Genomic DNA, 55670 nt, shown 5'->3' on the forward strand with positions numbered 1-55670 from the left:
CACCGAGTACTTGTACACGATGCAGACGTTGAGCATCGTGGAGGGTGCCGCCACCGCGTTGTCGGCTCCGCTGATCGATTCGGTCGCGATTGCCCGGGCCCGTGCCGTGAACGAGGAAATGCGCGAGTGCCTGGAGCATTTCGATCCCGTCCGTTTCACGGCGCTCAACCAGGATTTCCACAGCATCCTGTTTGAGCACTGTCCCAACCCGCACATTCTTGACCTGGTCCACCGGGGCTGGAACCGGCTGGCGTCGCTTCGTTCGTCGACTTTCCGTTTCGTTCCCGGCCGTGCCCAGGAATCGGTGCGCGAACACGAGGCACTGCTGCAGCTCATTGAGGGCGCTGCAGACGCCGACACCATCGAAAAAGCAGCCCGCCGGCACCGCTCAGCCACCCTGGACGCGTACCTGGCCACCACCAACTAAAAGCAACCCGGGGTCACTTACGGCCCATAAACGCACCGCACATGGGCCATAAGTGACCCCGCGTTGGATGAAAGAGGAAGACAACGATGACGACCCCTGTAGAAACAACAGCAAAGCATTTCGTACCCGAGAACCTGCCCACGCACATCCAGCACTTCATCAACGGTGAGTTCGTTGACTCCGTGTCCGGCAAGACCTTCGACGTCCTGGACCCGGTGTCCAACCAGAACTACGCCACTGCTTCGGCTGGCCAGAAGGAAGACATCGACCTCGCCGTTGCCGCCGCCCGCGAAGCGTTCGTCAATGGTCCGTGGCCGAGGATGAAGCCGCGCGAACGAGCCCGTGTGCTGAACAAGATTGCCGACGCCGTGGAAGCGCAGGAAGAGCGCCTCGCGGAGCTGGAGACCTTTGATACCGGCCTGCCGATCACGCAGGCGAAGGGCCAAGCGTTGCGCGCTGCCGAGAACTTCCGTTTCTTCGCTGACCTGATCGTGGCCCAGTTCGACGACGCCATGAAGGTCCCGGGCTCGCAGATCAACTACGTGAACCGTAAGCCGATCGGCGTCGCCGGCCTGATCACTCCGTGGAACACCCCGTTCATGCTCGAGTCCTGGAAGCTCGCCCCGGCCCTGGCCACCGGCAACACCGTGGTGCTCAAGCCGGCCGAGTTCACGCCTTTGTCCGCGTCTCTGTGGGCAACCATTTTCAAGGACGCTGGCCTGCCCGACGGCGTGTTCAACCTGGTCAACGGCCTGGGCGAAGAAGCCGGCGACGCCCTGGTGAAGCACCCGGACGTGCCGCTGATTTCCTTCACTGGCGAGACCACCACGGGCCAGACGATCTTCCGCAACGCCGCGGCAAACCTCAAGGGCTTGTCCATGGAGCTCGGTGGCAAGTCCCCGTGCGTCGTGTTCGCTGATGCGGACCTGGACGCCGCTGTTGATTCGGCACTGTTCGGAGTGTTTTCCCTCAACGGTGAGCGTTGCACGGCTGGCTCCCGCATCCTCGTCGAGCGGGCCATCTACGACGAATTCTGCGAAAAGTACGCCGCCCGGGCCAAGAACATCGTGGTGGGTGACCCGCACGATCCCAAGACCCAGGTCGGCGCGCTGGTCCACCCGGAGCACTACGAAAAGGTGGCATCGTACGTGGAGATCGGCAAGTCCGAAGGTCGGCTCCTGGCCGGCGGCGGCCGACCCGACCACCTGCCCGAAGGCAACTACATCGCACCCACGGTGTTTGCCGACGTCGCGCCTGACGCGCGGATCTTCCAGGAGGAAATCTTCGGTCCCGTCGTGGCCATCACACCCTTCGAGAACGACGACGAAGCCCTCGCCTTGGCGAACAACACCAAGTACGGCCTGGCGGCCTACATCTGGACCCAGAACCTGACGCGGGCCCACAACTTCTCCCAGAACGTGGAGGCCGGCATGGTGTGGCTCAACAGCCACAACGTCCGTGATCTGCGCACTCCGTTCGGCGGCGTCAAGGCCTCCGGACTGGGCCATGAAGGCGGCTACCGCTCCATCGATTTCTACACCGACCAGCAGGCTGTGCACATCACGCTCGGCTCCGTTCATACGCCCAAGTTCGGCGCCTAGTACCCAACTAGGTCGCAATAGTGCGCGTTTTGAACGCTCATAACGTGCACAACTGCGACTCAGTTGGGTCCCCACAAGAACACTTTCAACGAAGAGAGAATCCCATGAGCAACCCATTCACCGGTCCCATCCCCACGCCAACAGTCCCGGCTCCGGACATTGTCCGCTGCGCCTACCTCGAACTCGTGGTCACGGACCTGGCCAAGTCCCGCGCGTTCTACGTCGACCTGCTCGGCCTGCACGTCACCGAGGAAGACGAGAACACCATCTACCTGCGCTCCTTCGAGGAGTTCATCCACCACAACCTGGTCCTCCGCAAGGGCCCGGTCGCCGCAGCAGCCGCCTTCGCATATCGGGTAAAGTCCCCGGCCGAGGTTGACGCGGCTGAAGCGTACTACCGCGAACTCGGTTGCCGGGTGGAGCGCCGCAAGGAAGGTTTCACCAAGGGCGTGGGCGATTCCGTCCGCGTGGAGGACCCGCTGGGCTTCCCGTACGAGTTCTTCTACGACGTAGAGCACGTCGAACGCCTCACCCAGCGCTACGACCTCTACTCCGCCGGTGAACTGGTCCGCCTGGACCACTTCAACCAGGTGACCCCGGACGTCCCGCGCGGCCGGAAGTACTTGGAGGACCTGGGCTTCCGCGTCTCTGAGGACATCAAGGATTCCGACGGCGTCACGTACGCCGCGTGGATGCACCGGAAGCAGACCGTGCACGATACTGCGTTGACGGGCGGCAACGGCCCCCGCCTGCACCACATCGCGTTCTCCACGCACGAGAAGCACAACATCATCCAGATCTGCGACAAGATGGGTGCCCTGCGCATCTCCGACCGTATCGAACGTGGACCCGGTCGCCACGGAGTGTCCAACGCGTTCTACCTTTACATCCTGGACCCGGACGGCCACCGCGTGGAGATCTACACCCAGGACTACTACACCGGCGATCCGGACAACCCCACCGTCACCTGGGACGTCCACGACAACCAGCGCCGCGACTGGTGGGGCAACCCCGTGGTCCCGTCCTGGTACACCGAAGCCTCCTTGGTTCTGGATCTCGACGGCAACCCGCAGCCCGTCATCGAACGTACCGATGCCTCCGAAATGGCCGTCACAGTGGGCGCCGATGGCTTCTCCTACACCCGCCCGGAAGGTGCGTCGGGTACGCCGGCCGAAGGCTTCAAACTGGGAGCACAGGTCTAAGGGATGTTGGACGCGAAGACGATCGAAGCCATTGCCGACGAGCTCCTGGAGGCCGGCCGGAACCGCAAGCCGGTCCCGCGCCTCACTGCCCGCTACCCAGAGATGACGGTGGAGGATTCCTACGCCGTGCAGCAGTTGTGGATGCGGCGGAACGAGGAAGCCGGGCGCACGCTCGTGGGGCGGAAGATCGGCCTCACGTCCAAGGCCATGCAGGCCGCCACGGGCATCACGGAGCCGGACTACGGTGCCATTTTCGATGACATGGTCCTCGAAACGGGGTGCTCTGTGGAGTGGGACCAGTACACGCATCCCCGGGTTGAGGTGGAGTTGGCGTTCGTGCTGAAGTCCGGTCTAAAGGGTCCCGGCTGCACCATCTTCGACGTCCTCAACGCCACAGACTACGTGGTTCCGGCCCTCGAGATCCTGGACTCCAGGATCGAAATGGAGGGCCGGACCATCGTGGACACCATCTCGGACAACGCCGCGATGGGCGCCATGGTGGTGGGCGGCCGCCCGGTGCGGCCCGACGCCGTCGACCTTCGCTGGGTCTCCGCCATCCTGTACAAAAACCAGACGGTGGAAGAGACCGGAGTGGCTGCCGGAGTACTGGATCATCCGGCCAACGGCGTGCACTGGCTGGCCAATAAGATCGCTGCGCACGGGGATTCGATGAAAGCCGGAGATATCATCCTGGCAGGCTCGTTTACGCGCCCCTTGTGGGTGTACAAAGGTGATACCGTACACGCGGACTACGGACCGTTGGGAGTTGTGACATGTCACTTCAACTGAGCCCCACCTTCTATTCGGCCCTCACTGGGACAGGGCGGCCACTCGCCGGGATGTGGGTCTGCTCCGGCAGTCCGCTCGTGGCCGAGATCTGCGCCGGCTCAGGCCTGGACTGGCTGCTGATCGACGCCGAACACAGCCCCAACGGCCTCGAATCCATCTTGGCGCAGCTCCACGCCGTGAGCGGTTACCCGCTGCAGGTTATGGTCCGGCCGCCCGTCAACGACACCGTGGTCATCAAGCAATACCTGGACCTCGGCGTGCAGAACCTGCTGATTCCCATGGTTAATTCGGCGTTCGAGGCCGCCTCTGCCGTCGCTGCTGTGCGTTATCCGCCGCATGGTGTCCGCGGCGTCGGCTCGGCGTTGGCCCGGGCGTCGCGCTGGAACCGGGTCCCGGACTACCTGGCCGTGGCTTCCGAGTCCATCAGCCTCACGGTTCAGATCGAATCCGAGGCTGCGGCAGCAGCTGTGGAAGAGATCCTTGCCGTCGACGGCGTTGACGGCATCTTCCTGGGGCCCTCTGACCTCGCGGCCTCCATGGGCTTGCTGGGACAGCAGGAAAACCCTCTGGTGAGGGCCGTCGTCGAGCATTGCCTCGAAGCCGCCAAAGCGGCCGGCAAGCCCGCCGGCGTGAACGCCTTCAACGAAGCCACCGCCCGTGCCTATCTCGACGCCGGTGCCTCCTTTGTGCTGGTGGGCGCGGACGTTGCTGTGCTCGCCCGTGCCTCTGAGGCGTTTGCTTCGACGTTCATTCCCGTGTCGGAGACGGCGGAGCACGAAAGCTACTGAACCCAACCAGGGGGTAGATCATCTTCCGACTCCTGATGAGCGCTGTCCCTCAGTTGGGTTAGGCTTCGCCGGAGTCCTTGCGCGCCATGAACCACTCCGTGAATTCGCGGGCGCGGCCGTCCGCAGCGAAGCGGATCACCCAGAGGTTGTCGTACGTGGGCTCGCCGTTGAGGTAGGTTGTAAGCCCTTCAACGAACGCGGTGTCGCCGTCTTGCCCCAACAGTGTCCACTCGAAGGTCCAATCATGCGGCTGATCACCGGCCTCGTTCCATCCGTCAACGATTTCCTGGTGGCCGCGCCAAGGTGACTCGGCATGGGGCCGGGTGGAATAGACGGCGTCTTCGGTGAACAGTGCCCGTATGTCATCCGGCTCGTTCGACGTCCACGCGCGGACGTACTGGTCCATCCAAGAGTTCACGTCACTCATGCCTCCGTTCTACCCGCCCCAGCCCGCGGGTTCAACGGTGGGGCGCTTGCGTTCCTTCCCAGTTAGTGGGCCGGCACGGGGATTCCGAACTTCGGCGGAGGCCGGAGATTCGTGTGTTTCCGGGGTTCCGGCCGTGAAAGCCCTGAGTGCTGGGGGAATAACTGGGAAGGAACGTCGCGCTACGCCGGCCGGGCAATGCCCCGGGATGCCCGTCGGATATGGTCCGGAGTGAGCCCGGTCAACGAGGCGAGTTCGAGGTCGTCGCAGATTTGGGTGCGGAGAGCCATGACGATCAGGGCCTCGCGTCGTTCGGCGATCTGGTCACGATGTAGTCCAGCTGCTTTCAACTCGTCACTCTTGGCCTTCAGTCTGGCCACGTGCGCGTCCCGGGGGACTCCGCTCGCGTGGAGGTCGTCATAAGCCAAACCGATGGTCCTGACAGTCCGCAGGTTCTCGCCGGTGACTGCGGCAACTGTGGCCAGGGTCAGCCCGTCTTCCAAGGCTTGGGCGATCATGTCGTTCCGCGCGGCAGTCAGGGTCCTGATGGCGCTGGAAGCATGGGACAGGAGTTGGCGATGCGCTGCAAGGGCATGGGCGAGCTTGGCGCGCTCACCTTTGGCCGCGGCGTGCGGCGGGGCTTCTGAACGTGACGCCTTGGCCCGGTAGGTGTAGCGTCCGGCGGCCGGGCGATCTTCGGCTGAGCGGCCTTCGCCCGAGCGGCCTTGGCCCGAAACTGTCGAGACGGACCTGGCGTGGGCTGGCATGGCTTCCTCCGGACACTGTGAGTCTTCTGACTCCTTGAATTTAGGCATCGTTCAGCCGCCGGAGGAAATACCAATACCGCGTGAACCCATAAGAAAAGTGCATGGAAGAAGCCCGTATGGACGCGAAAACACTCCAACCGCGCACAAAGCCCCCATACAGGGGCGCCCGTCATAAGACCCCCTTATAGATCCACGCACATTAGGTCTTATCCACGGCCCGCGCGAATCCCTAGTCTCGAAAAAGGGGATACGCGAATCCGCGCGTCCTGAGTTCCACATTCCTGGAGGAGACATGTCCGACTACCTGCCGGCGTCGAGGGTCACCCGCATCAAGTCCTCAGCGAGCGTCGCCGCCGCCGCCCGCGTCCGCGAACTGAAAGCTGAAGGCATCCCGATCATCGACCTGACCGTCGGCGAGCCGGACTTCGACACCCCGGATCACATCAAGGCTGCCGCTATCGAAGCGATCAACAATGGCGAGACCAAGTACACCTCGGTGACCGGTACGCCCGAGCTGCAGACGGCGATCCTCCGCAAGATCGAGAACCACACCGGGCACCACTATGAGCCCAATCAGCTGACCATCGGCGGCGGCGCCAAGCAGGTTCTCTATGTTGCCCTGATGGCTTCGCTTAATGAGGGCGACGAAGTGATCGTTCCCGCGCCGTACTGGGTGTCCTACCCGGATATGGTGCTCGCCAACGACGGCACTCCGGTGATCGTCGCGTGCGGCGAAGACGCTGGCTTTAAGCTCACCCCGGCCGCCTTGGAAGAAGCCATCACCCCCAAGACCAAATGGCTCATCCTCAACGCGCCCTCCAACCCCACCGGCGCCGTGTACACCCGCGAGGAACTCCAGGCTCTTGGCGGAGTTCTGGAACGGCATCCGCAGGTCTTCATCCTCACTGATGAGATCTACGACGAAATCCACTTCGGCGATGGCCGCGTCACCAGCCTGGTCACCGCCGCGCCGGCGCTCAAGGACCGCATCCTGCTGGTCAATGGTGTCTCCAAGGCGTATGCCATGACTGGCTGGCGACTCGGCTACGGCGTGGGTCCGGCGCCCTTGATCGCGGCAATGAACAAGCTGCAATCGCAGACGTCATCGTGCCCCTCATCCATCAGCCAGGCTGCCGCAGTAGCGGCACTGAATGGCGACCAGTCCTTTGTCCGCGACAGTGTGGAGGTTTACCGCAAGCGCCGGGACGCCGCCGTCGAGGGCTTGAATGCCATCAACGGACTGTCCGTCGCTCCGGCGGACGGCGCCTTCTACGCATATGTGAACTGCAGCGGCGTCATCGGCAAGACCGCACCCGACGGCAAAGTCATTGAGAACGACCAAGACTTCACGCTCTACCTGCTGGACGCGGCCCGCGTGGCCGTCATCCAGGGCTCGGCCTACGGCCTTGGCCCTTACTTCCGCATCTCCTTCGCCACCTCGCTGGAGACCATCAACGACGGCGTGGACTCGATCCGCGCTGCCGTTAACGCCCTGTCCCAGGCCCCACAGAAAGATCCCTCAAATGATCCACGTTAAGACCAAGTTCGAGCGCCCTGATGCCGACGTCGTCAGCCGCCTGGCTGCCTTTTCCTCAGCGACCATCCATGAAGCACAGGGTCGTCGCGGCGCCCTGAGCTCCAAAATCAAGCCGATCGACCGCTCCATGTCCTTCTGCGGGCCAGCCGTTACTGTCGCTTGTGCCCCGCAGGACAACCTCATGCTCCAGGTGGCCATCCACTACGCCCAGGCAGGCGACGTCGTCCTGGTGGGGGCGCAGGAAATGACCGAGGCCGGCACGTTCGGCGACGTCCTGGGCAACGCCATGAAGGCCAAGGGCATCGCCGCGATGGTCACCGATTCCGGCGTGCGCGACACCCAGGACCTGATCGAACTCGGCCTGCCTGTGTTCTCCGGCAGCGTCAGTATCAAGGGCACGGTCAAGGAAACCCTCGGCCCGATCAACCACCCCATCGTCTTCGGCGACGAAATCATCTACCCGGGTGACATCCTCCGCGGTGACGCCGACGGCGTGGTGGTTGTCCGCAGGGAAGAAGCTGAGGAAGTCATCGCACTGTCCCAGGCCCGCGACGACCACGAGCGCGAACTCATCAAGCTGTACCACGACGGCGGCAACACCATCGAGCTCTGCGGCCTGACGGAGAAGCTCAAGGAGAAGGGCCTCCTGGTCGAAGACTAACCGTCCGCAAAGGGCCGGTCGCGCGTTGTGAAGGGCGTTGCGGCCGGCCCTTTGGTGTGCACTCTTTGGGCACGGAAAAGGCGCCTTGTCGGTGACAGGGCGCCTTGGCGTGCTGCAGCTTTGGTGAAAGTACGACGGCGGATGGCCGGGTTCCGGGGTAGATCCGGCGTCGAACCGGCGGGGAGCCAGTCGGCTCAGGTTCGGGAGGGCTTAGTCGAGTCCGGAGTGTCCCGGACGGGTATCGACGAGGTGCCATTCGATGCTGTTTCCTGCGTGCGCCGGCATCAGGCTTCCTTCAAAGACGAAGAGCGGTTCGCCGATCCCTCCCAGGGGCCGCCAAAAACCATTCCGTGGGCAGTGAAATCCTGTTCGTGCGCTGATCGTTCCGCGGGTTGGATTCGAAACCCATCCGGCTGTGCTGATCTTCTTCACCGTTATTTCCTTTGAACAGGCCCGCGGAATCCGTGAGCTGCTTTCGAATTACTTGATAATTCGATCCTAGGAAATTAAAACGTTCTTGAATAAGACCAAAGCTGTCTGTCCGGATAAGGGTTTGTTATGGATGAGCCGGTAGCTGGACGGGGTCTGTTCCGTACTTGGATATCAGCTGCTGGTGCAGCATCTCCTTGACCACCAGCAGCACAGCAGAGGCAGCCTCGGAGAGTGGCTCGTGGTCAGGTGTGCACAGGGCAATTTTGCTCTGCAGGCCGGGTTCCACGATCCGCAGCACCTTGAAGTTCTGGTCCGGGAAGAGGGCGTCCGCGGCTGACTTCGGGAGCACTGTCCCACCGAGGTTGGCGCGGATGAGCCGGATCAGGGAAGGGACTGACTCCACTTCCCCCACCAAACGGAGCGGCAAGTCCAGGTCTGCCAGTCCCTTCTCGATGAGCTGGCGCAGGGTGTGGTTCTTCTCCGGAAGGAAGAGTCCCACCGTGCTCGCTTCCGCGAGCGTGATGGTGTCCTTGCCGTGGTTGATGTCCACGTCCGGGTGGACCACCAGGTGAAGGTCTTCCACGATCATGGTGGTGAACTGAACCCCTCGGATCTTCCCGGGCTCGTAAATGAGAGCCATGTCGAGGCGGCCGTTCTTGATGGCTTCGCTCAACACGCCGCCGAAAATCTCTGTCAGGTGGACCACGATATCCGGGTAACGCCGGCCGACCTCGCTGATGATCTGGGGCGTCAGGCTGGAGGCCATACTGTAGGGCGCAATCGCGATGGAGACCCTGCCCGACGGTGCTGCGCCTGAGGTGGCGACGTCCTGCCTGGCCTGCTCAACCAAGCGCAGAATCGACTGTGCGTGGCGGTACAAGGTGTGCCCTGCTGCCGTGGGCTCGACACCCTGCTTGCTGCGGATCAGCAGGCGCTGCTTGAGGTCGTTCTCCAGTGCCGATACCTGCTGGCTCAGGGCGGGCTGGGCCACGTGGAGCGCGGCGGCTGCCTTGGTGATGCTGCCGGAGTCAACGATCTGCACGAAGTATGAGAGCTTGCGCGTATCCATGGGTCTGCCTTCCTGGAGGGCCACGTCCCCGGGTGGCATGCCATGGAGAAATTCTATCCGGCAGCGCTGGGACCCATGCCACAGTACAGGGTGGTGCAGGTCATAACGGAGACCTATCACGGGATAGTGATTAGGTCTTTGTGCAACGTGGTTGACCAGTGCGAGACTTTTGGAAAGAACTTCAGGCGACGCTTTGGATTCCAACAGCGTCAGCCATTTCACGGGAATTCACATAATGCCCTTAGAGGCTACTGCGCAATTCCCAAACCCAAAGGCAGAACCACGGAAAGAGAACCACGTGAACCCGACAATTGATCTTGTAGCGGATCTTGGAGAGGGATTTGGCGCCTACACCATTGGCGACGATTCCGAACTCCTGGAGATCGTAACAAGTGCCAATATCGCATGCGGGTTCCATGCCGGTGACCCGGACATCATGGCTGCCACCGTTGCTGAATGCGTTCGCCGCGGAGTAGGCATCGGAGCGCATCCGAGCTTCCCTGACCTTCGTGGGTTCGGTCGCCGGGACATGGGCCTTTCTGCCAGCGAGGTTCAAAACGATGTCCTGTACCAGCTCGGTGCCCTCAACGGGTTCGCTGCCTTCCACGGCACCAAGGTGACGCACATCGCTCCGCATGGCAGGCTGGGCAATCTCGTGGCAGTCCGCGCCGACTATGCCCAGGCTGTTGCCGAGGCGGCATCAAGCGTGGACAACGAGCTGATTGTGGTCGCCCAGGAAGGCGAACTGGCCGCAGCGGCCCGCAACGCAAACCTGGACGTTGCGATCGTCGGCATCGTCGACCGGGCGTACCAGGAAGACGGCACGCTGGTTCCGCGCAGCCAGCCCGGTGCTGTGTTGCACGATCCCGCAGAGATCGTGGACCGCACGCTGCGCATGGTGGTTGACGGCAAGATCCGCTGCGCGAACGGCGTGGACATGGATATCGACGTCGATACTGTCCTCCTCCATGGGGACAACCCCGGCGCCGTTGACCTGGCCCGCCGGATCAGGTCCGGGCTCATCTCCGCCGGCGTCCGCATCGCCCCTCTTACCGAGGTCATGGATGCCAAAAGGAAGGCGGCCTGACATGTCCCTGCTGACAGCGGCTCCCACCGAGATCTACGAGTCCGGAGACTCCGCACTGCGCGTCGTGGCGATCTCGGAGGCCAGCGAAGACAACTGGCTCACTGTGCACCGCCTGGCCGACTGGCTGGAAAACTGCGGTGCCGAGGGACTTCACGGTGCTGTCCCAACGTACGATTCCGTACTGGTGGAATTCGACCCCGTGCTGGTGTCGGCCCGTCAGGTGCGCGCGTTCGTCAAGCTCGGGCTCCTGGAACTCGACCGCTCCAACGGAAGCACAGCGGCTCCCCGTGAGTTCGATGTACCTGTGGTCTACGGCGGCGAATACGGGCCGGACCTTGAGCGCGTCGCCCAGCACCAAGGGATCACCACCGAGGACGTCATTCGCCTCCACACGGAAAAGACCTACACCGTTCGTTGTTTGGGTGCCCCCGCTGGATCCCCCATGATGGACGGCCCCGCGTTCCCCAAGCCGGTGCCCCGGCTCAAGGATCCGAGGCTCAGCGTTCCGGCTGGTGCGGTTGCCGTAGCCGGACGCCAGGCAGTCATCGCTCCGGCGTCGGCTCCGGGAGGATGGTGCGTGATCGGCCAGACCCCTCTTTCGGTCTTGAACATCCGTCGCGAACCGCTGGTGCCCTACAAGCCGGGCGACATCCTGCGGTTCCGGCAGATCCGTTCCGAGGACTTCAGCGATTACGCCGGCCTGGAACTGCAAGCACTGGAACTAGAAGCAGTGGAACTGGCGGCTGTGGAGTTGGGAGCGCTGCCATGAGCGGCGAAATCCTGATCCAGCAACCCGGTAACTCCGTCGTCACCGACCTCGGCAGAACCCGCGGACCCCGCTTCGGGCTCCCTGTCAATGGGGCCCTGGATCAGTACTCCGCCCGGGCGGCCAACATCCTGGCCGGAAACCCGGACAACGATCCCCTGGTGGAGATCACTGCCCTGGATTTCCGGATGAAGGCCACCACCGACATCCTGATCGCCGTCACGGGTGCGCCGCTCACGCTCACCGTCGGAGGCCGCCCGTCGAGCCAGTGGGAACCGGTCTCGGTGCGTGCCGGAGAAACAGTGTCCATTCGCGGAATCCAACGCGGCCTCCGGGCGTACCTGGCAATCCACGGCTCCATCGAGGCGGAGACGCTGCTCGGCAGCGTAGCCCCGGATACTGTGGTGGGCTTCGGACTTCAACTTAAGGAAGGCACCAGCCTCCTCACCCGCAGGAGCGTTGGCCCGGTACGCCAGCCGTACTTCGACCTTCCCCTTTTCCGGCTTGGCCTCGAACGGCCCAGCATGGGAACAGATCTGTTGGTCGACGTGACCGACGGGCCGGACGTCGCCGAGTTTGGCGAATCCGGTGAACTGCTCTTCACCTCGGAATACGCCGTCAGCGGCCGCAGCAACCACATCGGCCTGCGGCTCGGCGGAGAACTTCCGGAAAGAACCTCCAGCGGTGAGGTGCTTTCCCGCGGCGTGCCAGTTGGCGCCGTCGAGGTTCCCTCAAGGGAAGAGCTGCTGGTGCTGCACCGGGGACGCGGCGTCACCGCCGGGTATCCCGTACTCGCAGTGGTCACCAGCACCGGACTGGATGTCCTGGCCCAAGCGCGGCCAGGGGACAAAGTCCGTTTTCGGAAAACCACAGTGGCAGAAGCAACTGCCGCCCACAGGCGCTCGCGGGCCCAACTCGAAACGCTCCGCGAATCCGTCAACACCGTCTTCGGACTCCTCGGCATCGGATGCCGTCCCCAGTGGCAGGACCTACCAGTTGCGGCATGCAGCTAAAACCCTGTCGTCACACCAGTAGGCGTTGCTACGCTCATCTCAGTAAGGAAAAGTCATGACCGCAAGCACCAACGCTGCACCAGCGCAGCATGAGCGGCTCACGGGCCGCCAAACCCGCAAGGTTGTCACCGCAGGTTGTGTTGGCATCTTCGTGGAACTGTACGACAACGGCATTTTCGCCTTCATGGCGGGAACGCTGGCGCTCGTCTTCCTCGCGCCAGGCAATCCGGATAACGCACTGCTCTTCGTCTTTGCGGGCTACGCGGTATCGTTCTTCGTCCGGCCGCTAGGCGCCGTTGTCTGTGGCTACCTCGGAGACAGGATCGGCAGGCAGAAGCTACTGGTCTTTGTGATCCTCCTGATCAGTGTTGCCACCGCCGGCATCGGCCTCCTGCCGCCATATGCGGCCATTGGCATTGCCGCGCCAATCCTGCTGGTGCTCCTGCGTATGCTGCAGGGCTTCTCCGTTGGCGGCGAAGCTGCCGGCGCCATGACGTTCCTTGCCGAGCACGCCCCTGAAGGCAAGCGCGGTGTCATCACGTCCTACGCCCAGATCGCCTCCTTCGCAGCACTGCTCACCGGTACGCTCGTGGCGTTTTCCATGTCCCCGTGGCTCACCCAGGCAGCGATCGACGGCGGCGGCTTCGGCTCGTTCGCATGGCGCATCCCGTTCTTGGTCGCCATCCCGATGGGCGTCATCGGCTGGTACATCCGCAAGGCAATCGCGGACACCCCCAACTTCGTCAAGCTCAAGGAAGAGGGCGGCCTCTCCAAGAACCCGTTGAAGGAAGCCTTCAAGTCTGCTGAGCACCGCCGTGCCATGCTCCTGGCCCTCTTCATCCCGCTCATGAACGGCTCCGGCTACTACGTCCTGTTCTCCTACATGCCCACGTTCCTCAAGGGCAAGCAGCTTAACTTCACTATCGGCCAAGCCCTTCTGGTTACTGCCTGCAGCCTGGTGGTCATCTGTATCGCCATCCCGTTCATGGGTGCCCTCTCCGACCGTGTTGGCCGCAAGAAGGTCATCGCCGGATCCGCAATCGCCATGGCAGTCCTCGGCATCCCCTCCTACGCCCTCATTGCAACGGGTGAAATGGGGCTGGCAATCCTCGGTGCCTGCATCATGGCAGTCGTCTTCGCCGGCCACACCGCCGTCATCCACATCCTGATCGTTGAACTGTTCCCCACCCGGGTCCGCTACTCCGCTTACGGTCTTGGCTACAACATCTCCTCCGCGCTGTTCGGCGGAACCGCTCCGCTGCTCATGACCTGGCTGATTTCGTCCACGGGGAACATCTACATGCCGGCCTTCTACGCAGTCATCACGGCGCTGGGCACGCTGATCGCCGTCAGCACGGTCAAGGACCGCGCCCACGAACCGCTGCGCGACGCGTAGCATCACTGACCTCCGGGCAGTGCGCCGGACCTCAGGGTCCGGCGCACTGAGCCCCACCGATTCCCCACCTTTGGAGAACCCCATGTCCTTTTCTGACTACACCACCGCACTCGTCACCGGAGCTTCCACCGGTATGGGCGCAGCCATCGCTGAACGCCTCGCCAAGCGCGGCCTGACCGTTCACGCCGTGGCCCGCAACGAGGAGCGCCTCGCTGAACTGGCCGACCGCACCGGAGCAGTCCCGCATGTGGTGGACCTGACCGACACAGCCGCGCTGGCCGCCGTCGTGAGCGAACTCAAGGTGGACGTCCTGGTGAACTGCGCCGGAGTGTCCCGGCCGGGCAACATCCTGGACTCGTCCGAAGAGGACATCGACGAACTGGTGGACGTGAATCTTCGTGGCCTGCTGCAGCTCACGCGGTTGGTTCTGCCGGGCATGGTGGAACGCGACCTTGGCCACGTCATCAACATCAGCTCGATCGCGGGCGTCTACAACTTCTACGGGCACACCGTCTACCACGCTACCAAGGCGGCCGTTCACCAGATCTCGCGCCAGCTCCGCAACGACACCGTCGGCAAGCGCATCCGCGTCACCGAGATCTGCCCGGGCCGAGTGGAGACTGAGATCTTCGGCCGCAACATGGGTGGCACGCCCGAGGCCATGGAAGAAGCCTGGAAGACGTACTACGAGGGCTACGAGTCACTGACTACCGACGACATTGTGAACGCCCTGGACTACGCCATCGAAACGCCGCGCCACGTGAATGTGGGCATGCTTGAGCTCATGCCGACGTTCCAGGTGCCAGGCGGGCTGACGTTCGACCGGCGCTGATTTTCTGAATCAGGCGCCCCATAGGTTCCGGTGACATCACTCCCGTCACCGGAAAACATAGGCTGGCGGCCGCGTTCTCGCGGCCGCCAGCACCCGTTAACGCAGTAGGTCCGACGTTCCTGCCCAGTTACTGCGCACTCCACCCCGCTCGCCTGAAGTGCTTCCGCTGGGGTTCCGCGGATTTCCGTGGCCGGGTCACGTGGCATTCAGGGTGCCGGTCGAGGCAAGTGGGAAGGAGCGCAGCTCTTTCAACGTACGACGCCGGGTGGTTCAGTCCTCGTGGAGGGTATCTGTCAGGTGGTGCGTGGGAATGCGGTCGCGGTCGTACGTGATTTCCGTGTAGCCGTGTGGCTGTGGACGACCGTCGGTGCCAAGGTTCACGAAGACGATTTCCTCAATGGTGAGGATGCTCTGCCGCGTGATCATGTTCCGGACCTCGGCGCGCATGGTCAGCGACGTGCGCCCGAAGCGCTTCGCCGTCAGGCCCATCTCAATAAGGTCTCCCTGCACCGCGGAGCTGACAAAGTTGATTTCCGAGATGTACTTGGTGACGGCCCGGCCATTCCCAAGCTGCAGGATGGCGTAGATCGCGGCCTCTTCATCGATCCACTTCAGCAGGCTGCCACCAAAGAGCGTGCCGTTGGCGTTGAGGTCCTCGGGCCGCACCCATTTGCGGGTGCGGAAGGTGATGTCTGCTTTTTCCATAATCCGAGATTAGCGAACTGGAATTTCCTCCGCGTCATGTTGCGTCCCGGTTGCGCCGGGTTCCGGCCTCCTGATCAGGTCCATGAAGGCTTGGAGGTGCTCCGCCATGTCAACGGATTCGTCGTACAGCCAACTCAACTGGATGCCATCTACCAGAGCCGTAATTTGGCGGGCCATGACAGCGGGGGAGAAGCCTTCCCGCAACCGTCCAGCCGCCAGTTCCCGTTCGAGCTCGGAGTGTACTGACGCCACAAAGTCCTCGTTGCGGCGGAGCAGGAACTCGTGGGCCGGATGGTCCGGGCGGATGGCCTCGGCTCGCAGCGTTGCGTCGAGGTGGATGACGCCGCGGATGCCTGCGTTGTGCCGCATCACCGCCGGCACGGTTTCCAGCAGGCCTCGCTCATCAATAAGCGCCTGCCGCCACGGCCCTTCCCGTTCTTCACGGAGGACAAGCACGGCTTCCAGAAGGGCCTCTTTGCTCCCGAAGTGGTGGAGAAGCGCTGTGTGGCTGGTTCCAATGTGCTCGGCGATCTGCCGGATGGACAAGCCGAGGTAGCCCTGTTCGGCGAAGACCTGGAAGGCCGACTCCACCAGTTCTGCGCGCTTCTTGGCCCCGTTGGCGTAGGGGGCGCGCTTGCCGGTCCGTCCGGGCGCGCGGGTTGCTGTGTGTGAATCCATGTGAAGGCCTCCTCTGATACGAGGCTACCAAGTTTCTTTTCCACTTTGGTAAAGAAATCTCGGCGAAAATATTCCAAAGTGGTCAAACTTTGGTTACCTTTGCATGAAAGACATCGCAGGGTCCCCAACGCCCCTGCGTCACCGGTCACAGGGAGCCAATGGTGGCTCTGATCCAAAGGAGGATTTTCATGGGTGACCCCACAGCCGCGACCCAGGTCTTGGAGCCGGCGGAGCATGCACAGCTGGATGCACCGTCAGGCACAACCGCCGGAATTCCGAACCCGCACCCCCAAGCAGCCACAACGCCCCAAACGTCCGCGAAGAAGACCATGGCCCTGGTCCTCATTGCAGCGCTCGGCATGTACATCATGAGCCTGACCTTGGGCACTGCACTTTCCCTTCGATTGGCCGTGGTGGATCCTGCCGCCAAGGAAGCCAGCTACGGCATGGCTGTCTCCATCAGCGCGCTGCTCCTGATCGTCACTATCCCGCTCACCGGCGCACTGTCCGATCGCACCGCCAGCCGCTTCGGCCGCCGTCGTCCGTGGATTATCGGCGGGCTGATCCCGGCGCTGCTGGCTGCTGCCGTGATCGGAACCGTGCCATCCACGCCAGTCATCATCGCGGCCTATGTTGTTGCGCTGGTGTGCGCGCAGGCGGCGTTCAATACGTTCAGCGTGATTCCCGTGGAGGCGCTGCCGGACAACAAACGCGGGCGGGTCATGGGCGCCATGGGTATGTTTGGTGCACTGGCAATGTCCGCGGGCTCCTACCTCGCCGCGTGGCTGGTGGATGTTCCTTTGTACATGATGTGCGTTCCCGTCCTACTGGCGATCGTCTGCAGCTTGCCCCTGCTGGTGCTGTACAAGGACCCCGTCAAGAAGCGGTCCGAGCTTCCCCCGCTGGATCTGAAGGGCCTCGCCAGGACGTTCATCGTCAATCCCCGAAAGCACCCGAACTTCGCCTGGGCTTGGGTATCCCGGTTCTTCGCGGGCATCGCCATGACTGCCTTGTTCGCGTACTTCATCTTCTTCCTGATGGATGGGCTCCACATGCCCATTGCGGAGGCCGGAAGGAGCGCTGGAACGCTGACCTTGATGTCCGCGCCGGTCAGCATCCTCTTCTTCATGGCTTCCGGATGGCTCTCGGACAAGATCGGCCGCCGCAAGCCGTTCGTCATCGCTGCCGCACTGCTCATGGCCACAGCCCTGGTGATCGGGGCAACGGCGGCCTCGTTCGAACAATTCGTGGTGGCGTGGATCGTCTTCGCCATGGGCCAGGCGATGTACCTGACCGTGGACCTCGCATTGTGCGCGGCAGTCCTCCCCGACGCCCGCGACGCCGGCAAAGACCTCGCAGTCTTCAGCCTGGCCCTCAGCATTCCCAACATCATCGTTCCCGCAGCCGCACCGGCGATCCTCGCCATCGGCAGCGGCCACAATTACGGGCTCCTATGGTTCGCAGCCGCCGCGCTGTGCGCCCTGGGCAGTATCACTGTCACTTGGATCAAGGGTGTCCGCTAACCAGCGGATGCAGATAAGGAAAAGCATGACAACCTCCCAGACCTTCCCGAACCACTTCCTTTGGGGAGTCGCCACCGCCGCACACCAGGTTGAAGGGAACAACGTCAACAGCGACTGCTGGTTCCTGGAAAACCTCCCCGGAACGATCTTCGCCGAACCCTCGGGCGACGCCATTGACCACTACCACCGCTACCGCGAGGACATTGCGCTGATCGCGGGCCTGGGCTTCACCAGCTACCGCTTCTCCCTTGAATGGGCGCGGATAGAACCTGAGGAAGGAGAATTCTCGACGGCGGCACTCAACCACTACCGCCGCGTCCTGGAAGCCTGCCACGAACACGGCCTGACGCCGGTTGTCACCTTCCACCACTTCACGTCACCGCGCTGGCTGCTCGCCGCCGGAGGCTGGGAAGATGCTGCCACGCCGGAACGCTTCGCGCGCTACGCAGAACGGGTGATGGACCACCTCGGCGACCTCATCGGCGTCGCCTGCACGCTGAATGAACCGAACCTCCCATGGCTGTTGAAGGAATTGGGAATCGGCGGCGTTCCGGCCGAGGGCCGCGGCGAGGTGCCCATCTGGGCTGCCGCCGCCGAGCGGCTTGGCATCGAGGCTGCCCGGGTGGCGCCGTTCCAGTTCACGGTCTCCGGACCCGGCTTCGACGTCAAGCTCGCAGCTCACCATGCAGCGCGGGACGTCATCAAGGCGCGACGCCCTGAACTGATGGTCGGCTGGACACTCGCCAACACGGATATCCACGCGGCAGAGGGCGGACAAGCCAACGCGGACCGCATCCGCCGCGAGGTCAACGAGCGTTTCCTCGAGGCCTCCCAGGGAGACGACTTCGTGGGAATCCAGACGTACGGCCGAACGGTGTTCGGGCCCAACGGCGTGGTCCACGCCGCTGACGGTGTCCCAACCAACCAGATGGGCGAGGAGATCTATCCCGAAGGCCTGGAAGCCACCATCCGCGAGGCCGCCCGCGTGGCCGGGATTCCCGTGATCGTCACGGAGAACGGCCTCGCCACGGAAGACGACACCCAGAGGCTCTCCTACCTGCGCACGGCTGTTGCCGGCGTCGCGTCCTGCCTGGCTGACGGGATCGACGTGCGTGGCTACATCGCTTGGACGGCCTTTGACAACTTCGAGTGGGTGTTCGGCTACGGCCCCAAGTTTGGCCTGATCTCCGTTGACCGGGCCACGCAGGAACGCACGCCCAAGCCCAGCGCGCACTGGCTGGGTGGCATGGCGCAGAACAACGGCGCCGAGCTGGAACTCGAAGAGCTGCCCGCCTGAATGCACCTGCCCTCACCACAGACACTGGAGATCAACCAATGACCACCTGGCATGCCCGCATGATCGCTGCGGACAACGACTTTGACGGAGCGCCGCTGCTGCGCGGCGAGTTCCACCTGGACGACGGCCACGGCGACGTTGAGTCGGCCACGCTCTTTCTCTCCGCCTTTGGCGTGGTGGAGGCCTGGATCAACGGCCAACGCGCTTCCGAGGACCTCCTGACGCCGGGCTGGTCGAGCTACGAATGGCGCGTCAGGTACAGCGAGCTCGACGTCACCGAACTGGTAAGCACGACGACGGTCATTGGGCTTGCGCTCGGAAACGGCTGGTATCGCGGTCGGCTGGCGTGGGCGGGCGGCTCGAAATACTACGGCGACGAGTTGGGCGCCTTTGTCGAACTCCGGGTCCGGTTCGCAGACGGTCACGAGCAGTTCATCGGCACTGACGCGTCCTGGACGTCAGGTCCGTCCGCCACCACCGCCAACGATCTCTACGACGGGCAGGACATCGACGCCCGCCGTTTCGACGACGCGTGGCTGGATCCTGGGTTCGCCTCCAACCAGTGGGTTGGCGTTCACGTGCTCGACGACGACCTCGCCCGGCTGGAACCCTATATTGGACCGCCGGTCCGTCGGCAGCTGGAGTTGACCCCCGTGGAGGTGTGGACCTCGCCCGCGGGCAAGGTGCTGGTCGACTTTGGGCAGAACGTAGTGGGCTGGATACGCGCCTCGTTGACCGGTCCAGCCGGCGATGTTGTCACGGTGCGCCACGCGGAAGTTCTCGAGGACAGCGAGTTGGGCACCCGGCCGCTGCGTTCGGCGCAGGCCACGGACCGGTTCACGCTCTCCGGCGGAGACGACGTCTTCGAACCGACCCTGACCTTTCATGGTTTCCGCTATGCCCAGGTTGAGGGGTGGCCCGGGGGTGCCGACGCCCTGCGCGACGGCGGCCTGACCGCCGTCGTCATCAGTTCCGACATGCGCCGAATCGGCCGGTTCGAGACGTCCAATCCGCTCCTGAACCGTCTCCACGAGAATGCGGTGTGGGGGATGCGCGGCAACTTCGTGGATGTGCCCACGGACTGCCCGCAGCGCGATGAGCGCCTCGGCTGGACTGGTGACCTCTCTGCGTTTGCGCCCAGCGCGGCGTTCCTTTTCGACAGCCGCGATTTCCTGCGTGACTGGCTGCGGGACCTTGGGCTGGAGCAGAGCCATGACAGTGACCTGGTGCCGTTCGTCGTGCCTAACGTCCTGAAATACATTGAGCAGCCGGCCGAGTTTGGCGCCCCGGATTCAGCCGCTGTGTGGAGTGACGCGGCCGTCTGGGTTCCGTGGGCAGTCTGGCGTGCTTACGGAGATCGGCGGGTACTGGAAGAGCAGTTCGAGTCGATGGCGGGCCACGCCCGCAGGCTGCGGAGCAAGCTGTCTTCCAACGGATTGTGGGACACGGGCTTCCAGTTCGGGGACTGGCTTGATCCTGATGCCGCACCGGACCGGCCGTGGGAGGCGAAGGCGGACAAGCACGTGGTGGCTACGCTGTGTGCCTTCCGAACGGCGTCGCTCGTGGCTGCCGCGGCTGACGTCCTTGGTGGGCACGCTGCAGCCGCGGAGTTCGGCCAGATGGCTGCTGATCTTCGGGCGGCCTTCGCAGAGCACTACATTTCCGAGGGCGTGATCCTCAGTGACTGCACCACCGTGTACTCCCTGGCCATCGTGTTTGAGATTCTGGATGAAGCAGACCTTGGGTTTGCCGGGCGCAGGCTCGCCGAGCTCGTTGAACAATCAGGCTTCCATATCTCCACAGGCTTCGCTGGAACACCGTTCGTCACGGACGCGCTGACCATGACCGGGCATCTGGATCACGCGTACAGCTTGCTGCTCCAAACAGAGAACCCATCGTGGCTATATTCCGTGAGCATGGGTGCCACCACCATCTGGGAACGCTGGGATTCCATGCTGCCCGACGGCACCATCAACCCGGGCGAGATGACCAGCTTCAACCATTACGCCTTGGGCGCCGTGGTCGATTGGATGCACAGAACCATCGGCGGATTGGCCCCGCTGGATCCTGGTTACAGCCGCTTCCTGGTCGCACCGCAACCCGGCGGCGGGCTTGAATGGGCCGAGACCAGCTTGGAAACGCCGTTGGGCTTGGCCTCCGTGCGATGGGAACTGTCCAACGGGCACCTCGAGGTTTCCGCGCTGGTTCCGGACGGAAGCCAAGCCATTCTCCGGCTCCCCAGTGCCGAGGACGAGATCCTCAGCCCAGGCACGTACAGCCGACGCATTGTGATGGAAGGCGTTGCGACGGCTTTGTGAGCCCACCGTCGTAGGAGGTTCCGTCTGGCGTAGGTGGCTTCGTTTTTTGAGCCGCCTACGCCATGGCTGTGTGCGACGCGCTGTGGGAGTCGATCCGCTTGGAATAGCAGTGGGATTCACTAACTCCGATGTATGGCCCAAAATTGGGGACTTCGGCGAAACCGGCGCTCTTGTAGAAGCTGCGCCCATCTGACTGGGCTGAACCCGCCTCTGCCGCGATCACGCTGAAACCGTGCGAGTGCGCCTGCGCTTCGAGGGCCGCCAGGATGGAGCTCGCCACTCCTGAGCCGCGGGCGTAGGGGACCACGTAGAGTCGCTTGATTTCTGCCGTTGTCCCGTCCAGCATCCGCAGCCCGCCGCATCCCAGCGGTTGTCCGGAGCATTTCTCGTAGGCCACCACGAACACTGCCGTGTCGGCTTCCGACGGTGGGGGGCCGGGTTCATGGTCGGTAGTCCCGAAGCGTGCGTCCAGTTCTGCCTGCTGTGCGGCGCGGAGGTCGGCTCCAACCGGGTTCGCCCAGGTGACCTGCCGGATGTTGAGCCGTGGGTTGGTCTGCATCGGTGCCTCATTTCGCCGAGTTTCGCGGAGGTGTCTATGCGTATCAAGCCTAGGGAGTTGGGGTTACCGCGGTGTTTCCTGCGCGTAAGCGTCCGGAGAATTAGCGGTGCGGGGCCCGCTCTGCGTGCTCACGAGTGCATTTGGCGCGCAGAGCAGACCTCGCAACTCTTGTGGGGCGTCTCCCTACGAGGCATCTCCCTAGAAGGCATCTCCCGTCGGGTCCTCGGCTGTACGGTCCGCCAATGCCATGCCGCCCACCGGCATCTGGTCCCAGTGCAGCACGCGCCAGCCGGATTCGGGATCTCCTTCCAGCGCTACGATCCCGGTGTTCGGCAGTTGGTGGGTTTCGGCGAACAGGGTGTCGATGTCCTCTGCCCGCCGTCCGGCCCAGCACCTGATGGCCGCGCCGTGGCTGACGATCGCCGCCGTCGAATGTCCCGCAGCCGCCACCTTGTTCACTGAAGCGTCGAACCGGGCAAAGAAATCGTGGCCGTTGAAGGCGCCCGGCATGCGCACGTCCAAGTCACCGTCCGTCCAGGCGAAGACGGTGCCCATGTACCGCATGTGCGACTCGTGGTCTGTTTTCTTTTCCAGTGCGCCGGCTTCGATCTCGTGCACGCCGTCCAGGATTTCGGGTTCCAGCCCGGTAGCTTTGGCCAGCGGCGCGGCCGTCACTTGGGTCCGCAGGAGCGTGGATGTGTAGAGCGCTTGGATTGCTTCATCCGCCAGCGCTTCCGGCAGCGCAGCGGCCTGCCGCTCGCCGATTTCGGTCAATCCCGGGCCCGGAAACGCCGTGTCCAGTTGGCCGGCAACGTTGCCTGGTGTCTGTCCGTGCCTGATCAAAAGGAGCTTCATGGGTGCTCCGCTCCTCACTTTGTCGCTGTTCTGCGTTCCGTTCTCCAGCCTAAACGCCTCTCCAGCCGTTCACACCGGGCTGCCGACGGCGCGCCCCACCCAGTAGGCTGAATTCCACACTTCATGGACAGGAGGCTGGAAATGGCCGAGGCAATGGTGAACGAGCTCATGGCCGAGCTGGCCGCGCTCGAGGACCCCCGGATGCGTGAAGTGAACGAGAAGCGCGGGGACGATCACGGCGTGAACCTCACCCAGCTTCGAGCGGTCGCGAAGCGCTTGAAGACGCAGCAGGAACTCGCGCGCGAACTCTGGAAAACGGGCGACACCGTGGCAAGGCTGCTGGCGCTCCTGGTCTGCCGTCCGAAGGCGTTCGACCGCGACGAGTTGGACACCATGTTGCGCGAAGCCCGGACCCCCAAAGTGCACGACTGGCTTGTGAACTACGTCGTCAAAAAGAACGTTCACGCCGAGGAATTGCGCGTGGCCTGGTTCGCCGATCCGGACCCTGTGGTCGCCAGCGCAGGATGGGCGCTGACCAGTGAACGCGTGGTGAAGAAGCCCGAAGGCCTGGACCTGCCCGGGCTGCTGGATGCTATCGAGGCCCAGATGAAGGATGCGCCGGATCGTCTGCAGTGGGCCATGAACCACACCTTGGCCCAGATCGGGATCGAACACCCCGAACACAGGGCGCGAGCACTGGACATCGGAGAGCGTCTGGAAGTGCTCAAGGACTATCCGACGCCGCCCAACTGCACGTCGCCGTTCGCGCCCAGCTGGATCAACGAGATGGTGCGCCGGCAGCACGCCTAGCAGGCAGCCCGCTTGGCTGGCCACTGGCGTAGCTTGCATTGCGTTTAACGTGCATTGCGCTTAAGACGCCGACGGCGGGCCCAGGCACCCAGCCCGCCCGCCGTCGTCGTGCGTCTTCAGTCTTACTGGAGGTGATCCACCAGTTTGTCCGCGATGCCGGTGTACTTACCCGGCGTCAGGGCGAGCAGGCGTGCCTCGGCGTCCGCGGACAGGCCCAGGCTCTGGACGAATTCCTGCATGCGGGCGCCGTCAACGCGCTGTCCGCGAGTCAGGTCCTTGAGGCGCTCGTACGGGTTTTCCATGCCTTCGACGCCGGCAATAGCCTCGGCGCGCATGACCATCTGGATGGCCTCGCCCAGGACTTCCCAGTTGGTGTCGAGGTCTCCGGCGAGGACTTCTTCTGCGACGTCCAGGGCCTTCAAGCCCTTGGCGACGTTGGAAATCGCGAGCAACGAGTGGCCAAAAGCCACACCAATGTTGCGCTGCGAGGAGGAGTCGGTGAGGTCGCGCTGCCAGCGGGAGGTGACCAGCGTGGCGCCGAGCGTATCCAGCAGGCCGTTGGAGATTTCCAGGTTGGCTTCGGCGTTCTCGAAGCGGATGGGGTTCACCTTGTGCGGCATGGTGGAGGAGCCGGTGGCGCCTGCCACCGGGATCTGGCGGAAGTAGCCGATGGAGATGTAGCTCCAGATGTCCGTGCACACGTTGTGCAGGATGCGGTTGAAGCGCGCGATGTCGGCGTACAGCTCTGCCTGCCAGTCGTGGCTTTCGATCTGCGTGGTCAGCGGGTTCCAAGTGAGACCCAGTCCCTCGACGAACGTCTTGGCCACGGCCTCCCAGTCAGCGCTCGGAACGGAGGCGACGTGTGCTGCGTAGGTGCCGGTGGCGCCGTTGATCTTGCCCAGGTACTCGGTCTTGGCGATGCGGCCCAGCTGGCGGTTCAGGCGGTGGGCGATCACTGCCAGTTCCTTGCCCAAAGTGGTGGGCGTGGCGGGTTGGCCGTGCGTGCGGGACAGCATGGGGACCGAGCGGTTGGCTTCGGCCATGGCCTCGATCTGCTTGACGAGCGCGGCGGCGTTCGGCAGCCACACGTCCTCCACAGCACCCTTGATACCCACAGCGTAGGAGAGGTTGTTGATGTCCTCGGAAGTGCAGCCGAAGTGGACCATGGCAGTGAGGTTCTCGATGCCGATGGCAGGCAGGCGACGCCCGATGTAGTACTCCACAGCCTTGACGTCGTGGACGGTGACGGCTTCGATCTCGGCGAGCTCGTTGACCGATGCTGCGTTGAATTCAGTGACGATGCCGCGCAGCTTGGCCACCTGCTCGTCGGTCAGCGGACCGGCGCCGGGTAGTACGGACTGGCTGGTCAGGTGGATGAGCCACTCAACTTCGACGTGAACGCGATCGCGGTTCAAGGCGGCCTCGGACAAGTAGTCGACGAGGGGCGCGACGGCGGCACGGTAGCGGCCGTCGAGGGCGCCAAGGGCGAGGGGTTCGGAAGCAAGGGACACGCGAGGGGATTCAGCCATGGGGCCTATTCTTTCATGCTCGGCGAAGGTCCCGGGCGTTGGTGACGGACGCCTCTCTTCCTCCACAGGCCGCGCTACGTGGCGGGTGTGGTGAGGAATAGTCGGGTTATCCACATAGACGACGCCGGCAGTTCCGTCCCGTTCCCGTCCTCCGTAGCGTCGTACCCACCGATCGACAGAACGACCAACGGAGTACAACGGACATGAGCGCCAGCTTGATGCCTGCGGCCAGCCCGCCAATATTCGACCCCCAGCAATGTGCCTCTCGTAGCCACGAAGTCCAACAACTCGCGTGGCGCATGGCCGGCTGCACGGACAAAGCGGACGCCGTCCTGGCTGCCCTGGGCCGGCTTCAGCTGGAGCAGTGGCAATCGCCGGCCGGACGCGCGTATCGAACCACCATTGCTCTGCAGGCCTCGGCTTTGCAGAGCGCCCGGGCCTCGCTGGACGCGGCTTCTGCTGTGGTGCTCAGGCATTCCCAGCACGTGGTTGTCTCCGGCGGGGGTCAGTGATGGCGGACAGCACGCCGGTGGGTTCCGGCACTCCACCGATGCCGTCCCCACCGGAACGGGACGGAGCGCTTACCATTCGAGGCGGGGTGGGCGGGATGGCTTTCCAGTTCGAAGAGCTTCTGACGGGAGCTGCCCGCCTGGACGATTTGGTCGAGCAACTGGTGGCAATCGAAGACGAGGCACGCAGCGTGCAACACGCCTTGGAGCCCTACCTCTTCGACTCCTATGCCACAGGGTGCACCGCCATCGACGCGGTCGCGGACAGCGGGTACCGGATTGCCCGCGTTCGCCAGGAACTCGACTCCATCAGCAGCAGGGTCCGTGCCAGCCACCGCGACTACCAGCAAGCCGAGTCCAACAACGTCTGGCGGATGCGCTTTGGGCTGGACCTGCAGTACTCGTTAGGAAGGGCAATCCTCGGACGCCCCGGTTCCAAGGACTGGGCCGAGACCTTGGTCAGTCTGTTGGGACCCTCCTTGATGAACGTGCGACTCGGGCTACCAGCCGGTGCGGCCCTTGCCGTTGGCGCGCTCCCTGGATTTTCGGACGCTGGCAGCGCCCTCCGGGCTGTGGTGGGTATCCCAGGGCTGGGATACCTCCAGCCACGTCCGGTGACCGCCGAAAAGCTCGGTGAATCAGTGGAAACGGTGGATCCATCCATGCCGGGCAGCCTGCGGCGACTGGACAGTGTCCACGCCCGGGGACAAGGAGAAATCGAGATCATCGAACTCCCTAACACGGGTTCTTCTACGTGGATGGTGCTGATTCCCGGCACAGAGCCCGAGAAAGAAAACAGGGGAGGCAGCAATCCGTTGGACGAGGCAGGCATTGCCGAAGCACTTGGCTATGGGTCTGAAGAAGTCATTCCCGCTATTCGCCAGGCGTTGCGTGAGGCCGGCGCTGAGGCCGGAGACCAGGTTGTTGCCGTGGCTCACAGCCAAGGCGGCGCGCACGCCATGAACCTGAGCCAGGACAAAGCCTTCCTCAGCGAATTCGATCTCAAATATGTTTTGACCGCGGGCGCCCCGGTCGGCGGTATCACGCCGGAACCAGGGATCAGGTCTATGCACCTCGAGCACATGGACGACTGGGTTCCCGGTTCCGATGGACAGATTAATGGCGACACGAGGGACAGGGTCACGGTGACACTGACCAATCCAGTCCAAACTCCGGAGGGTGACGACTTCGGACTCGGTCCAGGGCACTCCCTCAAGAACTACGCCTCCAGCGCCGCGCTGATCGCCGGTAGTGACGACCCCTCGCTGGTGTCATCGAGCGCTGCATTTGCCGGCTTGGTGGGCGCCGGGGGCGCAGCCAAAGTGACCCGCTTCAAGCTGGAGAGGGCTCCCATAACGGGGAGTGCGCCGGTACCAACACCTTTACCGGGCCCAGCGCCGCAGCCCGCTCTTCGCGAAACGAAGTCGGAGGCGGGGACGAGATGACGCGTTTAGCGCCTGCGGGCTCCAGGGATCAGCCCGGCGACCATGGAGATGACGCTGATGATGATCGACGCCAGGATGGCTGTCCAGAAGAACGAGTCGATCGTCAGGTGCACGGGCGTGAAGCTGCTGAGCCAAGCGGTCAGGTAGAGCATCGCCGCATTGATGACGATCGTGAACAATCCGAGCGTCAGGATGGTCACGGGCAGGGACAAGATCTTGACCAGTGGCCGAACCAAGGCATTCACCACACCAAAGATCAGGCCAATAAAGAGGTAGGCGAGAACGATGCCTACAGTGTCTGCACCTTGGGTGACCCCGGCATTGGACGCCAGGCCCTCAGTAGCTGCGGTGGTGATTTCCATGCCGGTCAGGAGCCAGCTGGCGATCCACAGGGCAAGGCCGTTGATGAGGACGCGAACGATGAATGAACCCATGGGCACATGCTTTCATACTCAGCTGTGTGTCACGTGGGTGTGGGTGCCCGGCGCGCGCAGGCGCTGCCGTCAGGCCCCTGCTTTCACCCGCCGGGGACAAGTAGGCTTGAGGCCATGACTACTACTGACAACGCACCGGAGGGCGTACTGCCTCGCCCGGTCGTGGACAGGCTCCCCAAGTACGCGGCTGGTAAACCCCCCGCTGCCATCGAGGGCCTTACCAGCTACAAATTGTCGTCCAACGAAAACCCGCTGCCTCCGATTCCTGCAGTGTTGCAGGCAATTGCAGACCAGTCGGACATCAACCGCTACCCGGATCCTCTGGCTACCAAGCTTCGCAACGCGCTGGCCGGCTTCCTTGATGTCCCCGCTGACGACGTCGTCACCGGAGCCGGCAGCCTTGGGGCGCTCAACCAGATCCTCGCGACCTTTGCAGGCCAGAACGACGACGGCAAGTCGGACGAGGTGATCTACGCCTGGCGTTCCTTCGAGGCGTACCCCATTTGTGTGGGCCTCGCTGGGGCGGCAAGTGTCCAGATCCCGTTACTGTCCGATGGACGCCATGACCTTGAAACGATGGCTGCCGCGGTGACAGTGCGCACCAAGGTGATCCTGCTGTGCACCCCGAACAACCCCACGGGACCCATCCTCACTGCCGAGGAAACGGAACGGTTCATCCAAGCGGTTCCGTCCAACGTGGTAGTGGTTATTGACGAGGCCTACCAGGAGTTCGTCCGTGACCAGGCTGCCGTGGATGGGATCAAGCTCTACCGCAAATATCCCAATGTGGTGGTGTTGAGGACCTTCTCCAAGGCCCATGGTCTGGCCGGATTGCGCGTGGGATACAGCGTTTCCGGCCCTCAGCTGACTCAGCACCTTCGCGTTACCGCCACGCCGTTTGCCGTATCCCAGATTGCGGAACGCGCCGCAATTACCTCGATCGAGAATTTCGGCCAGGTTGTGGAAAGGGTACAAAGCCTGGTGGATGAGCGTGACCGGGTCACAGCAGGCCTGAGGGACTTGGGATGGTTTGTTCCCGAGGCTCAAGGCAACTTCGTTTGGTTGAATTTGGGCGAGAACAGTGGCGAATTCGCGGCCTTGGCGGCGGAACAGGCATTGTCCGTCCGGGCGTTCGGGAATGAAGGCGTTCGAGTCAGCATCGGCGAGGTTGAAGCGAACACCCGATTCCTCAATCTCTGTGCAGGTTATACAAAGGCTCCGCACGGTTCCTAGTGGTTAACAAATGCACCTTCGCTACTTACTGCCGATAAAGTAAGGACCGAAAGCCAAAATATATGCCCATTCCGGAATGCATTCCGGAATGGGCATATATCCCAGCGACAGACATTGCCCGGCACCCCGCTGTGGCAAGCAAGGAGACGGAATGGGCTCGACACAACTGCCCCCCGGGACCGAAGACACTCTGGCGGCAAGCACCGCGGCCGCGGCCGCGCCCAGCGAGCCTGTCGAGATGGTCCAGTTGCTCGGCCCCGACGGCACCCTAGGTACCGATCCCGTCTTCTCGGATTACGCGAAGCGGATTGACCCTGAGAAGCTCCGCGTCTTCTACGCCGACATGGCCAGGATTCGCCGCTTTGACCAGGAAGCCACTGCCCTGCAGCGCCAAGGCGAACTCGCCCTCTGGGTACCGCTGACGGGCCAGGAGGCCGCGCAGATCGGCTCCGGCCACGCCAGCCAGTCGCAGGACTACATCTTCCCGACCTACCGTGAGCACGGTGTCGCGTTGGTCCGCAATGTTGACCTGGCGGAACTACTCAAGCAATTCCGGGGTATCTCCAACGGTGGATGGGATCCACGGGAGAACAACTTCCACCTCTACACGCTGGTGCTCGCGGCCCAGGCGCCGCACGCAGTGGGTTATGCCATGGGCATCCAGCGCGATCAGCAACTGGCGGAGGCGGCAGGTTCTGCCGAACCGAAGGCAGCTGTGATGGCCTACTTCGGCGATGGTGCCAGCTCCGAAGGCGACGTCCACGAATCCATGGTGTTCGCCGCCTCCTACAACGCCCCCGTGGTGTTCTTCTGCCAGAACAACCACTGGGCCATCTCCGTTCCCACGGAAGTCCAGACCAAGGTGCCGCTGGCAAACCGTGCCAAGGGCTACGGTTTCCCCGGCGTTCGTGTGGACGGCAACGACGTCATCGCAGTGCATGCAGTGACCGAATGGGCGCTGGAACATGCCCGTGAAGGACGCGGCCCCGTGCTGATTGAGGCCTATACCTACCGGGTTGGCGCCCACACCACCGCCGATGACCCCACCAAATACCGTGAATCCGCGGAAGAAGCCGCTTGGCGCCAGAAGGATCCACTGGATCGACTGGAGAAGTACCTCCTCGCCGAGGGCCTCGCCGATGAAGCATTCTTCGATCAGGTCAAGGCTGATGGCGACGAACTCGCCACCTACGTCCGCAACACCACGCACGGTCTCGAAGTCCCGAACATCCGTGACTCTTTCGCCAACGTCTATGCCGAGGAACACCCGCTGATCGCGGAAGAACTGGCCTGGTTCGAGGAATACTCGGCCGGATTCGAAAGCGACGACGAGGAGGCATCCAACTGATGGCAACCATGACCATTGCCAAGGCCATCAACGAAGGCCTTCGCGCATCGCTCACGAGCAACCCCAAATCCCTGTTGATGGGCGAGGACATCGGGCACTTGGGCGGCGTATACCGCGTGACCGATGGCCTGATCAAGGAATTCGGCGCCGACCGTGTTGTGGACACGCCCTTGGCTGAATCCGGCATTGTGGGCACAGCCATCGGCCTGGCGCTCCGCGGCTACTCACCGGTCTGCGAGATCCAGTTCGACGGCTTCGTTTATCCGGCCTTCAACCAGATCACCACGCAGCTGGCCAAGATTCACGCCCGCAGCCACGGCCGGTTGACGGTTCCGGTGGTCATCCGCATTCCCTACGGCGGCGGCATCGGTTCGATTGAGCACCACTCGGAATCTCCCGAGGCGCTGTTCGCCCACACCGCCGGGGTGCGCATCATCTCGCCGTCCAACCCCCACGATGCCTACTGGATGATCCAGAAGGCCATCGAGTGCAAGGACCCCGTGATCTTCTTCGAACCCAAGCGCCGGTATTGGCTCAAGGGTGAGGTCGACGTCGATAACGCCGGGCCGTCGTCGGACCCGTTCAAAGCCCACGTGGTCCGCGAAGGAACCGACGCCACCATCGTTGCGTATGGGCCCCTGGTTCCGGTGGCACTGGCCGCCGCCAACGCTGCAACAGAGGACGGCCGCAGCATCGAGGTCATCGACCTCCGTTCCATCTCGCCGATCGACTTCGACACCGTGGAAGCGTCCGTCAAGAAGACCGGCCGCTTGATCGTTGCCCACGAGGCTCCGACATTCGGTGGCATCGGAGGCGAAATCGCAGCGCGCATCAGCGAGCGGGCCTTCCTCCACCTCGAAGCCCCCGTGATCCGTGTTGGCGGTTTCCACATGCCCTACCCAGTGGCCAAGGTGGAAGAGGATTACTTGCCGGACATCGACAAGATCCTCGAAGCGCTCGACCGCTCCCTGGCCTACTAACCGCCCTGATCCAGCCCTGCCTCTGCGGCCGGGCGCACGGAAATCGAGGACCACTGTGACTGTAAAGAAATTCAACCTGCCGGACGTCGGCGAAGGCCTCACCGAGGCTGAGGTGGTGGCTTGGAAGGTCAAGCCCGGCGACACCGTCGCCATCAACGATGTCCTCTGCGAGATCGAGACCGCCAAGTCGCTCGTGGAGCTGCCGTCGCCGTTTGCCGGGACGGTTACGGAACTTTTGGTTCCGGAGGGCATCACAGTGGAGGTTGGCACCCCGATCATCTCGGTGTCCGATAACCAAGGAGACGACTCAGCGCCGGCGTCCGCCGCGCCCATCGCCGTCGAGGCTCCGATGTACGGAAAGCTGCCCGCAGACGAAGCCGGGGAACAGCCGGCCGGCGGTCCGCTTGTGGGTTCCGGTCCCAAGGCCGACGCCGTCAAGCGCCGTGCCCGCAAGCGTCCGGCTGGGTCTGAAGTTGCCGCCGTCGCGGTCGCCGAAAGCGCAGAGGGCACGGTTCAGGACCACCAAGCGGTACTGGCAGCCCAAGCAGCCACTGCACCGGTGATTGAACGCCCGACGCCGGCTCCCGCCGTCGCTGCGCCGGTCACCTCAGGGACCGAAACGGCAGCGCCGCAGTCGGTGGCTTCCCGCGGCGCCGCGATCAGCGGCACCATCAGTGGCCTGGTCAACAAGGTCCTGGCGAAGCCGCCGGTACGCAAGTTTGCCCGCGATCTCGGTATCGACCTTGCGGATGTCGTGGCCACCGGCGAACGCGGCGAAGTGACCCGGGAGGACCTGGTCAGCTACCAAGCGCAGCGCGATGCCGAACTGGACCAGGCGGACACGTTCTGGGGTGCGTCCAAGAAGCCGCAGGATCAGCGCGTGGAACGGGTTCCCGTGAAGGGCGTGCGCAAGGCGACAGCCAAGGCAATGGTCGATTCCGCGTTTACCGCGCCGCACGTCAGCATCTTCGTGGATGTCGATGCGAGCCGCACCATGGAATTCGTGAAGCGGCTCAAGGCTTCCCGGGACTTCGAAGGCATCAGGGTTTCGCCTTTGCTCATCCTGGCCAAGGCCGTCATCTGGGCCGCAGCGCGAAACCCCAGCGTCAATGCGACATGGGTGGAGAACGCGGACGGCAACGGCGGCGCCGAAATCCAGATCAAGCACTTCATGAACCTGGGCATCGCAGCAGCAACGCCGCGCGGCCTCATGGTCCCGAACATCAAGGACGCCCAGGACCTGTCCCTAAAGGAACTGGCACTGGCCCTCAACGATCTCGCGACGAAGGCCCGCGCTGGAAAGACGCAACCGGCGGAGATGCAGGGCGGAAGCCTGACCATTACCAACATCGGTGCGCTCGGTATTGATACCGGTACGCCCATCATCAACCCGGGCGAGGTCGCCATCATCGCTTTCGGAACCATCAAGCAGAAGCCCTGGGTCCTGGATGGCGAGGTGATACCGCGCTGGATCACCACGCTCGGTGGCTCGTTCGATCACCGCGTAGTGGATGGGGACCTCTCCGCTCGCTTCATGGCTGACGTTGCCGCCATTCTTGAAGAACCGGCGCTGTTGCTTGACTGAGCGGCGTTCGGCGGCCACACCCGGGCAAGGAACAGACGCCGGATTTGGTGCAGCTGGCCACACAGGTGCAGTTGGCCACACAGGTGCAGCCGGCCACACACCAGTCCAGCAAATGACAGGGCCGTGGCGCTCGGCCGCCCGCGTGCTGACGGAGGTCTTCCAGCCGCCCGCGGTAGTGACCATCTTGATGCTGATCAGCCCGGCCATCGAACCCGGCTTCCCGGGAACCATGTGGTTCGGCGTGTTGGGAGCCCTGTTCGTATGCGTCCTGCCGCTGGCATACGTTCTGGTGATGGTGAAGCTGGGCAGGATCACGGATCATCACGTCAGTGACCGCCGGCAGCGTACGCCGCTGTTGCTACTGGCGCTGGTGTCGGTGGTGGCTGGCCTGTTCGTCCTTCAGGCGCTGAAGGGGCCGGCCAGTGTTTCCGTGATGATCATTGCGCTCATCGGAGGCATCGCTGTCCTGGCGATCGTCAGCGCTTTCTGGAAGATGAGCGGCCATGCCTCGGCCATTGCGGCCGCAGCTGTCATCGTGGTCATGATGTTCGGCCCTGCATGGCTGCCCGCGCTACTGCTGGTGCCAGCCGTGGGCTGGTCACGCGTGGTCCTGCGCGCCCACACCTTGGGGCAGGTGATCGCCGGCTCGCTGTTTGGCGGTGTAGTCATCGCCGGTCTGTGGTGGCTGCTGCGCGGCTGGATGCTCTAAGGCTGGAATCGCTCTGACGCTAGAACGCCGGGTAGTTCACCAAGAGGGCTTGCAGTTCCGTGGTGGACATGTGGTTTGCCATCTCCACGCTGACACCCATGGCCACGGCGGCAACGGTGATCATCGCGACGCAGGCAACCGAGAGGAAGCGCCAGTCTTTGCGGAAAACGCTGGCGATTGTCTCCGGCATTTCCAGGCTGGGGGAAATCATGTTGGGGGCGCTGTCCCAAGAGCCGTCGTCGAGCATGGCAATGACCCGGTTGTTGACGCGGTCGAATCGCATGGTGCTGATGTGGTTGCCGTGGCGGGCAAGCAAGATGTCGTGTCCGACGCGCTGGCGCGGCTGCAAAGTAAGCAAGGAAGAGTCCCCTGAAGTCAGTTGGTGGAGGTGGCGCACGCCGTTGGGGGCATCTCAATTTTATAACGGTTGCCTCCGCCACCCTGCCGAAATCACGCCAAAAGCCGGGTGAGGCTCCCCACCCGGCGGCGTGATTCAGGTCGCTTTAGGGCTCGTCTGTCTTGGCGATGTAGACGTCGCAGGGCGCAGTGTGTGCCACGGTGTTGGCAACGCTTCCGAGGACGCGTCCAAGTCCCTGCATGCGACGGTTGCCTACCACGATCAAGCGGGCCGAAAGGCTCTCCGCCTCCTTGATCAAAGCCTCGCCCGGTTTCCCGCGGGCGGCCGAGTAGGTGACTGCAAGTCGATCATCAGTCAGACGTTCGGCGACGGTGCGGGCCACAGCCTCGGCCTCGGCGGCGTCGGAGACGATCCATCGGTCCGTACCGATTTCGACTACTTCGGTCCGGTTGCTGTCGAAGGCGCTGACCACGCGAAGGCTGGCGCCCAGGCCGATGGCGAGCTCCTTGGCGGTCTGTGCCGCCCGCATCGCCGTCTCGCTGCCGTCGACTCCAACAATGACTACTCCGGTCATAGCGCTGCTCCTTCATTGGTAGCTTGAATGGCCTCTGACAGGACAGGGGCCAGGCGGCGGACGCCCTCGGCAATAGTATCCGGGGGTACTGCGCTGAAGGCGAGGCGGAGCTTGTTGGAGGGTCCGTCCGCCGGTGAGAATGCTGCGCCGGGAATGAAGACGACCCCAGCATCGATCGCCTTCTTCAGGAGCGGGTAGGTGTCCACGCCTTCAGGGAGGGTGACCCACACAAAGAATCCGCCGTCCGGACGGGTCCAACTGAGGCCGGCGGGCATGAATTCGTCCAGCGCGGACAACAACGCCTTGCAGCGCTCTGAATAGAGTTCGCGGTAGGTCTCGATCTGGCCTTGCCAGTCGTACTCCCGCAGGTAGGCCGAGACGAGCATCTGGTTCAGCGGCGGCGGACACAGGGTTACGGCTTCTGAGGCGAGGTAGAAGCGACGCTGCAAGTGGGCGGGAACCAAGGCCCAACCGATGCGAAGCCCAGGGGCGAAGATCTTGGAGAACGAGCCCAGGTAGATCACGTCATCGGGATTGGCTGCGCGCATAGGGGCCAGAGGGTGCCCGTCGAAGCGCAGCAGGCCGTAGGGATTGTCCTCCAGGACGATAATATTCGCCTCGCGGCATATATCGACGATCCGCTGGCGACGTTCCTCAGCGAGTGTGATCCCGGAGGGGTTGTTGAAGTTTGGGATCGTGTAGAGGAACTTGATGTTCTTGCCCTCTGACTGAAGCGCCGCAATCCGCGCTTCGAGCAATTCCGGAACCAATCCGTCGTCGTCCATTTCGATGGGTTCCACCTGCACTTGGTAAGCCTCGAAGGTGTTCAGCGCGCCAACATAGGTGGGGTTCTCCACCAGCACCACGTCGCCGGGATTGCAGAAGACCTTGGTTGCGACATCCTGGGCAGACTGCGAACCCGCCGTGATGACGATGTTCTGGGGCAGGGCGTCCGTGATGCCTTCGGCAGCCATGATCTGGCAGATCTGCGCGCGAAGTTCTTCCGTGCCTTGGCCGCCACCGTACTGCAGGGCGGTCATGCCTTCTTCGGCGATAATCCGTGCCGCAGTTTGGCCAAGCTTTTCCAGGGGGAGTGACTGCAGGTAGGGGTTTCCGCCTGCAAGGGACACAAGGCCTGGTCGCATCGAGATGTCGAAGACATCGCGAACTGCGGACTGCTTGATGTTGGCGGCCCGCTCCGAGAACAGTTCCTCGTGCGGGTGGGCGGCCGTGGCGGCCCGCTCAATGGCGTCGATGGCTTCAGCGGGCAGCGTTGCGCCGGCATCCAGTGTTTCGTGGGTCACAGTGAAAGGATACTCCTCAATGTTGCTAATTAGGCAACAGTTGTTTTCGAAGTGAAGTCAAGTTTCTCAGCCTTCCGCTTTACGCCGCGTGGATGAAGGGCTGGAATGTAGCTATGACACCGCACCGGGGATCCGTGACCAAGGCCAAACTCTTCCACCAACTTCACGATGCCGGGCCCAACCCGCTCGTTTTGGTGAACGTCTGGGACGCGGCCTCCGCGCGCATCGTCCAGGAAGCGGGGGCGACGGCGATTGCCACCTCGAGTTCGGCGGTCTCCTGGAGTTTGGGGTTCCAAGACGGTGACCACGTGCCATGGGGCTTGGCCCTTGCGGCCCTCGGCCGCGTGGTGGGGGCAACCAGCCTCCCCGTGACGGCGGACATCGAGACGGGATACGGCCGCACCGACGACGAGCTGCGGGCGACGATTCATGCAGTCCTGGATGCCGGCGCGGTGGGGATCAACATTGAAGATTCCGGGAACGAACCCCTGACGGAGATCGGTGAACAATCCCGGCGGATAGCGCTGATCCGGGCAACCGCGGATGAGCGCGGGATCCCCCTCTTCATCAACGCCCGTACGGATACGTATCTCTCAGGAAAGTTCACCGATGCGGAATATGAGGAGACGCTGCAGCGTGCAGAGTCTTACCTGCAGGCGGGCGCGGACGGAATCTTCGTACCCGGGGTGGTGGATCTTCATGTGCTTCATGAACTGTCCAGCCGGATCCCCGCTCCGCTCAACGCACTGGCGGGGGTCGGTGCGCCGTCTCCCCTCGAACTGCACGACGCCGGCGTGCGGCGCGTCAGCATTGGCGGCAACACCGCGAAAGCGGCCTATGCCAAGGTCGCCCGGGTCGCCACGGAGATCCTCGGCGACGGCAACTGGTCCGGGCTTGCCGGAACCCGGAGCCACGACGAAATGGATGCGCTCTTTCCGCAGCGGCCCAAGTTTCTGGGGTGATATTTGGACTTTCAGGCGCACGACGGCGGCGGCTGGCTTTTCTGTCGTACCTCGCCGATAGCTTGGACTCGTTGAAGCAATCGACGCAGCAACCGGGAGGCTAAGAACGATGGCAAGACGCAGTGTGCAGTTCTGGCGCATGGAGCACCTGAACGGGGATGAATTGAGCCGCCCGTTCCCGGCACGACGCGTCGCCGAAGTCCTGAAGAAGGCGCAGGATTCCGGTGTTGACAGGCATTTCAGTTGCACCGATGGGACAGTGCTGGTGGCCCAGGCCGCGGCGCTGGCACCGCACCCTGTGCTGCTCTTGGACCGGGTCAGGGATTCCAATCTGCCGAGCGTGGGTGATGCCGTTGGTCGTCGCAAGGCCCTGCCTTTGGCGCCCGGTGACCATCTCCTGGAAACCACATACTTTGCTTTCCTGAAGCGAAACGTCATAGCCGTGCTCACCAGCGGCAACGGCCCCCGGGCATCCCGTCTGGGGGAGTACCTAAGCGGGATGCTGGGGCTGGAACCGGGACTGGTTCCTGTGGTCCGGGAAGACATTGAAGAGATCCTCACCCGCCTTGAGGTGAGCCGCTTCGAATTCGCCATTCCCGCTGAACGCCTGTCCGGCAAGCTCATGGAAGGCGAATGGGCCGATGTCCTGGACAGCGCCTCCCGGCTGATAACCGAGGGCACCTTCCGGATCTCCCTGACTGTCGGACGGTCTGGCAAGGCAGAGGATAAGAAGCGCATCCGTGAGCGCATCCAACAACTGATTGACCTGTTCCGCAGTGCCGGGTCTGTGGAGCATTTTGACTACGTTGTGGCCGAAGGCAGGGACTCCCTGACCGGCGACCGCGAGGTTGTGGACCTGTTGAAGGAGCGGTTCATCTCGCACGTTGAGGTGGATGCCGACCTCTTCAATGATCCCCAAAAGTCCACAGCCGCGGCCATTGCCATCCTCAACACGCAGGCCCGCGACAACGAGGCCTTCTTTGCCCGGACCCTGTCAGACGCCAAGGGGGCCGCAGACTCCGCCTCGGTGCCGGACATCGTCCCCGGTGGCCTGGCGGCGGCCCGCGGGGCACATGTGCCCGCTGCAGCCAGTGCCAGGCAGCCGGTCCCTCTGGCAGGTCGGTCTGTCGCGGAAGCCGGGTCGCGCGTGGGTCGCGTGGGTAGCGCAGGAAAGTCCGGAGAGGAAGCCGGGCAAACACGTGGGGGCGGTGCCGGCCATGAGCTTGTACGAGGTTGACGTTGGGCGCAGCGGGCGCCGACGAACTCTCTGGAGATGGTTCCTGCTGCATCCGCGTGCGGACTTCGTCTGGGCGGCTCTGCTTGTGCTGCTATGGCTTGGAGCTGCGTTGCTCTACAGGCAGCCATTGATCCTGGAAGGCGTCGGTCCGGCTTCTCGGCGAACCCTTTTTCAGACGCTTGCTACCTTGGCGGGCGCCACCGCCGGCCTCACCTTGACCAGCGTGTCCATGCTGATCAATGTGCTGGGCAAGAAGGCCCCGCCCGGGCAGAGGGAGCTTCCCTTGGAAAAGCTCACCGCCACCCATCGCCGTCAGATTGGTGAGGTCTTCCTGTTCGCCATTCCCGGACTCGGGCTGCTGGTGGTGGCTTCCTTGGGCACCATCGTCCTCGAAGGCGATGCCGCCACTGGCTTGTGGATACCCGAAGCCGTGGTCTTCGTCCTGGCCTTCGCATCCGTATTGGCGCTGCTCCGCGTGGCCTGGGCATTGCGGAGGGTGTTGGCGATCGCCACGGCGTAACGGGCCTGAATTCCGTCGTTGCCCAGCAATTCAGTCGTTGCCCCGCTGCTCAGTTGTTGGCCAGCGACGTGGGAGCGGGTTAGCGACGTGGAAGTGGGGCGGGGCCGTGGAAGCGGGTTAGCGACGTGGGAGCGGGTTAGCGGCGTGGAATCGCGGCCAGTGACGTGCGCGCCAGCCCTCGCGACACCAACTACAGCCACCCTCAGCCAACCTCACCCCAGGCTCAACGCTTCCGCCAGGGTCTTCCCGTTGATGTAGATCTCCGCTCGCGTCGCCCCGCTCGCGGCCACCACCGTGTGAGTCAATTGGGCCTCAATTCGGGGAATATCGCATACGCCGCCGGGCCGAAGGGTTCCCCCGAGGTTCACTACAACGGTTGTTCCGCTGAAGTACCCGGACACGAAGTGCAGCGATGAGCCGGCCAGGGCGTCGTAGAGGCCCACTTCACTGGCCGATGGTCCACCGGATGCCAAGAGCCGGCCCAGCGCGACCGTCAGGGGATCAGCTTCCGATGCCGGGCCGCGGACGGCAACCAGGCTGTCATTGCAACCGAACCGCACACCTCTGCTGCCGCCGTCGTCAATAGCCACGAAGTAGACCGCTGGGCCGGTGGGCGAGGAGTCCGGTGGGACCGTGGCCGTCTGGGCGGTTGTTCCAGCGGATGCCGAAGGTGCTGGCGTAACCGTTGTGCCGCCCGGCTTGGCCGCAGCGCTGTTGCCCACGGGGCTTGGAGCGGCCGTGGCGGTGCCGGGGGTGTCGGACGCGTTGGCCCCCGTCCGTGGGGCCGTGCTGTCAGAGCCAAGTGAATCACCTGAGCCGCCGGCAGTGACGCTGCCCGTGGTGGTGGGGGCCGGAGCCGGTGCGGGTTGGGGAATCAGGAGGTCCGAACCTGCATTGGCGGGGAGTGGTGCAGGCGAAGGCGCAGCAGCAGGAGAAGCCAAGGCTGATGGACCGGCCGGTGGAGAAGTGCACCCGGCCGCCAGCGCGAGGGTGATCAGGCAGGCAGCCGCGATCGCCGTCGTTGGTGTGCCCTGTCTGGTGCGCATGACAGCTCCGTACTCCTGCCCGTCCGCCTGTACATCTACGTTAGGCCGGTGCGGAGGCGAGCAAAATGCCGCTACGGTGACGGTTCGGACAAGAGTTGATCACGCTGCGCAGTTACTGCCCTGGAACGCCAAAGCCCTGGAACGCCAAAGCCCCGGAACGCCAAAGCCCCCGCCCGCAAACAGCGGGACGGGGGCCAAGAGCAAGAGGAACTAGGCTGCTGCTGCTTCGTCCTGAACGGCCGTCAGGGGCTCGAAGATGCCCTTGATCTGCTCAACAATCTCGGCGTCGTCCTTCGGGTGCAGTTCAGCGAAGCGAATCATGGAGCCCGGAACTGCGAGCTTGACGTCCTCGAGGACCTTGGCGCCGGCGATGCCTGCAGCCTTGCGGGCTTCGTCCTGCGCCCACACGCCGCCGAACTGGCCGAAAGCGGTACCTACGACGGCGGTCGGCTTGCCTGCGAGGGCGCCGGCGCCGAAGGGGCGGGACAGCCAGTCGATGGCGTTCTTCAGGGATGCCGGCATGGTGCCGTTGTGCTCAGGGGTGACGAGCAGGATGGTGTCAGCCTCGGCTGCTGCGGCGCGAAGTGCTGCGGCCTCGGCCGGAACCTGGCCTTCGACGTCGATGTCTTCGTTGTAGAAGGGGATGGTGCCCAGCGAGCCGTGGATCTGGACGTCAACGTTTTCCGGTGCGTTCAGCTGGATGGCTTCGGCAAGCTTCTTGTTGTGCGAGTCGGCGCGAAGGCTGCCGACCAGGGTAAGAACGGTGCTCTTGGACATGGTGTCTCCTTGTATCTGGCCTGTGGCTGGGCACTGGGGGCGATGCCGATGGTGCCCCGCCTGGACCGGCGGTTTATGGAGGCGTTTGAGCCTTCATCGATACTAAACGGACTGCGGTCCGGTTTCTATTCCCGGGGCTAGAATATTTTTGTGAGCTCGATCCCCATGCGGCCGGACGTGCCCTTCAGCGCGCCGCCCGAGCGCAGCGATGCCGCACGCAACCGCGAGCGGCTTCTGAGTGCCGCGCGCGATCTTGTGGCCGAATACGGGGCGGATGCGCTGACCATGGACGCGCTCGCTTGCAAGGCCCACGTGGGTAAGGGCACCGTGTTCCGCCGCTTCGGCAGCCGTGCCGGGCTGATGATGTCCCTCCTGAGCGATTCCGAAGCTGAGTTCCAGCACGGATTCATGTTCGGGCCGCCACCGCTTGGCCCTGGCGCCCCGGCCAGGGACAGGCTCGTTGCCTTCGGCGAAGGCCGCATCTACTTCATCTTGGAAAACGGCGAGCTCCTGAAAGCTGCAGGGGCTGCCACCAGAAACCGCTTTGATGTCCCGGCGACGGTGCTCTCGCATCGACATATGGAGGTCCTGCTGCGTGAGGCGGGCATCCCTGATCCCTGGGTTATGGCCATGACGCTGACCTACGCCCTGGACCCTGAACGAATCGTTGATGACGTCCGGACGCGCGGAATATCGCCGAAGCGCCTCACGGATTCGTGGCGGGAGCTCGTCACGCGGCTCGTCGGCGGCGCATAGGCGGATCCTGGGCGACCACACCCAGCGTCGCCGCTGTGAGCGCTACAGTGTCGCCGCCGTCGTAAACCTGACGCAGCCTGCACATAACAATCTGGCTGCAGCCGCGAAACTGGCAGCCATGAAGCGAAACGTGAAGCAGTTATTGTGGTAGTCTCCTCTTGAATGTGACCCATGCCATACAAGGGCGGTGTTCACTGAAAGGGTGCGGGGGGCCATCACCCAACGAGCCAATTCGTAGCTGACACCGGCCACAGCCGGGAAACCGCGGAAGGACGAGCATTGAGTTTTGCCACGATCCAGGGCAGTCGCCCGACATGCTGAAGTACCTGATGAAGCGGTCAGGCATTTACCTGATCATGATCTTCCTGACCACCAGCGCAGGGTACTTCCTGGCAGTCTCAACGCTCAAGCCGGCGGTGCTTGAGCAAGAGAAAATTCCGCGGCCCACACCCGAACAGGTGGCCGCATCCTTCCGAGGACTGGGCCTGGATCCGGAGGCCAGCCCCTGGCAGCGCTACGTCGACTGGCTCGGCAGCATCGTGACCAAGTGGGACTGGGGTCGCAGCCCCAACGGAGCGTTCGTCAATGCAGAGTTCGCGGACCGCGTTCTGGTCTCGACCAGGCTCTTCATTGCCTCGATCATCCTGACGCTGATCATCGGCGTCGCGCTTGGCGTCTATTCGGCAGCCCGGCAGTACAAGTTCCAGGACCGCGTCATCACGTCCTACAGCTACCTGGTCCACATCCTGCCCGCACCCATCGCCTACTTCCTGGTCCAGTTGGGCGCCATCAGCGTCAACGAGGCGGTAGGCGATCGAATCTTCTTCGTGACGGGAATTTCGACGCCGGGAATCGACCCGGGCTGGCCGGCTTTCGTTGACCTTGTGGCCCACTACGCCGTGCCCACGTTCGCGATGACGATCTTCGGTTGGGCAGGTTACCAGATCGCGCAACGGCAGTATCTCCTGGACAACGTCAACGCGGACTTCGTCCGCACCGCCCGGGCCAAGGGGCTCACCCGCAACCAGGCCATCCGGCGGCACGCGCTCCGAGTGTCCTTCATTCCCGTAGCGCAGAGCATCGCGTTCACCATTCCCGCGATCTTCACAGGCGGCTTCTTCGCGGAGGCGATCTTCGCCTGGCCCGGCATTGGATTGTGGAGCATCCAGGCGATCGGGCTCCAGGACGTCAACGTAGCCACAGCCACGCTGGCGTACGGCTCAGTGATCTTCGCGATCGGCGCCGTTCTGGCCGACTTCGCCACCACACTGGTCGATCCGCGAGTGAGGGTCCAGTAATGACCAACATCATTGATCCCATTGCAGAAATCGACGAGGCCCGGGTTGCCGACAACCAGGATGTCGTCATTGCGAAGTCCCGCATCATCTTCCGGCGCTTCATGCGAAACCGGACGGCCGTCACCGGCTTGTTCATCTTCCTGGCCCTGTTCGCGTTCTCCCTTTTCGGCGGTTTCCTGACGCCTTGGGACAAGGACACCATCGATCCCCTCAACATCGGCATGGGACCGTCACCCGAGCACTTCCTCGGCACGTCGCAGGCGGGCATCGACCTCATGGCGCTGATCGTCGAAGGCACGCGAACGTCGTTGTTCATCGGCCTCATTGTCGGTGGACTGTCGGTCCTGATTTCCGCGGTGTACGGCTGCACCATGGCCTTCTTCGGCGGCAAGGTGGACGCCACCATGCTGTTCATCCTTGAGGCGCTCATCATGATGCCCGCCATTCTGGTGGTCGCCGTGGCAACGAACGGTGGCGGCGGTCTCAAGGACCTCCCGAGTTGGCTCCTGTTGATTATCGTGTTGCTGTTCTTCAGTTGGATGGGCACCGCCCGACTGGTGCGGTCGCTCTCCATGTCCCTCATGCAACGGGATTACGTCAAGGCCGCCAAGTACATGGGGGTGCCGTCCCGCAGGATTGTGTGGCGTCACCTGGTTCCGAATATCGGCTCCTTGCTGGTCCTCGACTTCACCCGCGGCATCACTGGAGCCGTCCTGGCCGAAGTGGCGTTTTCGTTCATCGGCGTAGGTATCAAGCAACCCGACGTCAGCCTGGGTGTGCTGATCGGGCAGGCCACAGGCCAGGTGTCCTCGTTCCCGTGGATGTTCTGGGTGCCGCTGACCGTCATGTTCCTCCTGACCGGTTCTCTGGCCATGATGAACGACGGCCTGCGCGACGCCTTCGACCCCAGCTCCAGTTCCATCGGACGTGCCAAGCGGGGCGTCGAAAGCGCCAAGACTGCAAAGAAGACCAGCAAATGAGCACCAACATCTCCCACACGCCCGCCGAGCGCCTGAGGGACGCCGGACTCTACGCTCCGGGCGATGCTGTCCTCAGTGTCCGCGACCTCAACGTCCGCTTCAACTCCGAAAACGGCGTGGTCCATGCCGTCCGCGGAGTCGACTTCGATCTCATGCCCGGCAAGACTTTGGGCATCGTGGGCGAATCAGGCTCAGGAAAGTCCGTCACGTCCATGGCAATCATGGGTCTCCTCCCGGAAACTGCGGACATCACCGGGTCAGTCCGCTTCAAGGGCAAGGAACTTCTTGGCCTCAGCGACAAAGCCATGTGCAAGCATCGCGGCAGCGACATTGCCATGGTCTTCCAGGATCCGCTGTCCTCGCTGACCCCCGTCTACACGGTCGGCAACCAGATCATCGAGGCCCTGACTGTCCACAACCCCACCATGAGCAAACAAGCCAAAGAAGCCCGCGCCGTCGAGCTTTTGCGTATGGTGGGTATCCCGAGCCCCAAGGACCGCCTGAAAGCCTTCCCGCACGAATTTTCCGGCGGCATGCGCCAGCGCGTCATGATCGCCATTGCGATCGCCAACGATCCGCGGGTACTCATCGCCGATGAGCCCACGACGGCGCTCGACGTCACCATCCAGGCACAGGTGCTGGAGGTCCTGCACACCGCGCAGGAGGAGACCGGGGCCGCCGTCGTCATGATCACGCACGACCTCGGCGTCGTAGCGGGCATGGCTGACGACATCATGGTCATGTACGCGGGCAAGCCTGTGGAAACCGGCACGGTGGAGGACATCTATTACCACCCCCGGATGCCGTACACGCTAGGCCTGCTTGGCGCGGTCCCGCGCGTGGACACAGCCACCAAGCAGTCGCTGGTTCCCATTGAGGGAACCCCGCCGAACCTCGCGCTGCCTGTGATCGGCTGCTCGTTCGCTGCCCGCTGCCCGCTGGCCAGCGACGCCTGCTTGCACGGCGAGCCGGAGCTCATTTCCGTACCTGGCTCCGTTGGACAGTCGCTGGGTGGCCACAAAGCTGCCTGCATCAAAACGGACCAACTGTCAGGCGAGGCTGACGCGCACAAGATTTTCGACGCGCCGCCCAAGCCGGTTTCAAAGTTCGACGGCGTTGCCCGCGTCGAGCGCGAAAAGGTCCTGGAACTCAAGGACGTGAAGAAGCACTTCCCACTGCTCAAGGGTGCACTGATCAAGCGGCGGATCGGCACGGTCAAGGCCGTGGACGGGCTGAGCTTCGATATCCGCGAGGGCGAGTGCGTTTCGATCGTTGGTGAGTCCGGCTGCGGCAAGACCACCACGCTCCTGGAGATCATGGAGTTCCACCCGGACCAGGTGGGTGAGGTGATCATTGGGGGCGTGAGCAACAAGGTGGCCACGGACTCCAAGACCACCATGGCCATGCGTAAGGAAATGCAGATGGTGTTCCAGGACCCCACGGGAGCCTTGGACCCGCGCTTCACCGTGTATGAGGTCCTGGCCGAGCCGCTGGAAAACCTGGGGATGCCCAAGGCCGCCATCAAAAAGCGCATCATGGAGCTCATGAGGCTGGTGGGTCTGCAGCCTGACCACGTGAACCGCTTCCCCAACCAGTTCTCCGGTGGCCAGCGCCAGCGCATCGGCATTGCCCGGGCGCTCGCGGTTAATCCGAAGCTCGTGGTCCTGGATGAGCCTGTCTCCGCCTTGGATGTCTCTGTCCAGGCCGGCGTCATCAACCTGCTGGACCAGCTCCGCGCAGAGCTTGGATTGAGCTACCTGATGGTGGCCCACGATCTCTCGGTTGTTCGCCACATCTCGGACCGTGTGGCCGTGATGTATCTGGGCAAGATCGTGGAAACCGGTGACGTGGACGATGTCTTCGACAATCCCCGCCACCCTTATACCCGGGCCCTGCTGTCCGCCATCCCGGTGCCCGACCCCGCCTTGGAACGCACCCGGGAACGCATCATCCTGCAGGGTGACCTTCCAAGTCCCCTCGATGCTCCCAAGGGTTGTAACTTCGCGACTCGCTGTCCCGTGTTTGCCGCACTCCCTGCCGCCAAGCAGGAGAAGTGTCTTAGTCTGGAGCCGCCCCTTGCTTCAGAAGGCCAACAACAGGAATTCGCATGCTTCTTCCCGGACGGAGAAATTGATGCCGACATGCTGGTGGTGCATGCCTGACGATCGATGACTCAAGAGATTTGAACCCCTGTATTCAACTCGCAAATAACGATTTCCAGTCGTACAACATGAAGGGCACATCATGAAGAAGTACACAACGATCGGCGGCGTGGCGATTGCCGCGGCACTGATGCTGACAGCCTGTGGTGGGGGAACGCCGTCGGGCCCTGCCTCGCAGAAGGCAGAAGAAGCCGGCGGCGACATCAGCAAGCTGATCAGCGTCAACGCCAAGGAAGCAAAAGACCTGGAACAGGGCGGCACCGTGACGTTGCCAACCGTGGACCTCGGGCCGGATTTCAACAATAATTCCAACGTCGGGAACAGTGGCCCCACCGCCGCTGTGTTGACTCCAGTCAATCCCGCAGGCCTTAGCAGCGGCGGGATCGGCGGTTGCTGGAAGCTGGACTTTGACGGCAAGGCTGAGCCGAACAAGGACTTCTGCGAAGAGGTGAAGAGCGAAGTCAAGGACGGTAAACAGACCATCACCATTAAGGTCAACGACAAGGCAACCTGGAACGACGGTACGCCTATCGACGTCAAGACGTTCGAGAACACATGGAAGATGTCCCGCGGCGAAGATAAGGCGATTGACATCGTCAACCCGGGGGCATATCCGTTTGTTGAATCAGTCAAAGCTGGTGCCAACGACAAGGAAGTCATTGTCACCACTACGCAGCCGGTCTATCCCCTTGAGGATCTCTTCTTCGGACTGATCCACCCTGCCGTCAACACGGCGGAAATCTTCAACAATGGCTTTTCGGGCAACATGCATCCTGAATGGATGGCTGGCCCGTTCAAGGTGGAGAACTTCGACACCACCGCCAAGACCGTCACCATGGTTCCCAACGAAAAGTGGTGGGGCCAGAAGCCTGTTCTGGACAAGATCATTTGGCGCCAGATGGAACCCAGCGCAACCATCGCCGCCTTCAAGAACGGCGAAATTGACGCTACGGACGCTCGCACCCTGAGCCGGTACAAGCAGCTTGAAGGAACCAAGAACGCCGAGGTTCGCCGTGGCCAGCGACTGTTTGCCGGCGGTCTCAACATTAACGCCCAGCGGCCTGCCCTCACCGACGTTGCCGTACGCAAGGCAATTTTCACGGCCGTGGACCGAAAAGCTCTCCGAGATGTTCAGTTCAACGGCCTGAACTGGTCCGAGGAAAGCTCGGGCTCCATGATGCTCATGCCGTTCTCCGAGTACTACCAGGACAACTACCCCGTGAAGGACTCGGACGCTGAGGCCGCCAAGAAGGTCCTCACTGACGCGGGTTACACTGCCAATGACAAGGGCATCATGGCCAAGGACGGCGTCCCCGTAACTTTCAAGGTGACCTACTTTGGAGAGGATCCCACACGGGCGGCCGTCTCACAGACCCTTCAGAAGCAGCTTCAGGCAGCGGGCATGGATGTTGCGGTTGAGCAGCGCGGTGACGCGGACTTCCAGAAGGTTCTGGGGTCGCGGGAGTTTGATCTGACGATTTCGGGCTATCAGGTTGGCCCGGACGCTACCAGCGGCGTCAAGCAGTTCTACGAGTCAACCACCAACGAAAACAAACTCGGCGATGCTGAGCTGGACGCTGAAATCAAGCGCCTGGCAACCATTGCTGATGACAAAGAGCGCAACAAGGCTGCCATGGAGGTAGAGAAGAAGCACATGGAGAAGTACTTCTCCATGGGTACCCTGCTGAACGGCCCGGAGATCCAGTTTGTGCGCACGGGCCTGGCCAACTACGGTCCGTCCCTGTTCAAGAGCAACTCCAACGTTCCTGACTGGACCACCATCGGTTGGGAAAAGAAGTAATACCAGCCACTGATTCAGCACCCGGATAAGTGCAGCGAACCCGGGTGCTGAATCTGAACTTGCTGAAGGCCGGTGCTTTCCTTGAACCCGTTTGCGGGTTCTTGGAGGGTGCCGGCCTTCGGCGTCCCGCGGGGTGTTGGGATGTGACAGAGGGTCGGTAGCCTAAGGGCATGACTCCCAAGCAGCCGATTCGCACCGCCGTCGCAGGTTTTGGTCTTTCGGGCAGCGTGTTCCATACCCCGTACATAGCCAGTAATCCCGCTTATGAGTTGGCAGTGATCGCCACATCGGACGCAGCACGTCAGACGAAGGCCAGGGAGCGCTACCCCCAGGCAAGAGTCGTTGACACTCCGCAGGACATTCTGGCTCTCGCCGATCAACTGGACCTCATCGTCCTCGGCACGCCACCCGCGACCCACTACTCGCTGGCGAAAGCCGCGCTGGAAGCTGGGCTCGACGTCGTCGTCGACAAGCCTTTCGTGGTTCACAGCGCCCAAGGCGAGGAGCTGATCACTCTCGCCGCAGAGGCCGGACGCGTCCTGACCGTCTACCAAAACCGTCGCTGGGACGGCGATGCGCTGACTGTCAAGAAGCTGCTCGACGCCGGGACGTTGGGTACGGTGACCCGGTTCGAATCGGGGATGGAGCGCTGGGCGCCCGAGATCGCCAAGGCCTGGAAAGCCAGCGCCACGGCCGAGGATGGTGGTGGCGTGCTGTTCGATCTCGGCGCCCACGTGCTCGACCTTGCCCTCCGGTTCTTTGGACCGGCGCAGGTCACCTATGCCGAAATGCAGGCCCGCCGGCCACAGGAAAGCGCCGACGATGACGTCTTTCTGGTCCTGCGGCATGAGTCCGGCGTGGTCACCCACGTGACCTTGAATCTCAACAGCCAGCTCCACGGTCCGCGCTTCCGCATTCTGGGCACGAAGGGAGGCTTCGTGAAATTCGGCATCGACCCGCAAGAGCCGTTTGTCCTGGGTGGCGGGCTGCCCACAGACGCTGAATACGGCATCGAACCTGCCGAAAACCACGGCACGCTCGAGGCGGACGGCCAGCGTACCGCCGTCCCCACCGAGCGGGGCGCGTACCCCGAGTTCTATCGCATCCTTGCTGAGAAGATCGACGACGGCGGCACATCCTCAGCGCGTACGGTGCCCGTAGATCCGGCTGACTCGGTAGAGGTCCTGAAGCTGATCGAGCAGGCGCGATCGCTCGCAGTCTGACCTCAAACGAAGGAATTTTTGGGCACCGCGTAACCTCAGCGGCGCCGAGAACGATGTAAGGGGTGTGCGGGCCACGTCCGCACGCTGATCATCCGGCAGTCGCCAACGCGCTGCCGGGGCAATCCCAAAATCGTTTGTCGGAGGGTTTCATGTCCTTGTTCACTGTCCTTGCCACCAGCAAAGTCGCCGCGGGCGTCCTGGCCGCCGGAGCTGTAGCTGCTGGCGGAACCGGCGTCGCCGCCTTCAATGGCGCGCTCCCCACCGAAATCCAGCAGAGCGCCCACGACCTCGTTGGCGCCCCGGCCCCCGCCGCCGAAGCTGTTGAAACCGCCAAGACCAAGGCAAGCGACGCCGTCGAAAGCGCCGAGGCCAAGGCGACCAACGCCGCCGACGCCGGCCAGGCCAAGGCCGAAGACGCCGTGGCAGATGCAAAGTCCAAGGCAGCAGCTGCACTGAAAGACGCCACGTCCCCCGAGGCGTTCGGCCTCTGCACTGCGTTCCTGAATGGCGGCCTGAAGGCCGACTCCAAGGTTCCGGGCTTCGAATCGCTGGTTGTCGCCGCAGGTGGCGAAGCCAAGGTTGAAGCGCACTGCGACGCCGTGGTTGAGGCCGGCAAGGCTGCCGGACTGAAGGCGGACGGTTCCGCGAAGGCAAATGTCGAGGCCGGAACGTCCGTTTCGTCCGAACTGCCCGCTACCCCGGCTGTTCCTGCCGTGCCCGCGACCCCGGGAATCCCCGCTGTTCCGGCAACGCCGGCAGTCCCTGCTGTTCCGGCCGTACCTTCCCAGGTCCCCACCGACGTGCCTGCCCTGGATGCAGGGCTCGATTCTGTCCGCTAGGACCTCAGCGGCTACGGTTTAAGTGCGGGGCTCCTTGGCTTGGTACAAGGAGCCCCGCTACGTAAAGACGGCAGCGGCAGTGGTTCACCTGCCTGGGAACGTCACTGCGCTGCGTGGGATGGAGGCATCCGCGGGTGCTGGAAACTTCAGCTGATGAATACGTGCAGGCGGACGAAGATTGTCCCGCGCTGCTCTTCACGGCTGCCTACAACCAGTTTTCCGGCCCGGTGTTCGGCTACCTGCGTGCCCGCGGCGTGGACGATCCGGAGGCCGTCACCCAGGACGTTTTCCTTGCCCTGTACCCGAAGCTGGAGACCCTCCACGGCGGGCTGCAGGGCGCCAAAACTCTGCTGTTTTCGATCGCCCATGCGCGTTTGGTGGACCATTACCGCAAGCGCGAACGGACGCCGGATTCCACACCCTATGAGCCCGACCTGGACGGCAGGCGAACGCCCTCGGCCGAAGACCAGGCCTTCGGCAGCGGCAGCTTGGGAGTCACGGAGCTTTTGGACGACCTCGCCGCGGACTACCGGGAGGTCCTGGCATTGCGGGTCGTAGCGGACTTGTCGGTGGAAGAAACAGCGGCCATCATGGGCAAGTCCCAGGGGGCCGTGAAACAACTGCAGCGCAGGGCATTGAGTGCACTGAAGAAGCGTGCACTACTAAGGAACGGCACATCATGAGCGAACAGATCGCACCAAGCGGGCGGAACTCCGAGGACGCCGAGCAGGCCATTGATCGCCTTTTGGCCGAATCCGACCTGGGCCCGGCCGACGGCATTCGCACCGAACTGCTTCAACTGCGCGCCCTCGCAAGCGCCTCGCCTGAGCCCTCCGTGGCGGTTCGCGCCTTGATGACCGGCGGCTCCGGGGCAGTCACGAGCCAGCTCCCGACGGCGGTTGGTCCCTTCGCGGGATCGGGAGAACCGACGGCGGTACCCGCCTCGGTTGCAGGGCGCCATTTCGCTGACGCCCTGCCCTTTGATGAACTCGCGGCCCGACGGCGGCGGAAGCGTCGGGCGGCCATCGCCGGTTTGGCTGTGGCAGTGTCCCTCGCAGGCGGTGCCACCGCGGCTGTTGCGTCCGAAGGCGGCATATCCGGAGCCTTCCAGCACCTTGGTACCGCAATAGGCTCGGTCGTCTCCCAATTCACCCCTGGCGGGAATTCCCCGGAGCGGCAGAGCCCGGCCGTTCCCGCCGATCAGCAGCCTCATCGCGATGTTGCACCACCGTATCCGGCACCTGTTGGTCCTCATTCTTCGGATCCCGCCAACCCAGCCGGTGGCGCCAACCTGGCCAACCCGCCAAGCGGTGGCGCGCAGGGCGGTGCCGAGCACTCAAACTCCTCGAAGACGCCCATCGGAGTGCCGCGAACACCCAGGATTCCTGGGAATGGCGAGTCCGGCAACGTCACCGTTCCGACTCCGCCGGTGGCGCCGATCACCCCACCGGGCATCGATGTACCAAGCGTCGCTCCCTCGGATATCCCCGTGCCGGTTCCCTCGCACGTGGTCCCCGAGGCCCCAGGAACCCCCTGAACGCAGGCATGAGCTGGCGTCCCACAATTCCGTGGCTCACCCGCTTCTCAGTGGTTGGCCAGCAACTGGGAAGCGTCTTCAGCGCGTAGTTGTCAACATAGGGGGTTTGGGCACTGGGAGCCGTTGCCCACGGAGCCCACGATGGGCCTATGCAACCACGAAAATTAGATGCCCTGATCACTGAAAACTGGCCGGACACCCCTGTTGCCTCCACTCCCGAGCTTGCGCGGAGGGGGCTTGGGGACCGAGCCCTGACAGCCGGCGTACGGTCCGGAAAGCTCCTGAGACTGAGGCGCGGCGCTTACGTCCGGGCGTCGGACTGGCGTCCCCGCAAACCCTGGGAACAGGATTTGCTGCGGATCCAGGCCCATCAATGCGCCACGGCGGTCGAGTCCATTTACAGCCACGTGAGTGCGGCCCGCCTGCACGGGTGCTCGGATTGGGATTCAGGCCCGCTGGTGCACGTGACCACCCCATTCTCTCCGGCCCCTGCCAGTTCGGGGAGCGACGTCGCAGCCCACGCAGGGCGCCTGTGCCGCGAAGAGATCGTCGAAGTGACAACGCCTTGGCGCCATCCTGCCCGGACCACCAGTCTTGAGCGCACAGTGGTGGACTGTGCGCGGATGCTGGACTTTGAACGGGCGCTCGTCATCGCCGACCAAGCCATTCGCCGGGGCGCCGATCCGCAAAAGATGCAGGACTACGTGGACAGCGGCAGGATCACGCGCGGCGCCCGCCGACTGCGCCGCGTCCTGGAGTTCGCGGACGGCAGGTCCGAGTCGGTGGGGGAGACACGAACCCGCGTCCTTCTCAGCAAGCTCGCAATTCCGGAAGCCGTGCTCCAACTCGAGGTCGCGACGTCGATCGGCACTTACCGGGGTGACTTCGGTTGGAAGGAAGCCAGGGTGATTCTGGAATTCGACGGGCGCGCCAAATACTTCGACAACGCGCCCACCGAAGAGGTCATCTTCCAGGAGCGTCGGCGCGAGAAGGCGCTAAGGGGCATGGGCTGGGAGATCGTTCGCATCGAATGGGATGACCTCAGCAAGCCTTGGGACATTGAACAGAGGCTCAAAGTGGCGCTGGGCAGGTCCCGAAAAATGGAAGTGGGCTAACACGCGCAAAGCCCGCTGTTCCGTTGCTGGGAAGCAACGGAACAGCGGGCTTGCGACGCGCCGGCCGGGCCTATGAAACCGGCCGGGCCTAGGAAGCCAGGTCAGGCCCAGGAAACCAGGCCAGAGCCCAGTCGTTAGGCGGAAACCAGGCTGTGCCAGTCGGCAACGAGGGGCAGGTTATGCGCCTCGGAGACCGAGTGGTGGGCCACGTGGCCTGCGGCGATGTTGAGGCCGGCGGCCAGTGCGGGGTCGCGGTCGAATGCGGCCTTGACGCCCAAGTTGGCCAGTGCCACCGCGTAGCGCAGGGTGACGTTGGTCAGTGCGTACGTGGAGGTGTTCGGAACAGCGCCAGGCATGTTGGCAACGCAGTAGAAGATCGAGTTGTGGACCTTGTACGTCGGTTCCTGGTGGGTGGTGGGGTGCGTGTCCTCGAAGCAGCCGCCCTGGTCAACAGCGATGTCCACCAGAACCGAGCCCGGCTTCATGCGGGAGACGAGTTCGTTGGTGACGAGCTTGGGAGCCTTGGCGCCCGGGATCAGGACGGAGCCGATCACGAGATCTGCGTCGATGACTGACTTCTCGATCTCGTAGGCGTTGGAGGCAACGGTCTTCAGGCGGCCCTGGTAGAGGGCATCGAGTTCGCGCAGCCGGTTGATGTTGATGTCCATGATGGTGACGTCAGCACCGAGGCCCAGCGCCATGGCGGCGGCGTTGGTTCCGGCAACACCGGCGCCGAGGACAACAACCTTGGCCGGGCGGACGCCTGGTACGCCGCCCAGAAGGACGCCCTTGCCGCCGGCCGGGGCCATGAGAGAGGAGGCGCCCACCACGACCGAGAGACGTCCTGCGACCTCGGACATCGGGGCGAGCAGGGGAAGCGCACGGCCTTCCTGCACGGTTTCGTAGGCGATTGCCGTGACACCGGAGTTGATGAGCTCGGCGGTGAGCTCCGGCTCGGCAGCGAGGTGCAGGTAGGTGAAGAGGATGAGGCCCTTGCGGAAGCGGTGGTACTCGGCCTTGATGGGTTCCTTGACCTTCATGACCATGTCCGCGCGGCCCCAGACGTCGTCAGCTTCGTTGACGATTTCTGCGCCGGCGATCGAGTATTCCTCGTCGGTGATGCCCGAGCCGAGGCCAGCGCCGCGTTCAACCAGAACCGTGTGTCCGTGGGTACGGAACTCGTGGACACCGGCGGCCGTGATGGCTACGCGGAATTCGTTGTTCTTGATTTCTTTGGGGACGCCGATGATCATTTGTGGGCTCCATCGTTTGCGGCCTCTTCGGCCTGAATGTGTTGCGGGCTGTGATTCCAGAATAGATCCGGCTGTGAGGCAGGCGACATGGACGTGGAAGGGGTCAGCGCCGGAAACCGCGGAAAGTAAAGGTTCTTGCTCCTCGCGACTCGACATTTGTCGAGCACTGGAGCGTCAGGTGTCGCCTGCTGTTGGTACGCTTTCAGGATGCAACAGGACGTCGAGCAAATCGTTGAACGCGTGGCGCTAAAGCTCGGCCGCGGCCTCTCCTTGGAAGACCTCGACGGCGTTCTCCTCGCCTACAGTTCCAACCAGTCGCACGCCGACCGCGTCCGCGTTAATTTCCTGCTCAGCAAGCGTGTCCCCAGCGACGTCAGCGCGTGGCAGCTCTCGCATGGCATCGCAACCGCGGTGCGTCCCGTCGTCGTGCCTGCCAATAGCGAGCTGGGCATGCTGGGCCGGGTATGCGTGCCACTTCTGGTCCGCGGTTTCCGTGTGGGGTATCTGTGGGTGCAGCTGGACGTCGAAGAACAGAGTGCGACGGCGATACTTGCCGAACTGCCCGGCGTGCGAGACGAACTGGACCTGTTGGCAGGATTGTTGCTGGATTCAAACACTGCGGAATCGGAGTTCAGGCGGCGGCGTGAGCAGGAATTCCTGGCGGCGTGCGGCGGGGAATCCAACGCCGTGGCCGCCGTAGCTGGCTGGAAGGAAATCCAAGGGCGCGGGCCATGGCAACTCGTCACTGTGCTGGACGCGGACGGCGGCGGGTCCGACGTCGATCCCATCGCCGCTACTTTGACGCATCGCTCGGCGGCGCTGCAGTCGACGATTGGCGTCAACGCTGCGTTGTTCAGCGCCGGAACGGAAACGCACGCCGTGGTCCTGTTCCGGGAATCAGGTGGCCGTGCGGACCATGCGCAGGTCTTGGTGCATTACCAATTGGAGCTGGCGAAACGCGCGGGACGGACCGTGGACCGCGTGATTTTGGGCATCAGCGAGCCATTCCAAGTGATCCGGCAGCTCGCGGGAGCATACCGCCAGTCGAAGCTCGCGGCGCAGGCGGCGGCAGTAGATCCGCCGCTGGGGGAGCTCGTGGACAGCCGTTCCGTGGGGGTCTATCAATTGTTCGAAAGGTTGCAGGCACCGGGAGGCTGGGACGACGCCGGCTCGGTGCACTATCGTGCGCTGGAAGACCATGACCGCAACGGTGAATTGCTCCCGGTGCTGGAGCTGCTCTACGACAATGACGGCTCCGTGCAGGACGTTGCTGCCAAACTCCACCTCCACCGGAGCAGCATCTACAACCGGCTGGGCAGGATCCGGCAACTCATCGGTGCTGACCCGTTGAGCGGTGCCATCCGGCTCGAGTTGCACGCGGCGTTGAAGGCGCGGCGCTGGGCAACGCGGCCGCGGATTTGATGCTGGATCAGGCCAGGCTCAGCGCCCGAACGGCTTCATCCGGCGGCAACCCCATCGACTGGAGCGGCGACGGACCAAGGAAGTCCGGCTGCCGCTGCAGTACCGGCCATGCCACCCCACGTGAGTGGTGGTTCGGGGCATGCGGGTGCTCACCTGAGGACCTCGTTGGCAGCGTCCAGAAGTCCCTCGAGATCCACTGAAGACTGGGGTGTGGTTGCGCTCGGGCTACCCGTCGGCTTCGGTTTCCTGGCGGCATCGGTTTCCGTCGGCGAAGGGGTTGGCGTGCCGGTGGGCGTCGGGGTCGATGTGACCGTGTCGCTGGGGACCGGGCTGGGCGCCGGAGTTGTCGCAACGGGAACCGGTGTGGTGACGCCCGGTACGGGAGTGACGGCAGACGGCGCAGCTGACGGGACCCAGACCGGGTCCGCGAGCGAAACTTGAGGCGTCGGAACGGACGACGACGTCACTGCAGCATGTGCCTCCTGCGTGGTTTGCGTCGGGTCGGCCAGAGCTTGGCCCGCGGTAGCGCTGGGGCTGGAGGAAGATGACGCCGATGCGCTGGGGGAGACGCTGGCCGCAGTGGACGGAACCTCGGACTCGCCGGAACTGCTGTCCTTGGCCTGCGGGGTCTGTGTTTCCTGGCCGAAGAACGGCAATTCCAGGGCTTGGCCGAGCGAACCGGCAGTCAGAACCAGGCCCAGGGCTCCGGCGACAACTGCCATCCGCTGGCTTACGGCGCGAACGGTTGCGGCTTTCTTCAGAACGGCCAAGGGCTCCCGGCTGAACGGCGAAGCAGCAAAGGACGCCGCGCCAAAGCCGGCCTTGGTGGCCGCTGATTGCGAGGTGGCTGATTGCGAGGTCACTTGTGCAGCTGCCCTCCGAGTAGGCATCTCGGCTGCCTGGGGCTGCTCCGGCGCATTCGGCTCATCGGACTCCCGGCTCGCGAGTGCGGCGGCGGCAGTCGCGGCCGCAGCAACCTGCGCGGGTGAAGTGGCCCGGGCCGGAGACGGTGTGGCAGGTGCCGAGACCGTCGGGATGGCCGCCGTGGCCGGCTCTGCCGCAGGTGCCATCACTGGGATCGCGGTCGTCGCGGGTTCGGAAACGCGGTCCTCCTCAGCAGCAGGAGCCACAGCGGGAATTTCCGTAGTGACCGGCTGCGGAGTCGGCGTCTGCTCTTCGGCGGCCTTGACGATGGGGA

54 protein-coding genes (2 of these 54 running past the window's edge) are annotated in these 55670 nt (G+C 63.4%); 37 read left to right on the plus strand and 17 right to left on the minus strand.

Features of this window, described 5'->3' with window-relative positions; genetic code table 11:
* From ACIQC5_RS17495 to ACIQC5_RS17515, 5 genes are all read left to right on the plus strand, one after another.
* On the plus strand, positions 1-427 hold the 3' portion of the coding sequence (locus tag ACIQC5_RS17495; RefSeq protein ID WP_400285123.1) for a GntR family transcriptional regulator. It extends 257 nt beyond the left edge of the window; the window shows 427 of its 684 coding nt (coding positions 258-684); its start codon lies off the left edge, out of view; the stop codon is at positions 425-427.
* Positions 428-513: 86 nt separating this feature from the next.
* Entirely contained in the window at positions 514-2028 is a 1515-nt protein-coding gene (hpaE, locus tag ACIQC5_RS17500; protein ID WP_400285126.1) for a 5-carboxymethyl-2-hydroxymuconate semialdehyde dehydrogenase, read from the plus strand.
* A gap of 104 nt (positions 2029-2132) precedes the next feature.
* Positions 2133-3230: a 3,4-dihydroxyphenylacetate 2,3-dioxygenase gene (gene hpaD / locus ACIQC5_RS17505; RefSeq protein WP_400285129.1), complete on the plus strand. Its 1098-nt coding sequence runs from the start codon at positions 2133-2135 to the stop codon at positions 3228-3230.
* A gap of 3 nt (positions 3231-3233) precedes the next feature.
* Positions 3234-4019 carry a 2-oxo-hept-4-ene-1,7-dioate hydratase gene (gene hpaH / locus ACIQC5_RS17510; protein ID WP_400285132.1) on the plus strand — a complete coding sequence of 262 codons (786 nt, stop codon included), beginning with the start codon at positions 3234-3236 and terminating at the stop codon, positions 4017-4019.
* A complete protein-coding gene (locus tag ACIQC5_RS17515; RefSeq protein WP_400285134.1) occupies positions 4004-4807 on the plus strand; it encodes an aldolase/citrate lyase family protein in 804 nt (267 codons plus the stop codon). Before hpaH ends, ACIQC5_RS17515 begins: the two co-directional genes overlap by 16 nt.
* 58 nt (positions 4808-4865) lie before the next feature.
* Here ACIQC5_RS17515 and ACIQC5_RS17520 read toward each other — a convergent pair whose 3' ends face one another.
* Together ACIQC5_RS17520 and ACIQC5_RS17525 are read right to left on the minus strand one after the other, a co-directional pair.
* Positions 4866-5234, minus strand: a complete 369-nt coding sequence (locus tag ACIQC5_RS17520; RefSeq protein WP_400285136.1) for a nuclear transport factor 2 family protein — start codon at positions 5232-5234, stop codon at positions 4866-4868.
* Between the two features lie 179 nt (positions 5235-5413).
* Entirely contained in the window at positions 5414-5998 is a 585-nt protein-coding gene (locus tag ACIQC5_RS17525; protein ID WP_400285139.1) for a hypothetical protein, read from the minus strand.
* 292 nt (positions 5999-6290) lie between these two features.
* On the opposite strand from ACIQC5_RS17525, the gene ACIQC5_RS17530 reads away from it, so the two are divergent.
* Together ACIQC5_RS17530 and ACIQC5_RS17535 are read left to right on the plus strand one after the other, a co-directional pair.
* A complete protein-coding gene (locus tag ACIQC5_RS17530; protein WP_400285142.1) occupies positions 6291-7535 on the plus strand; it encodes an aspartate transaminase in 1245 nt (414 codons plus the stop codon).
* Positions 7522-8196: a 4-carboxy-4-hydroxy-2-oxoadipate aldolase/oxaloacetate decarboxylase gene (locus tag ACIQC5_RS17535; RefSeq protein ID WP_400285145.1), complete on the plus strand. Its 675-nt coding sequence runs from the start codon at positions 7522-7524 to the stop codon at positions 8194-8196. Before ACIQC5_RS17530 ends, ACIQC5_RS17535 begins: the two co-directional genes overlap by 14 nt.
* A gap of 210 nt (positions 8197-8406) precedes the next feature.
* Here the strand turns inward: ACIQC5_RS17535 and ACIQC5_RS17540 are convergent, their stop codons facing one another.
* Together ACIQC5_RS17540 and ACIQC5_RS17545 are read right to left on the minus strand one after the other, a co-directional pair.
* Entirely contained in the window at positions 8407-8628 is a 222-nt protein-coding gene (locus ACIQC5_RS17540) for a hypothetical protein (RefSeq protein WP_400285148.1), read from the minus strand.
* A 124-nt stretch (positions 8629-8752) separates the two neighbouring features.
* Complete coding sequence (locus tag ACIQC5_RS17545; protein WP_400285151.1) at positions 8753-9697, minus strand: LysR substrate-binding domain-containing protein; 945 nt, start codon at positions 9695-9697, stop codon at positions 8753-8755.
* 298 nt (positions 9698-9995) lie between these two features.
* Between ACIQC5_RS17545 and ACIQC5_RS17550 the strand changes: the two genes are divergently transcribed.
* From ACIQC5_RS17550 to ACIQC5_RS17570, 5 genes are all read left to right on the plus strand, one after another.
* Positions 9996-10784 (plus strand): LamB/YcsF family protein, encoded by a 789-nt coding sequence (locus ACIQC5_RS17550; protein ID WP_400285153.1) that lies wholly within the window; start codon positions 9996-9998, stop codon positions 10782-10784.
* Between the two features lies 1 nt (position 10785).
* Positions 10786-11553, plus strand: coding sequence for an allophanate hydrolase subunit 1 (locus tag ACIQC5_RS17555; RefSeq protein WP_400285156.1), 768 nt, complete (start codon positions 10786-10788; stop codon positions 11551-11553).
* Positions 11550-12563: a biotin-dependent carboxyltransferase family protein gene (locus tag ACIQC5_RS17560; RefSeq protein WP_400285159.1), complete on the plus strand. Its 1014-nt coding sequence runs from the start codon at positions 11550-11552 to the stop codon at positions 12561-12563. The genes ACIQC5_RS17555 and ACIQC5_RS17560 overlap by 4 nt, the downstream gene beginning before the upstream one ends.
* A 55-nt stretch (positions 12564-12618) precedes the next feature.
* Positions 12619-13959, plus strand: a complete 1341-nt coding sequence (locus ACIQC5_RS17565) for an MFS transporter (RefSeq protein WP_400285162.1) — start codon at positions 12619-12621, stop codon at positions 13957-13959.
* A gap of 82 nt (positions 13960-14041) precedes the next feature.
* Positions 14042-14791 carry an SDR family oxidoreductase gene (locus ACIQC5_RS17570; protein ID WP_223934936.1) on the plus strand — a complete coding sequence of 250 codons (750 nt, stop codon included), beginning with the start codon at positions 14042-14044 and terminating at the stop codon, positions 14789-14791.
* A 270-nt stretch (positions 14792-15061) separates the two neighbouring features.
* On the opposite strand, the gene ACIQC5_RS17575 is transcribed toward ACIQC5_RS17570, so the two are convergent.
* A complete protein-coding gene (locus ACIQC5_RS17575) occupies positions 15062-15496 on the minus strand; it encodes an acyl-CoA thioesterase (RefSeq protein WP_400285166.1) in 435 nt (144 codons plus the stop codon).
* Between the two features lie 9 nt (positions 15497-15505).
* Positions 15506-16174 (minus strand): TetR/AcrR family transcriptional regulator, encoded by a 669-nt coding sequence (locus ACIQC5_RS17580; RefSeq protein ID WP_400285168.1) that lies wholly within the window; start codon positions 16172-16174, stop codon positions 15506-15508.
* Between the two features lie 188 nt (positions 16175-16362).
* On the opposite strand from ACIQC5_RS17580, the gene ACIQC5_RS17585 reads away from it, so the two are divergent.
* Genes ACIQC5_RS17585 through ACIQC5_RS17595 form a run of 3 tightly spaced genes read left to right on the plus strand, consistent with a single transcriptional unit; the run spans position 16363 to position 21312 of the window.
* A complete protein-coding gene (locus ACIQC5_RS17585; protein WP_400285171.1) occupies positions 16363-17697 on the plus strand; it encodes an MFS transporter in 1335 nt (444 codons plus the stop codon).
* 25 nt (positions 17698-17722) lie between these two features.
* On the plus strand, positions 17723-18994 hold the full coding sequence (locus tag ACIQC5_RS17590) for a glycoside hydrolase family 1 protein (RefSeq protein ID WP_400285174.1): 1272 nt from the start codon (positions 17723-17725) through the stop codon (positions 18992-18994).
* A gap of 38 nt (positions 18995-19032) precedes the next feature.
* Positions 19033-21312, plus strand: a complete 2280-nt coding sequence (locus ACIQC5_RS17595) for a family 78 glycoside hydrolase catalytic domain (RefSeq protein ID WP_400285177.1) — start codon at positions 19033-19035, stop codon at positions 21310-21312.
* 55 nt (positions 21313-21367) lie between these two features.
* Here the strand turns inward: ACIQC5_RS17595 and ACIQC5_RS17600 are convergent, their stop codons facing one another.
* Positions 21368-21871: a GNAT family N-acetyltransferase gene (locus ACIQC5_RS17600; RefSeq protein WP_400285180.1), complete on the minus strand. Its 504-nt coding sequence runs from the start codon at positions 21869-21871 to the stop codon at positions 21368-21370.
* 198 nt (positions 21872-22069) lie between these two features.
* Positions 22070-22726, minus strand: a complete 657-nt coding sequence (locus tag ACIQC5_RS17605; protein ID WP_400285182.1) for a histidine phosphatase family protein — start codon at positions 22724-22726, stop codon at positions 22070-22072.
* Positions 22727-22867: 141 nt separating this feature from the next.
* Here ACIQC5_RS17605 and ACIQC5_RS17610 point away from each other — a divergent pair, with 141 nt between their 5' ends.
* Positions 22868-23536, plus strand: coding sequence for a DNA alkylation repair protein (locus ACIQC5_RS17610; protein WP_400285185.1), 669 nt, complete (start codon positions 22868-22870; stop codon positions 23534-23536).
* 122 nt (positions 23537-23658) lie between these two features.
* Here ACIQC5_RS17610 and purB read toward each other — a convergent pair whose 3' ends face one another.
* Positions 23659-25065: an adenylosuccinate lyase gene (purB, locus tag ACIQC5_RS17615; RefSeq protein ID WP_400285188.1), complete on the minus strand. Its 1407-nt coding sequence runs from the start codon at positions 25063-25065 to the stop codon at positions 23659-23661.
* 203 nt (positions 25066-25268) lie between these two features.
* Between purB and ACIQC5_RS17620 the strand changes: the two genes are divergently transcribed.
* Complete coding sequence (locus tag ACIQC5_RS17620; protein WP_400285191.1) at positions 25269-25577, plus strand: hypothetical protein; 309 nt, start codon at positions 25269-25271, stop codon at positions 25575-25577.
* Between the two features lie 95 nt (positions 25578-25672).
* On the plus strand, positions 25673-27019 hold the full coding sequence (locus tag ACIQC5_RS17625) for a hypothetical protein (protein WP_400285194.1): 1347 nt from the start codon (positions 25673-25675) through the stop codon (positions 27017-27019).
* Between the two features lie 5 nt (positions 27020-27024).
* Here the strand turns inward: ACIQC5_RS17625 and ACIQC5_RS17630 are convergent, their stop codons facing one another.
* On the minus strand, positions 27025-27453 hold the full coding sequence (locus ACIQC5_RS17630) for a phage holin family protein (RefSeq protein WP_400285197.1): 429 nt from the start codon (positions 27451-27453) through the stop codon (positions 27025-27027).
* Positions 27454-27567: 114 nt separating this feature from the next.
* Between ACIQC5_RS17630 and ACIQC5_RS17635 the strand changes: the two genes are divergently transcribed.
* The 5 genes from ACIQC5_RS17635 (at position 27568) to ACIQC5_RS17655 (ending at position 33308) form a co-directional block, all read left to right on the plus strand.
* Positions 27568-28686, plus strand: a complete 1119-nt coding sequence (locus tag ACIQC5_RS17635) for a histidinol-phosphate transaminase (protein WP_400285200.1) — start codon at positions 27568-27570, stop codon at positions 28684-28686.
* 151 nt (positions 28687-28837) lie between these two features.
* A complete protein-coding gene (gene pdhA, locus ACIQC5_RS17640) occupies positions 28838-30034 on the plus strand; it encodes a pyruvate dehydrogenase (acetyl-transferring) E1 component subunit alpha (RefSeq protein ID WP_400285202.1) in 1197 nt (398 codons plus the stop codon).
* Positions 30034-31014 (plus strand): alpha-ketoacid dehydrogenase subunit beta, encoded by a 981-nt coding sequence (locus ACIQC5_RS17645; RefSeq protein ID WP_400285205.1) that lies wholly within the window; start codon positions 30034-30036, stop codon positions 31012-31014. Before pdhA ends, ACIQC5_RS17645 begins: the two co-directional genes overlap by 1 nt.
* A 55-nt stretch (positions 31015-31069) precedes the next feature.
* Positions 31070-32599: a dihydrolipoamide acetyltransferase family protein gene (locus ACIQC5_RS17650; RefSeq protein ID WP_400285207.1), complete on the plus strand. Its 1530-nt coding sequence runs from the start codon at positions 31070-31072 to the stop codon at positions 32597-32599.
* 112 nt (positions 32600-32711) lie between these two features.
* On the plus strand, positions 32712-33308 hold the full coding sequence (locus tag ACIQC5_RS17655; protein ID WP_400285210.1) for a phosphatase PAP2 family protein: 597 nt from the start codon (positions 32712-32714) through the stop codon (positions 33306-33308).
* 19 nt (positions 33309-33327) lie between these two features.
* Here ACIQC5_RS17655 and ACIQC5_RS17660 read toward each other — a convergent pair whose 3' ends face one another.
* The 3 genes from ACIQC5_RS17660 to ACIQC5_RS17670 form a co-directional block, all read right to left on the minus strand.
* A complete protein-coding gene (locus ACIQC5_RS17660) occupies positions 33328-33666 on the minus strand; it encodes a hypothetical protein (protein WP_400285212.1) in 339 nt (112 codons plus the stop codon).
* A 145-nt stretch (positions 33667-33811) separates the two neighbouring features.
* Entirely contained in the window at positions 33812-34240 is a 429-nt protein-coding gene (locus ACIQC5_RS17665; protein ID WP_400285213.1) for a universal stress protein, read from the minus strand.
* The gene (locus tag ACIQC5_RS17670; protein WP_400285216.1) at positions 34237-35544 is read right to left on the minus strand and encodes a PLP-dependent aminotransferase family protein; all 1308 of its coding nucleotides are present in this window, start codon (positions 35542-35544) and stop codon (positions 34237-34239) included. The genes ACIQC5_RS17665 and ACIQC5_RS17670 overlap by 4 nt, the downstream gene beginning before the upstream one ends.
* 113 nt (positions 35545-35657) lie before the next feature.
* Between ACIQC5_RS17670 and ACIQC5_RS17675 the strand changes: the two genes are divergently transcribed.
* The 3 genes from ACIQC5_RS17675 (at position 35658) to ACIQC5_RS17685 (ending at position 38263) form a co-directional block, all read left to right on the plus strand.
* Positions 35658-36506 (plus strand): isocitrate lyase/phosphoenolpyruvate mutase family protein, encoded by an 849-nt coding sequence (locus ACIQC5_RS17675; protein WP_400285219.1) that lies wholly within the window; start codon positions 35658-35660, stop codon positions 36504-36506.
* Positions 36507-36615: 109 nt separating this feature from the next.
* Complete coding sequence (locus ACIQC5_RS17680; RefSeq protein WP_400285221.1) at positions 36616-37743, plus strand: hypothetical protein; 1128 nt, start codon at positions 36616-36618, stop codon at positions 37741-37743.
* Positions 37724-38263: a hypothetical protein gene (locus ACIQC5_RS17685; RefSeq protein ID WP_400285224.1), complete on the plus strand. Its 540-nt coding sequence runs from the start codon at positions 37724-37726 to the stop codon at positions 38261-38263. Before ACIQC5_RS17680 ends, ACIQC5_RS17685 begins: the two co-directional genes overlap by 20 nt.
* Positions 38264-38475: 212 nt before the next feature.
* Here the strand turns inward: ACIQC5_RS17685 and ACIQC5_RS17690 are convergent, their stop codons facing one another.
* Both ACIQC5_RS17690 and ACIQC5_RS17695 read right to left on the minus strand, forming a co-directional pair.
* Positions 38476-39309 (minus strand): hypothetical protein, encoded by an 834-nt coding sequence (locus ACIQC5_RS17690; protein WP_400285227.1) that lies wholly within the window; start codon positions 39307-39309, stop codon positions 38476-38478.
* A gap of 210 nt (positions 39310-39519) precedes the next feature.
* Positions 39520-40086 (minus strand): NAD(P)H-dependent oxidoreductase, encoded by a 567-nt coding sequence (locus ACIQC5_RS17695; protein ID WP_400285230.1) that lies wholly within the window; start codon positions 40084-40086, stop codon positions 39520-39522.
* A gap of 150 nt (positions 40087-40236) precedes the next feature.
* Here ACIQC5_RS17695 and ACIQC5_RS17700 point away from each other — a divergent pair, with 150 nt between their 5' ends.
* From ACIQC5_RS17700 to ACIQC5_RS17745, 10 genes are all read left to right on the plus strand, one after another.
* Entirely contained in the window at positions 40237-40842 is a 606-nt protein-coding gene (locus tag ACIQC5_RS17700) for a TetR/AcrR family transcriptional regulator (RefSeq protein ID WP_400285233.1), read from the plus strand.
* 314 nt (positions 40843-41156) lie between these two features.
* A complete protein-coding gene (locus ACIQC5_RS17705) occupies positions 41157-42140 on the plus strand; it encodes an ABC transporter permease (RefSeq protein WP_400285235.1) in 984 nt (327 codons plus the stop codon).
* Positions 42140-43120 carry an ABC transporter permease gene (locus tag ACIQC5_RS17710; protein ID WP_400285238.1) on the plus strand — a complete coding sequence of 327 codons (981 nt, stop codon included), beginning with the start codon at positions 42140-42142 and terminating at the stop codon, positions 43118-43120. Before ACIQC5_RS17705 ends, ACIQC5_RS17710 begins: the two co-directional genes overlap by 1 nt.
* Entirely contained in the window at positions 43117-45282 is a 2166-nt protein-coding gene (locus ACIQC5_RS17715; protein ID WP_400285241.1) for a dipeptide ABC transporter ATP-binding protein, read from the plus strand. The genes ACIQC5_RS17710 and ACIQC5_RS17715 overlap by 4 nt, the downstream gene beginning before the upstream one ends.
* Before the next feature lie 82 nt (positions 45283-45364).
* Positions 45365-47083 (plus strand): ABC transporter substrate-binding protein, encoded by a 1719-nt coding sequence (locus ACIQC5_RS17720; protein ID WP_400285243.1) that lies wholly within the window; start codon positions 45365-45367, stop codon positions 47081-47083.
* Positions 47084-47253: 170 nt separating this feature from the next.
* Entirely contained in the window at positions 47254-48306 is a 1053-nt protein-coding gene (locus tag ACIQC5_RS17725) for a Gfo/Idh/MocA family oxidoreductase (protein ID WP_400285246.1), read from the plus strand.
* Positions 48307-48455: 149 nt separating this feature from the next.
* Entirely contained in the window at positions 48456-49145 is a 690-nt protein-coding gene (locus tag ACIQC5_RS17730) for a hypothetical protein (protein ID WP_400285248.1), read from the plus strand.
* Positions 49146-49279: 134 nt separating this feature from the next.
* The gene (locus ACIQC5_RS17735) at positions 49280-49828 is read left to right on the plus strand and encodes an RNA polymerase sigma factor (RefSeq protein ID WP_400285251.1); all 549 of its coding nucleotides are present in this window, start codon (positions 49280-49282) and stop codon (positions 49826-49828) included.
* A complete protein-coding gene (locus ACIQC5_RS17740; protein WP_400285254.1) occupies positions 49825-50682 on the plus strand; it encodes a hypothetical protein in 858 nt (285 codons plus the stop codon). Before ACIQC5_RS17735 ends, ACIQC5_RS17740 begins: the two co-directional genes overlap by 4 nt.
* 149 nt (positions 50683-50831) lie before the next feature.
* Positions 50832-51797, plus strand: coding sequence for a type IV toxin-antitoxin system AbiEi family antitoxin domain-containing protein (locus ACIQC5_RS17745; protein ID WP_400285257.1), 966 nt, complete (start codon positions 50832-50834; stop codon positions 51795-51797).
* Positions 51798-51931: 134 nt separating this feature from the next.
* Here ACIQC5_RS17745 and ald read toward each other — a convergent pair whose 3' ends face one another.
* A complete protein-coding gene (gene ald, locus ACIQC5_RS17750) occupies positions 51932-53050 on the minus strand; it encodes an alanine dehydrogenase (protein WP_400285260.1) in 1119 nt (372 codons plus the stop codon).
* A gap of 207 nt (positions 53051-53257) precedes the next feature.
* Here ald and ACIQC5_RS17755 point away from each other — a divergent pair, with 207 nt between their 5' ends.
* On the plus strand, positions 53258-54472 hold the full coding sequence (locus ACIQC5_RS17755; protein ID WP_400285262.1) for a PucR family transcriptional regulator: 1215 nt from the start codon (positions 53258-53260) through the stop codon (positions 54470-54472).
* A 149-nt stretch (positions 54473-54621) separates the two neighbouring features.
* On the opposite strand, the gene ACIQC5_RS17760 is transcribed toward ACIQC5_RS17755, so the two are convergent.
* A protein-coding gene (locus ACIQC5_RS17760; RefSeq protein WP_400285265.1) for a hypothetical protein crosses the window boundary here: on the minus strand, positions 54622-55670 show its 3' portion. Its footprint extends 289 nt past the window's final position; 1049 of the gene's 1338 nt are visible here — the last part of the coding sequence; its start codon lies beyond the right edge, outside the window; the stop codon is at positions 54622-54624.

Origin of the sequence: Paenarthrobacter sp. NPDC092416 (genome assembly GCF_044755025.1) — a bacterium.
GTDB lineage: Bacteria > Actinomycetota > Actinomycetes > Actinomycetales > Micrococcaceae > Arthrobacter.

Bases quoted from the DNA above. Each gene is read 5' to 3' on its own strand.
- ACIQC5_RS17695 (WP_400285230.1), bottom strand. From the start codon at position 40,086: ATGTCCAAGAGCACCGTTCTTACCCTGGTCGGCAGCCTTCGCGCCGAC.
- ACIQC5_RS17635 (WP_400285200.1), top strand. From the start codon at position 27,568: ATGACTACTACTGACAACGCACCGGAGGGCGTACTGCCTCGCCCGGTC.
- ACIQC5_RS17570 (WP_223934936.1), top strand. From the start codon at position 14,042: ATGTCCTTTTCTGACTACACCACCGCACTCGTCACCGGAGCTTCCACC.
- ACIQC5_RS17595 (WP_400285177.1), top strand. From the start codon at position 19,033: ATGACCACCTGGCATGCCCGCATGATCGCTGCGGACAACGACTTTGAC.
- hpaE (WP_400285126.1), top strand. From the start codon at position 514: ATGACGACCCCTGTAGAAACAACAGCAAAGCATTTCGTACCCGAGAAC.
- ACIQC5_RS17610 (WP_400285185.1), top strand. From the start codon at position 22,868: ATGGCCGAGGCAATGGTGAACGAGCTCATGGCCGAGCTGGCCGCGCTC.
- ACIQC5_RS17545 (WP_400285151.1), bottom strand. From the start codon at position 9,697: ATGGATACGCGCAAGCTCTCATACTTCGTGCAGATCGTTGACTCCGGC.
- ACIQC5_RS17710 (WP_400285238.1), top strand. From the start codon at position 42,140: ATGACCAACATCATTGATCCCATTGCAGAAATCGACGAGGCCCGGGTT.
- ACIQC5_RS17740 (WP_400285254.1), top strand. From the start codon at position 49,825: ATGAGCGAACAGATCGCACCAAGCGGGCGGAACTCCGAGGACGCCGAG.
- ACIQC5_RS17725 (WP_400285246.1), top strand. From the start codon at position 47,254: ATGACTCCCAAGCAGCCGATTCGCACCGCCGTCGCAGGTTTTGGTCTT.
- ACIQC5_RS17515 (WP_400285134.1), top strand. From the start codon at position 4,004: ATGTCACTTCAACTGAGCCCCACCTTCTATTCGGCCCTCACTGGGACA.
- ACIQC5_RS17745 (WP_400285257.1), top strand. From the start codon at position 50,832: ATGCAACCACGAAAATTAGATGCCCTGATCACTGAAAACTGGCCGGAC.
- ACIQC5_RS17620 (WP_400285191.1), top strand. From the start codon at position 25,269: ATGAGCGCCAGCTTGATGCCTGCGGCCAGCCCGCCAATATTCGACCCC.
- ACIQC5_RS17580 (WP_400285168.1), bottom strand. From the start codon at position 16,174: ATGGATTCACACACAGCAACCCGCGCGCCCGGACGGACCGGCAAGCGC.
- ACIQC5_RS17655 (WP_400285210.1), top strand. From the start codon at position 32,712: ATGACAGGGCCGTGGCGCTCGGCCGCCCGCGTGCTGACGGAGGTCTTC.
- ACIQC5_RS17630 (WP_400285197.1), bottom strand. From the start codon at position 27,453: ATGGGTTCATTCATCGTTCGCGTCCTCATCAACGGCCTTGCCCTGTGG.
- ACIQC5_RS17720 (WP_400285243.1), top strand. From the start codon at position 45,365: ATGAAGAAGTACACAACGATCGGCGGCGTGGCGATTGCCGCGGCACTG.
- ACIQC5_RS17565 (WP_400285162.1), top strand. From the start codon at position 12,619: ATGACCGCAAGCACCAACGCTGCACCAGCGCAGCATGAGCGGCTCACG.
- ACIQC5_RS17680 (WP_400285221.1), top strand. From the start codon at position 36,616: ATGGCAAGACGCAGTGTGCAGTTCTGGCGCATGGAGCACCTGAACGGG.
- hpaD (WP_400285129.1), top strand. From the start codon at position 2,133: ATGAGCAACCCATTCACCGGTCCCATCCCCACGCCAACAGTCCCGGCT.
- ACIQC5_RS17520 (WP_400285136.1), bottom strand. From the start codon at position 5,234: ATGAGTGACGTGAACTCTTGGATGGACCAGTACGTCCGCGCGTGGACG.
- ACIQC5_RS17645 (WP_400285205.1), top strand. From the start codon at position 30,034: ATGGCAACCATGACCATTGCCAAGGCCATCAACGAAGGCCTTCGCGCA.
- ACIQC5_RS17675 (WP_400285219.1), top strand. From the start codon at position 35,658: ATGACACCGCACCGGGGATCCGTGACCAAGGCCAAACTCTTCCACCAA.
- ACIQC5_RS17525 (WP_400285139.1), bottom strand. From the start codon at position 5,998: ATGCCAGCCCACGCCAGGTCCGTCTCGACAGTTTCGGGCCAAGGCCGC.
- ACIQC5_RS17575 (WP_400285166.1), bottom strand. From the start codon at position 15,496: ATGGAAAAAGCAGACATCACCTTCCGCACCCGCAAATGGGTGCGGCCC.
- ald (WP_400285260.1), bottom strand. From the start codon at position 53,050: ATGATCATCGGCGTCCCCAAAGAAATCAAGAACAACGAATTCCGCGTA.
- ACIQC5_RS17600 (WP_400285180.1), bottom strand. From the start codon at position 21,871: ATGCAGACCAACCCACGGCTCAACATCCGGCAGGTCACCTGGGCGAAC.
- ACIQC5_RS17730 (WP_400285248.1), top strand. From the start codon at position 48,456: ATGTCCTTGTTCACTGTCCTTGCCACCAGCAAAGTCGCCGCGGGCGTC.
- ACIQC5_RS17755 (WP_400285262.1), top strand. From the start codon at position 53,258: ATGCAACAGGACGTCGAGCAAATCGTTGAACGCGTGGCGCTAAAGCTC.
- ACIQC5_RS17555 (WP_400285156.1), top strand. From the start codon at position 10,786: ATGTCCCTGCTGACAGCGGCTCCCACCGAGATCTACGAGTCCGGAGAC.
- ACIQC5_RS17530 (WP_400285142.1), top strand. From the start codon at position 6,291: ATGTCCGACTACCTGCCGGCGTCGAGGGTCACCCGCATCAAGTCCTCA.
- ACIQC5_RS17625 (WP_400285194.1), top strand. From the start codon at position 25,673: ATGGCTTTCCAGTTCGAAGAGCTTCTGACGGGAGCTGCCCGCCTGGAC.
- ACIQC5_RS17535 (WP_400285145.1), top strand. From the start codon at position 7,522: ATGATCCACGTTAAGACCAAGTTCGAGCGCCCTGATGCCGACGTCGTC.
- ACIQC5_RS17690 (WP_400285227.1), bottom strand. From the start codon at position 39,309: ATGCGCACCAGACAGGGCACACCAACGACGGCGATCGCGGCTGCCTGC.
- ACIQC5_RS17705 (WP_400285235.1), top strand. From the start codon at position 41,157: ATGCTGAAGTACCTGATGAAGCGGTCAGGCATTTACCTGATCATGATC.
- hpaH (WP_400285132.1), top strand. From the start codon at position 3,234: ATGTTGGACGCGAAGACGATCGAAGCCATTGCCGACGAGCTCCTGGAG.
- ACIQC5_RS17605 (WP_400285182.1), bottom strand. From the start codon at position 22,726: ATGAAGCTCCTTTTGATCAGGCACGGACAGACACCAGGCAACGTTGCC.
- ACIQC5_RS17715 (WP_400285241.1), top strand. From the start codon at position 43,117: ATGAGCACCAACATCTCCCACACGCCCGCCGAGCGCCTGAGGGACGCC.
- ACIQC5_RS17560 (WP_400285159.1), top strand. From the start codon at position 11,550: ATGAGCGGCGAAATCCTGATCCAGCAACCCGGTAACTCCGTCGTCACC.
- ACIQC5_RS17590 (WP_400285174.1), top strand. From the start codon at position 17,723: ATGACAACCTCCCAGACCTTCCCGAACCACTTCCTTTGGGGAGTCGCC.
- ACIQC5_RS17665 (WP_400285213.1), bottom strand. From the start codon at position 34,240: ATGACCGGAGTAGTCATTGTTGGAGTCGACGGCAGCGAGACGGCGATG.
- ACIQC5_RS17585 (WP_400285171.1), top strand. From the start codon at position 16,363: ATGGGTGACCCCACAGCCGCGACCCAGGTCTTGGAGCCGGCGGAGCAT.
- ACIQC5_RS17685 (WP_400285224.1), top strand. From the start codon at position 37,724: ATGAGCTTGTACGAGGTTGACGTTGGGCGCAGCGGGCGCCGACGAACT.
- pdhA (WP_400285202.1), top strand. From the start codon at position 28,838: ATGGGCTCGACACAACTGCCCCCCGGGACCGAAGACACTCTGGCGGCA.
- purB (WP_400285188.1), bottom strand. From the start codon at position 25,065: ATGGCTGAATCCCCTCGCGTGTCCCTTGCTTCCGAACCCCTCGCCCTT.